Source organism: Vibrio sp. G-C-1, assembly GCF_021728015.1.
GTDB classification, from domain to species: domain Bacteria; phylum Pseudomonadota; class Gammaproteobacteria; order Enterobacterales; family Vibrionaceae; genus Vibrio; species Vibrio splendidus.
The window spans coordinates 1-57,671 of sequence record NZ_JAKKCR010000002.1 but is presented as its reverse complement, the minus strand read 5'-3'; the positions used below and the strand labels follow the sequence as shown (position 1 = coordinate 57,671).

52 protein-coding genes (1 of these 52 running past the window's edge) are annotated in these 57,671 nt (G+C 44.3%); 31 read left to right on the top strand and 21 right to left on the bottom strand.

The window, feature by feature from the left end; all coding sequences use genetic code 11:
- The 3 genes in view from L3V36_RS03415 to L3V36_RS03405 are tightly spaced (at most 29 nt apart) and all read left to right on the top strand, a layout consistent with a single transcriptional unit that may run on beyond the window.
- A protein-coding gene (locus tag L3V36_RS03415; RefSeq protein WP_102447279.1) for a DMT family transporter crosses the window boundary here: on the top strand, positions 1–608 show its 3' portion. 388 nt of this gene lie to the left of the window's left edge; the window shows 608 of its 996 coding nt (coding positions 389–996); the start codon falls outside the window, past its left edge; its stop codon occupies positions 606–608.
- A gap of 3 nt (positions 609–611) precedes the next feature.
- Entirely contained in the window at positions 612–1,574 is a 963-nt protein-coding gene (locus L3V36_RS03410; RefSeq protein WP_102447278.1) for an EamA family transporter, read from the top strand.
- A 29-nt stretch (positions 1,575–1,603) separates the two neighbouring features.
- Positions 1,604–2,755, top strand: coding sequence for a M20 aminoacylase family protein (locus tag L3V36_RS03405; RefSeq protein WP_102447277.1), 1,152 nt, complete (start codon positions 1,604–1,606; stop codon positions 2,753–2,755).
- A 96-nt stretch (positions 2,756–2,851) separates the two neighbouring features.
- Here L3V36_RS03405 and L3V36_RS03400 read toward each other — a convergent pair whose 3' ends face one another.
- From L3V36_RS03400 to L3V36_RS03390, 3 genes are all read right to left on the bottom strand, one after another.
- Positions 2,852–3,481 carry a bifunctional 4-hydroxy-2-oxoglutarate aldolase/2-dehydro-3-deoxy-phosphogluconate aldolase gene (locus L3V36_RS03400; protein WP_208774548.1) on the bottom strand — a complete coding sequence of 210 codons (630 nt, stop codon included), beginning with the start codon at positions 3,479–3,481 and terminating at the stop codon, positions 2,852–2,854.
- Between the two features lie 15 nt (positions 3,482–3,496).
- The gene (locus tag L3V36_RS03395) at positions 3,497–4,453 is read right to left on the bottom strand and encodes a sugar kinase (protein WP_208774551.1); all 957 of its coding nucleotides are present in this window, start codon (positions 4,451–4,453) and stop codon (positions 3,497–3,499) included.
- Positions 4,454–4,559: 106 nt separating this feature from the next.
- Positions 4,560–5,993: a PTS transporter subunit EIIC gene (locus L3V36_RS03390; protein ID WP_208774553.1), complete on the bottom strand. Its 1,434-nt coding sequence runs from the start codon at positions 5,991–5,993 to the stop codon at positions 4,560–4,562.
- Positions 5,994–6,254: 261 nt separating this feature from the next.
- Here L3V36_RS03390 and L3V36_RS03385 point away from each other — a divergent pair, with 261 nt between their 5' ends.
- A complete protein-coding gene (locus tag L3V36_RS03385; RefSeq protein WP_208774556.1) occupies positions 6,255–7,454 on the top strand; it encodes an enolase C-terminal domain-like protein in 1,200 nt (399 codons plus the stop codon).
- Positions 7,455–7,482: 28 nt separating this feature from the next.
- Here L3V36_RS03385 and L3V36_RS03380 read toward each other — a convergent pair whose 3' ends face one another.
- Positions 7,483–8,196, bottom strand: coding sequence for a GntR family transcriptional regulator (locus tag L3V36_RS03380; RefSeq protein WP_208774559.1), 714 nt, complete (start codon positions 8,194–8,196; stop codon positions 7,483–7,485).
- Positions 8,197–8,478: 282 nt separating this feature from the next.
- Positions 8,479–9,723: a membrane dipeptidase gene (locus L3V36_RS03375; RefSeq protein ID WP_208774562.1), complete on the bottom strand. Its 1,245-nt coding sequence runs from the start codon at positions 9,721–9,723 to the stop codon at positions 8,479–8,481.
- A gap of 239 nt (positions 9,724–9,962) precedes the next feature.
- Here L3V36_RS03375 and L3V36_RS03370 point away from each other — a divergent pair, with 239 nt between their 5' ends.
- On the top strand, positions 9,963–10,919 hold the full coding sequence (locus tag L3V36_RS03370) for an AraC family transcriptional regulator (protein ID WP_237296598.1): 957 nt from the start codon (positions 9,963–9,965) through the stop codon (positions 10,917–10,919).
- A 37-nt stretch (positions 10,920–10,956) separates the two neighbouring features.
- Here L3V36_RS03370 and L3V36_RS03365 read toward each other — a convergent pair whose 3' ends face one another.
- Both L3V36_RS03365 and add read right to left on the bottom strand, forming a co-directional pair.
- Positions 10,957–11,541, bottom strand: a complete 585-nt coding sequence (locus tag L3V36_RS03365) for a sugar O-acetyltransferase (RefSeq protein WP_208774565.1) — start codon at positions 11,539–11,541, stop codon at positions 10,957–10,959.
- Positions 11,542–11,708: 167 nt separating this feature from the next.
- Positions 11,709–12,707: an adenosine deaminase gene (gene add / locus L3V36_RS03360; RefSeq protein ID WP_054545970.1), complete on the bottom strand. Its 999-nt coding sequence runs from the start codon at positions 12,705–12,707 to the stop codon at positions 11,709–11,711.
- 120 nt (positions 12,708–12,827) lie between these two features.
- Here add and L3V36_RS03355 point away from each other — a divergent pair, with 120 nt between their 5' ends.
- From L3V36_RS03355 to L3V36_RS03320, 8 genes are all read left to right on the top strand, one after another.
- Positions 12,828–13,763: a LysR substrate-binding domain-containing protein gene (locus tag L3V36_RS03355; protein ID WP_017075712.1), complete on the top strand. Its 936-nt coding sequence runs from the start codon at positions 12,828–12,830 to the stop codon at positions 13,761–13,763.
- 160 nt (positions 13,764–13,923) lie between these two features.
- On the top strand, positions 13,924–15,555 hold the full coding sequence (gene gshA, locus L3V36_RS03350; RefSeq protein ID WP_208774568.1) for a glutamate--cysteine ligase: 1,632 nt from the start codon (positions 13,924–13,926) through the stop codon (positions 15,553–15,555).
- Positions 15,556–15,561: 6 nt separating this feature from the next.
- Positions 15,562–17,382, top strand: a complete 1,821-nt coding sequence (locus tag L3V36_RS03345) for an ABC transporter transmembrane domain-containing protein (protein WP_208774570.1) — start codon at positions 15,562–15,564, stop codon at positions 17,380–17,382.
- Positions 17,375–19,231, top strand: a complete 1,857-nt coding sequence (locus tag L3V36_RS03340) for an ABC transporter ATP-binding protein (protein WP_237296596.1) — start codon at positions 17,375–17,377, stop codon at positions 19,229–19,231. The genes L3V36_RS03345 and L3V36_RS03340 overlap by 8 nt, the downstream gene beginning before the upstream one ends.
- Positions 19,232–19,292: 61 nt before the next feature.
- Entirely contained in the window at positions 19,293–20,771 is a 1,479-nt protein-coding gene (locus tag L3V36_RS03335; RefSeq protein WP_208774572.1) for a glutathione synthase, read from the top strand.
- 176 nt (positions 20,772–20,947) lie between these two features.
- Positions 20,948–21,466 (top strand): TetR/AcrR family transcriptional regulator, encoded by a 519-nt coding sequence (locus L3V36_RS03330; protein ID WP_208774573.1) that lies wholly within the window; start codon positions 20,948–20,950, stop codon positions 21,464–21,466.
- Positions 21,463–22,518 carry an alcohol dehydrogenase family protein gene (locus L3V36_RS03325; protein WP_208774576.1) on the top strand — a complete coding sequence of 352 codons (1,056 nt, stop codon included), beginning with the start codon at positions 21,463–21,465 and terminating at the stop codon, positions 22,516–22,518. Before L3V36_RS03330 ends, L3V36_RS03325 begins: the two co-directional genes overlap by 4 nt.
- Positions 22,519–22,754: 236 nt before the next feature.
- Entirely contained in the window at positions 22,755–23,849 is a 1,095-nt protein-coding gene (locus L3V36_RS03320) for an HDOD domain-containing protein (RefSeq protein WP_208774578.1), read from the top strand.
- 101 nt (positions 23,850–23,950) lie between these two features.
- Here the strand turns inward: L3V36_RS03320 and L3V36_RS03315 are convergent, their stop codons facing one another.
- From L3V36_RS03315 to L3V36_RS03295, 5 genes are all read right to left on the bottom strand, one after another.
- Positions 23,951–24,349 carry a DUF1090 domain-containing protein gene (locus L3V36_RS03315; protein ID WP_208774580.1) on the bottom strand — a complete coding sequence of 133 codons (399 nt, stop codon included), beginning with the start codon at positions 24,347–24,349 and terminating at the stop codon, positions 23,951–23,953.
- 153 nt (positions 24,350–24,502) lie between these two features.
- Entirely contained in the window at positions 24,503–26,011 is a 1,509-nt protein-coding gene (locus L3V36_RS03310) for an SgrR family transcriptional regulator (protein ID WP_208774582.1), read from the bottom strand.
- 10 nt (positions 26,012–26,021) lie between these two features.
- Positions 26,022–27,032, bottom strand: coding sequence for a Gfo/Idh/MocA family oxidoreductase (locus tag L3V36_RS03305; RefSeq protein WP_208774584.1), 1,011 nt, complete (start codon positions 27,030–27,032; stop codon positions 26,022–26,024).
- Positions 27,033–27,145: 113 nt separating this feature from the next.
- Positions 27,146–28,045 (bottom strand): homocysteine S-methyltransferase family protein, encoded by a 900-nt coding sequence (locus tag L3V36_RS03300; protein ID WP_208774586.1) that lies wholly within the window; start codon positions 28,043–28,045, stop codon positions 27,146–27,148.
- Between the two features lie 108 nt (positions 28,046–28,153).
- Positions 28,154–29,110, bottom strand: coding sequence for an integron integrase (locus L3V36_RS03295; RefSeq protein WP_182796110.1), 957 nt, complete (start codon positions 29,108–29,110; stop codon positions 28,154–28,156).
- Positions 29,111–29,828: 718 nt separating this feature from the next.
- On the opposite strand from L3V36_RS03295, the gene dfrA (L3V36_RS03290) reads away from it, so the two are divergent.
- From dfrA (L3V36_RS03290) to L3V36_RS03265, 6 genes are all read left to right on the top strand, one after another.
- Positions 29,829–30,302 carry a trimethoprim-resistant dihydrofolate reductase DfrA gene (dfrA, locus tag L3V36_RS03290; RefSeq protein WP_065608052.1) on the top strand — a complete coding sequence of 158 codons (474 nt, stop codon included), beginning with the start codon at positions 29,829–29,831 and terminating at the stop codon, positions 30,300–30,302.
- 155 nt (positions 30,303–30,457) lie between these two features.
- Entirely contained in the window at positions 30,458–30,970 is a 513-nt protein-coding gene (locus tag L3V36_RS03285) for a GrpB family protein (protein ID WP_208774588.1), read from the top strand.
- A 104-nt stretch (positions 30,971–31,074) separates the two neighbouring features.
- Positions 31,075–31,548 carry a trimethoprim-resistant dihydrofolate reductase DfrA gene (gene dfrA / locus L3V36_RS03280; protein ID WP_065608052.1) on the top strand — a complete coding sequence of 158 codons (474 nt, stop codon included), beginning with the start codon at positions 31,075–31,077 and terminating at the stop codon, positions 31,546–31,548.
- A 184-nt stretch (positions 31,549–31,732) separates the two neighbouring features.
- Positions 31,733–32,035, top strand: a complete 303-nt coding sequence (locus L3V36_RS03275; RefSeq protein ID WP_231904146.1) for a hypothetical protein — start codon at positions 31,733–31,735, stop codon at positions 32,033–32,035.
- Positions 32,036–32,178: 143 nt separating this feature from the next.
- Positions 32,179–32,562, top strand: coding sequence for a hypothetical protein (locus tag L3V36_RS03270; protein WP_145569729.1), 384 nt, complete (start codon positions 32,179–32,181; stop codon positions 32,560–32,562).
- 121 nt (positions 32,563–32,683) lie between these two features.
- Complete coding sequence (locus L3V36_RS03265; RefSeq protein ID WP_208774590.1) at positions 32,684–33,385, top strand: lipoate--protein ligase; 702 nt, start codon at positions 32,684–32,686, stop codon at positions 33,383–33,385.
- Positions 33,386–33,442: 57 nt separating this feature from the next.
- Here the strand turns inward: L3V36_RS03265 and tsaA are convergent, their stop codons facing one another.
- Together tsaA and L3V36_RS03255 are read right to left on the bottom strand one after the other, a co-directional pair.
- Positions 33,443–33,844 (bottom strand): tRNA (N6-threonylcarbamoyladenosine(37)-N6)-methyltransferase TrmO, encoded by a 402-nt coding sequence (gene tsaA / locus L3V36_RS03260; protein WP_102500902.1) that lies wholly within the window; start codon positions 33,842–33,844, stop codon positions 33,443–33,445.
- Positions 33,845–33,889: 45 nt separating this feature from the next.
- Entirely contained in the window at positions 33,890–34,780 is an 891-nt protein-coding gene (locus tag L3V36_RS03255) for a DMT family transporter (RefSeq protein ID WP_145569733.1), read from the bottom strand.
- Between the two features lie 119 nt (positions 34,781–34,899).
- Here L3V36_RS03255 and L3V36_RS03250 point away from each other — a divergent pair, with 119 nt between their 5' ends.
- Positions 34,900–35,484: a TetR/AcrR family transcriptional regulator gene (locus L3V36_RS03250; protein ID WP_059017722.1), complete on the top strand. Its 585-nt coding sequence runs from the start codon at positions 34,900–34,902 to the stop codon at positions 35,482–35,484.
- 131 nt (positions 35,485–35,615) lie between these two features.
- On the opposite strand, the gene L3V36_RS03245 is transcribed toward L3V36_RS03250, so the two are convergent.
- The 3 genes from L3V36_RS03245 to L3V36_RS03235 form a co-directional block, all read right to left on the bottom strand.
- Positions 35,616–36,491: a radical SAM protein gene (locus L3V36_RS03245; RefSeq protein WP_145569735.1), complete on the bottom strand. Its 876-nt coding sequence runs from the start codon at positions 36,489–36,491 to the stop codon at positions 35,616–35,618.
- A 218-nt stretch (positions 36,492–36,709) separates the two neighbouring features.
- Complete coding sequence (locus L3V36_RS03240) at positions 36,710–37,531, bottom strand: SDR family NAD(P)-dependent oxidoreductase (RefSeq protein ID WP_108093066.1); 822 nt, start codon at positions 37,529–37,531, stop codon at positions 36,710–36,712.
- A 210-nt stretch (positions 37,532–37,741) separates the two neighbouring features.
- Positions 37,742–38,587, bottom strand: a complete 846-nt coding sequence (locus tag L3V36_RS03235; RefSeq protein ID WP_102453907.1) for an enoyl-CoA hydratase/isomerase family protein — start codon at positions 38,585–38,587, stop codon at positions 37,742–37,744.
- Between the two features lie 327 nt (positions 38,588–38,914).
- Here L3V36_RS03235 and L3V36_RS03230 point away from each other — a divergent pair, with 327 nt between their 5' ends.
- Complete coding sequence (locus tag L3V36_RS03230; protein ID WP_102455576.1) at positions 38,915–40,288, top strand: MATE family efflux transporter; 1,374 nt, start codon at positions 38,915–38,917, stop codon at positions 40,286–40,288.
- 9 nt (positions 40,289–40,297) lie between these two features.
- Entirely contained in the window at positions 40,298–41,212 is a 915-nt protein-coding gene (locus L3V36_RS03225) for a LysR family transcriptional regulator (RefSeq protein ID WP_102455575.1), read from the top strand.
- A gap of 130 nt (positions 41,213–41,342) precedes the next feature.
- On the opposite strand, the gene L3V36_RS03220 is transcribed toward L3V36_RS03225, so the two are convergent.
- Complete coding sequence (locus tag L3V36_RS03220; RefSeq protein ID WP_208774592.1) at positions 41,343–43,415, bottom strand: alkyl sulfatase dimerization domain-containing protein; 2,073 nt, start codon at positions 43,413–43,415, stop codon at positions 41,343–41,345.
- A 188-nt stretch (positions 43,416–43,603) separates the two neighbouring features.
- On the opposite strand from L3V36_RS03220, the gene L3V36_RS03215 reads away from it, so the two are divergent.
- Positions 43,604–44,506 carry a LysR family transcriptional regulator gene (locus L3V36_RS03215; RefSeq protein ID WP_017094847.1) on the top strand — a complete coding sequence of 301 codons (903 nt, stop codon included), beginning with the start codon at positions 43,604–43,606 and terminating at the stop codon, positions 44,504–44,506.
- 90 nt (positions 44,507–44,596) lie between these two features.
- On the opposite strand, the gene L3V36_RS03210 is transcribed toward L3V36_RS03215, so the two are convergent.
- Complete coding sequence (locus L3V36_RS03210; RefSeq protein WP_208774594.1) at positions 44,597–45,496, bottom strand: DMT family transporter; 900 nt, start codon at positions 45,494–45,496, stop codon at positions 44,597–44,599.
- 198 nt (positions 45,497–45,694) lie between these two features.
- Here L3V36_RS03210 and L3V36_RS03205 point away from each other — a divergent pair, with 198 nt between their 5' ends.
- Together L3V36_RS03205 and L3V36_RS03200 are read left to right on the top strand one after the other, a co-directional pair.
- Positions 45,695–46,084 (top strand): VOC family protein, encoded by a 390-nt coding sequence (locus tag L3V36_RS03205; protein ID WP_017078507.1) that lies wholly within the window; start codon positions 45,695–45,697, stop codon positions 46,082–46,084.
- Positions 46,085–46,135: 51 nt separating this feature from the next.
- Complete coding sequence (locus L3V36_RS03200; protein ID WP_102488407.1) at positions 46,136–46,660, top strand: hypothetical protein; 525 nt, start codon at positions 46,136–46,138, stop codon at positions 46,658–46,660.
- Positions 46,661–46,788: 128 nt separating this feature from the next.
- Here the strand turns inward: L3V36_RS03200 and L3V36_RS03195 are convergent, their stop codons facing one another.
- Positions 46,789–47,040 (bottom strand): hypothetical protein, encoded by a 252-nt coding sequence (locus tag L3V36_RS03195; RefSeq protein ID WP_029405941.1) that lies wholly within the window; start codon positions 47,038–47,040, stop codon positions 46,789–46,791.
- An 885-nt stretch (positions 47,041–47,925) separates the two neighbouring features.
- On the opposite strand from L3V36_RS03195, the gene L3V36_RS03190 reads away from it, so the two are divergent.
- The 6 genes from L3V36_RS03190 to L3V36_RS03165 all read left to right on the top strand — a co-directional run bounded on the left by L3V36_RS03190 (position 47,926) and on the right by L3V36_RS03165 (position 57,465).
- Positions 47,926–49,053: a hypothetical protein gene (locus tag L3V36_RS03190; protein ID WP_102456835.1), complete on the top strand. Its 1,128-nt coding sequence runs from the start codon at positions 47,926–47,928 to the stop codon at positions 49,051–49,053.
- Positions 49,054–49,116: 63 nt separating this feature from the next.
- The gene (locus tag L3V36_RS03185; RefSeq protein WP_208774596.1) at positions 49,117–52,809 is read left to right on the top strand and encodes an RHS repeat protein; all 3,693 of its coding nucleotides are present in this window, start codon (positions 49,117–49,119) and stop codon (positions 52,807–52,809) included.
- Positions 52,799–53,929, top strand: coding sequence for an RHS repeat-associated core domain-containing protein (locus L3V36_RS03180; RefSeq protein WP_208774597.1), 1,131 nt, complete (start codon positions 52,799–52,801; stop codon positions 53,927–53,929). Before L3V36_RS03185 ends, L3V36_RS03180 begins: the two co-directional genes overlap by 11 nt.
- A 273-nt stretch (positions 53,930–54,202) precedes the next feature.
- A complete protein-coding gene (locus tag L3V36_RS03175) occupies positions 54,203–55,642 on the top strand; it encodes a 6-phospho-beta-glucosidase (protein ID WP_017078512.1) in 1,440 nt (479 codons plus the stop codon).
- A 99-nt stretch (positions 55,643–55,741) separates the two neighbouring features.
- Positions 55,742–56,740, top strand: coding sequence for a LacI family DNA-binding transcriptional regulator (locus L3V36_RS03170; protein WP_102448097.1), 999 nt, complete (start codon positions 55,742–55,744; stop codon positions 56,738–56,740).
- A gap of 164 nt (positions 56,741–56,904) precedes the next feature.
- On the top strand, positions 56,905–57,465 hold the full coding sequence (locus L3V36_RS03165; protein WP_102249783.1) for a sugar O-acetyltransferase: 561 nt from the start codon (positions 56,905–56,907) through the stop codon (positions 57,463–57,465).
- Positions 57,466–57,517: 52 nt separating this feature from the next.
- Here the strand turns inward: L3V36_RS03165 and L3V36_RS03160 are convergent.
- Positions 57,518–57,671: transposase (locus tag L3V36_RS03160; RefSeq protein WP_237296607.1), on the bottom strand; the 154-nt coding region annotated here is incomplete at its 5' end.

Sequence of the window (57,671 nt, the reverse complement as noted above, 5' to 3'; positions counted from 1 at the left end):
TGAACTTCCGTATGAACAAGATTCAGTGGGGCGCTTTCATCGCATCTGCAGTTTGTATTTACGCAATGAGTGTCGGGCCAACAAACACCATTGAAGGCGGTACTCCGCTGCTGGGTTATGTTTACGTGACATGCTCGATGCTGGCTTTAGCGTGGACGGCACATTTACGTGCTAGCTTAGCGGACAAATACGGCTCAGTGGTTTCCATGCTGTACCAATACATTTCGGTTGCTGTGATGGGCATTATCGTTGTGTTGACCATGGGCTTGGACTTGTCTCAGATTTACATTATTTTCTCTAGCCCGCTGTTGATTGCACTGCTTATTTTCTTAGGTACAGGCATTTCTGGTGGTAGCTACTTGATTCAATTGTATTCTTTCAAGCGTATCGGTGTAGAAAAGGCAACGATGGCATTAAACCTCATGCCTTTGGTTGGCTACTTAGTGGCAGTTGTGACACTTGGTGAGCAGATGGCCATGGGGAAAACCATTGTCGTTTCATTGATTGTCGTAGCACTTTACGTGTTCACTAAGTTTGAAACGAAGCAAGAAGAACAGACAGCAGAAAACTTAGCTTGCGATAAGAAAGCAACGCCAGAAGCGAGCTAAGTGATGAAATCAGTGACTAAAGGTTGGATTGCAGCAATTAGCGTTGGTTTGCTATGGGGCTCTGAGGCTGCTTTAGCTACCTTGCCACTGCAAACCATTGATGCGCGATTGTTAGTGTGGCTGCGCTACATGATGGCATTCTCGGTTTTATCTTTAGTCCTGATTTTTGGTTCAATACGTCAAACCAATACTCAAACTAAACCGAAACTTTCGTTCAGTTGGGCTAATCGAAGCGATTTATTTAAGTTATTAGTGTGTGGTGTAGTAGGCCAAGGTTTATTTAGCTTCTTGTCATTTCTATCACTCGATTATATTTCGCTATCGGAAAACGGAGTCATTCAAGGTCTTGTACCGATTGCAATCTTGGCTATTGGGCAAGTTTTCTATGGTGCACGCTTTACGCGTATGCAAATTGCGTCAAGTGGGATTGCTTTGATTGGAGTGAGCATATTGGTTCTTGCTCCGCCGTTTACTTCGGAAGATAGCGGTGTGAACATTGGCCATCTGATTTGCTTATTGAGTGTGTTGAGCTTTGCATCTGTCACCCACTTACGGGCTCATTTGGCAGAGAAATACGGTGCAACTCGCACCATGCATTATCAGTTTGGTTTCGCAGCTGTTGGTTTTTTCATTTATTTATTGGTGTCAGGTATAGATGTACCCAGCCTGCTACTGGTGATGCGCCATTCTTGGTCACTTCTATGCATTATGGTGCTAGGAGGTTTGGTATCAGGTCTGGGCTATATCGCGTATATCTACGGCATAGAACGTGTGGGAGTTGAAGGCAGCAGCATGGCTTTAAACCTCATCCCTATGTCAGCATTTTTCATTGCTGTTTTGGTGTTCGGAGAGCCTATCACCCCCTTGAGGGCGATGGCGGTTGGCTTAATCATCGTAGCTATGATGCTATTTGCAACCTCCAACAAATCTCGCGAAATGACATCCAAAACAGTATCAACAAATTAATTTTAAGTATTTTATTTATTGGAGTTTCCATGACTAACACTGCCACTGTCACAGAATGGCGTCGCCATCTACATCAGTACCCTGAGTTTGGTACTGAAGAGTTCAAAACCTCTGAATTTGTTGCGAATAAACTCGAAGAGTTCGGCATTGAAGTTCACCGTGGTATTGGTGGAACCGGTGTTCTGGGAATTTTAAAAAATGGTACAAGCGATCGCTCGATTGGGTTACGTGCTGACATGGATGCCCTGCGTATTCATGAAGAGAATACGTTTTGTCATGTTTCTAAACATGATGGCGCGATGCATGCTTGTGGTCATGACGGGCATACAGCTATGTTGTTGGGTGCCGCGCAAGAGCTAGCAAACAGCAAGCAATTTGATGGCACCGTTTACTTCATTTTCCAACCCGATGAAGAGCGTGGTACAGGCGCCAAAGCGATGATCGAAGACGGCCTATTTACTCGTTGGAATATGGATGCGATTTACGCAATGCATAACCTACCGGGTATTCCTGAAGGTAAGTTTGTGACTCGCCCCAATTCATTAATGGCGAGTGAAAGTAGCTTTGAAATTGTTATCAAGGCTACGGGTGGTCATGCCGCTATGCCACACATGGGAACTGACCCGATTGTAGTTGGAGCTCAGGTTGTGACCGCCTTACAAACCATTGTTTCACGTAATTTGAGTGCAATTGATGAGACGGCGGTTATCTCAGTGACTAACTTTGTTACTAATGGCACAGTTAACGTGATTCCTTCGCAAGTGACCATTTCAGGTGATACTCGTAGCTTCACGGATCAAGCGTTACACAAGATTGAGAAAGCGATCGAGCGTGTCGTTGCGGGTCAGTGCATGTCAGCAGGCGTTGATTATCAATATCATTTTAACAATAGCTTTCTATCAACAATCAACACGCCGGAAGAGACTGCTTACGCAATCAAAGCAGCACAAGCGGTTGTTGGTGAAGAGAATGTGAATGGAGCTTGTGAACGCTTCACCATCAGTGAGGATTTCTCGTTCATGTTACGTGAAGTGAAAGGGTGCTATGTGCTAGTTGGGAATGGTGTTGGTGAATGTGGAGGCACTGCGCTTCATAACCCACACTACGATTTCAACGACAATATTCTGGAGCATGGTGTTGGGTTCTGGAAGACGCTTGTAGAGCAACAATTGTCACAATAGATAGATGAAAAAAGAGCGAGAGGCAAGCTTCTCGCTTTTTTTGTATGCGTTGTATTCTCAAATCCCGCTAATGCTTTGGGCTAGCGACTGATCTGCTTAACGATTTACTTGCTCAACAATCTCTCTTGTTAGGCGTGCAATCTCATCCCACTCTTTGTTTTCGACGAGCTTCTTATCCACCATCCAAGTGCCACCACATGCCAATACCTGAGGAACGGCTAGGTAGTTGCCAATGTTTGATGGCGTGATACCACCAGTAGGCATCAATCGAATATCGCAATAAGGTCCGACTAACGACTTAACCATATTGATACCGCCAGACGCCTCAGCAGGGAAGAACTTCAAGGTTGTTAAGCCCATCTCTAATGCCGCTTCAACGGTGCTTGGATTGTTCACTCCAGGAATGATATCGATGCCGATCTCTTGGCATGCTTTAACTGTGTTTGGATTGAATCCCGGTGATACCACAAAGGTTGCGCCTGCTTCTTTCGCGGACAGTGCTTGTTCACCATTCAAAATCGTGCCTGCGCCGATCAGCATGTCAGGCTGAGCTTGGCGAAGCAGTCGGATAGCTTCAACAGCGGCGTCTGAACGGAACGTAATTTCAGCGGCGGGAATGCCATTCTCAGCCAAGACTTTACCGAGTGGAATAATATCTTCTGCGTTATCAATTGCGATAACAGGGATGACTTTAAGTGCTTTTAGCTGTTCGTTAATTGTAGACATGTGTACTTCTTAATATCAGTTTGAAAGAGTGTCTGTGATGGATTTTGGGATGATTGCACCATGATGTTGAATCACCAATCTGGCTAATGCATTACCTTGGTGGCAAGCTTCTTCAATAGAACCTCCAGCGAGATAGCAAGATAAGAAACCACCGTTAAAAGAGTCGCCAGCAGAGGTGCTATCGACCACAGTCTCGACAGGTGTCGTTTTGATTTTTACTGGCTCATTTTCGGGGTTTTCGCTGATCAAGCAGCCTTCAGGACCAAGCTTCACAACAACGGTTTTGACGCCGAGTGCATGCAATCTTTTTATGGTGTCTTGTGGGTGTGCGTCTTGCCACAAAAGTTGCTCATCGTCGAAGGTAACCAAGGCGACATCTGTAGCTTTATAGCCCAATAGATAGCATTCTTTGGTTGCGTCTTCTGAGTCCCATAACTTTGGTCGATAGTTACTATCAAAGGCGATGGTAACGCCACGTTCATGTAGGCCTTGAATGATAGTGAGTAACTTTAACTGATCGCCATGTGGCAATATCGCGAGAGAAATACCGCTCAAAAATACCATATCAACATCGCAAAGTTGGGCGGTTATCTTGTCGAAATCTGGGTGCTGTACCATGTAGCGAGCCGCGGAGTCATTACGCCAATATAGAAATGTGCGTTCGCCAACATCGTCGAGTTGAATCAGATACAGGCCTGGCGAGCGCTGTTCGTCGATAAGCACTAAATCGGTTGATAACCTTTCATCTTGCCAACGCTTAAGCATCTCTTGGCTAATGGAATCTGCTCCAAGAGCCGTGACGTAACTGGTACGAATCCTAGGAGTATTTGTCGAACTGGAATGGCTGGTGGCACTTCGGTTCAAATACACAGCGGCATTGAGCGTATCTCCACCATAGGTTTGTTGCATGGTTCCGAATGGAGCGCCGTTCAGCTCAATCATACACTCGCCGATAATCGCAATATGGCTCATAAGTGGCCCTTACAGAAGAATGGGTATTGCTAGCTATAAATGATGGAACGTGGCTACAAGGAAGGTAGCCACGTTGATTCTGTTCCCAATAGGTTGGGAGGAAGTGTTACTTGTTGTCTAGCTTTACGAACAACAGTGTTAGTACGTAAGACAGTACAAACACACCAACCACACCCATAATCGCTTGGATAAAGTTCTGCGTACCGCCAGCAAGGTAAGCTGGCAAGCTGAAGACAGAAGAAAGAATGTAGCTCGTTAAGTGAGTATCGATCGTTACCGAGATAGCGCCGAAAACACCTGCCGCCAAACTCGCGGTCATCATCGCTTTGGTGTATTTCGTTAGTACACCAAATAGAGCCGGCTCCGTGATGCCTAAGATAGCGGTAACACTTGAGCCCATCGTGATTGAAGATTGCTCTTTAGAAACTGTTTTACGTTGCTTGTGCCAGATAGCCATTGTCGCGCCAGCAATTGCCATGTTACCTAAACACATGATCGGCATTAGTAAATCCTTACCATACAGAGCAAAGTTGTTCAGGCTAATCGGCGTCATGCTGTGGTGAATACCAAACACAATCGTAATCGGGCGAGTTAGACCAAACACAAAGCCCGTTAACGTAGGAGATATCTCCAGTAGCGAGCTCATTACCCAACCCGCGCCGTTACTTAGCCAGATACCAGCAGGGCCAACAAATGATAGCGTGATGGTCGAAGTTACCGTAAAGGCAAGCAGTGGTGTAAATACAGGCTTCGCAGAAGAAGGAACTAGACGGTCAACTAACGGAGTCACTTTAGACAATAACCAGATTGCTAGAATCGCAGGAACAATTGCGCCGCCGTAGTTAAGCAGTTCAATCGGTATAACGCCTAACACCGTCAATTCTGGTACCGCGCCAGCATCTTTGAGGAGTACTGCTTTATCGACTAGTTTGGGTGCCAACATCGCTGAAGAGACAGCCAGCGCAATATATTCGTTTACTTTAAATACTTTGGCTGCAGAGAAAGAAACCAGCATAGGTAAGAAGAAGAACACAGCAACAGAGATTGAGCGGAAGAAATAAACTGTGTCTGAGGTTTCAGAGATAACATTGGTCGCAATAAGACCAGACAACAGGCCCATCAACATACCAGCGCCAGCAATTGCAGGAACGACAGGGCCAAAGATGCCTGCGACAATACGCATCACGCCCTGGAACAGCTTGCCTTTCTCTAGCTCATCAGCCGGATTAGCGTCAGCTTGTTGAGTGTTTGATAGCGCGTTGAACCACTTCTCGACCTCAACACCGATGATGACTTGGGTTTGGCCTTGTTGAAGTACCACACCTTTCACATCAGCGATCTGCTTGATAGCCTCTTCGTCTACCAGAGACTCGTCTGCCAATTTGAATCTTAGTCTTGTCATACAGTGCGTGAGACTCACGATATTATCTTCACCACCAAGTGCAGTGACTAATAACTGTATATTTTCTCTGAAATTTTTCTTTTTAGACGATGACTTAGAGTTATTCATAACAGCATCATTATTTTCAAAAATTTGCATACTACACCTGTTACTGGGATATATTTAACTCCAGTAATCATATCGATAACTTATTTAAATCCAATGGGATAAAAAGAGACTTCAATCACACTTAAAATTCGAATAAATTATTTTCGACCGTTTTGGGCCAATTGGTATGTTTTGTTTATCAAAAAAAAACACTAAACGTACCAATTATTTTTGCATGAAATTTAACGCTTGAAATGTGCTTTTTAACACGGTTAGATAATAAGAGTTGAAGTTAGTTTAGGTTATTTAATTGTGAAAGAAACTATTATATCCGATATCCATTGTATTATTACCAAGCCAGATAGGCATAACCTCATCACGGTTGTTGTTGAAACCAATGAAGGTGTGACAGGCTTTGGTTGCGCGACCTTCCAACAACGACCGCTTGCTGTAAAAATAATGGTCGATGAGTATCTAAAACCTCTTCTAGTTGGTAAAAATGCCAATAATATTGAAGACTTATGGCAAATGATGATGGTCAACGCTTATTGGCGAAATGGCCCTGTTATCAATAATGCAATTTCCGGTGTTGATATGGCACTGTGGGATATTAAAGCCAAATTAGCGGGTATGCCGTTACATCAATTATTTGGTGGTAAGTCTCGTGATGCTATTCCTGTATACACACACGCGACTAGCGACACAATGGAAGGTATTTATGAGTTGGTGGAATCTTTCCTAGACAAAGGTTACAAGCATATTCGCTGTCAGCTTGGTTTCTATGGTGGTGTTCCAACCGATTTACATACCACTCAAAATCCGACTGAAGGCTCGTACTACGACCAAGATCAGTACATGGACAATACACTGACAATGTTTAAGTCGCTTAGAGAGAAATATGGTAATAAATTCCATATTCTTCATGATGTTCATGAGCGCCTTTTCCCAAATCAAGCAATACAATTTGCCAAAGAAGTTGAGCAATATAAGCCTTACTTCATTGAAGATATTCTTCCGCCAAACCAAACGGAATGGTTGGATAACATTCGTAGCCAAAGCTCGGTTTCATTGGGTTTAGGGGAGTTGTTTAACAACCCTGAAGAGTGGAAGTCTTTGATTGCTAACCGCCGCATTGATTTCATTCGTTGTCATGTTTCACAAATAGGTGGCATTACACCTGCGCTTAAACTCGGACATTTATGTCAGAACTTTGGTGTTCGTATTGCATGGCACTGTCCGCCAGACATGACGCCAATTGGCGCTGCGGTAAACACGCATTTGAATGTGCATTTACACAATGCCGCTATTCAAGAACATGTCGAGTACAACGAGAATACGCACAAAGTATTCCCGAATGCCGCAGAGCCTATCAACGGTTATTTGTATGCATCGGAAGTCGCCGGGATCGGCGTAGAGATGGATCGAGAGGTTGCAGCCGAGTTTCCTGTGATGTACCGCCCTCATGAGTGGACTCAAAGTCGACTACCAGATGGCTCAATTCATACGCCATAGTCTGTTGTTTCAATCAAATTTAGCCGCACTAGCGGCTATTTTTATCTCTGAAATTCATGCTCTCGTTGTTAAAAGGCGTGTGATAAGTGCATTGATAGTTGATGTCGATAATGTCACTGACGATGAACAATTCGCCAGAGGTAAGGAAGCCACGGTTGGTGATGTTCATTGCCGCGACATTCTTCTTACAGCCCAGTAAATCGGCATCATCTTTGGATACGTTGATGGCTTGATAAGTCGTTAAGTAACTGTCGATCTCTAAGCCTTGAGCGAGTGCGTGTTTTTGAAGCGAACTTTCGATGATGTCTGTGTTCATTTCATGAAAGATACTGACAGGTATTTTTGTTTCTTCAATTTGAACGACTTTATTATTAATTAACCTAAGACGTTTGATCTTCCAAATATATTCATCGTCACGTAGAGAAAATATTTGTTGTTCGTGGTTGTTTGGTAACGCCTTATTTAATTGAATCTTTTTATAAGATATTTCTTCAAAGCTGTTTTCAGTAATCGAGTTATAAACTAGAGGGGTTCCAATCAAAGATGTATTAACAAAGTACCCTGAGCCCACCTTAGATGTCACCATGCCAATCGCTTCTAGCTTGGCTAGCGCTTTTCGAATAGTAAATCGAGATAAGCCATATATTTCAGAGAGTTCCCTTTCTGCAGGAAGCTTATGATTGATACTGTTTTGACAGATCTTGCTAACAATATCTTGGACAACTAATTCATATTTTTTCATTCTAAAAACTTAAAAAAGCACTCATGGTGATTAAATTATAGTTAACTAAATCAGATACTCAGCGCATTCCGAACTAGCCGTAATTCTAACATAGAAGGCCGATTAGATGATGGGATATAGGGTGTTTTGGAGGGCGAATTCGAGGGTTACTTCTGGGTGTGTGACTTCATTCTCTTTCTTCGATATATAGCGGCTGAATGAGGATGTTGTCTACAAGATGTTAAATAAAAAAGCACGCCCAATAGGACGTGCTTCGAATGCTTGAGCTTTGTTAGTTACGAGCTACATCGCTAAGTTTTCATTTCTTAACTTGGTTAGTTCTTTTAGGCGTTTTGCATACTCTTTTTGGAACTTGTCGGGGTCTGCGCCTTCAGAAACTTGAGCGTAAACTCTCATCTTGTTACCGCCGTAGATCTTCGCAAGATCATCATTGCTGTAGCCTCGTTTCCACAGTTCATCGGTGATGGCTGCAAGGATCTTCGCCAATTCACCATTGCCCGTCGCGCCTTTGTTGAACGCCTCGATCATGTAACCACCATCGTCGTACATTTTCGCGTTCTTGGTTGCGAAATCAACCACCATGTCAGTTGAGAACATGTCATCGGTGGCGATACCTACGTGGTCAACGCCGACCAATTTTACGTAGTAGTCGATCATATCGGCAGCTTGAACTGGAGAGATATCTTCAGGCCAAACGCCGTCCATCATCCATTCCGTGAAGGTTGGAGCAACGTAGCCTCCTGATTTAGCTGCGCGTATTGCTTCATCATCAGGAATGGCACGGTAACAGCCTTTTGGTGTCGCATTCGCTTCGTTTTTGTATAAACCGGCAGGCACAGAGTGGGTGTATACAAATGGCACATCAGGGTAGTTTTCTTCCATATAACTCATGGCATCGTTAGCCGTTTTTGAGCCTGTATGGCTGAGATCTAGAATCACCTGATACTTGACCATCGAATCGATAACAGACTCTCCCCAAGATGTTAAGCCGATGTCTCTGCCATTATATGCAGCCAGTTGTCCCGAACCTGTTCTGAAAATGTCGTTATAAGACAAGATCATGCTTTTGAGACCCATGTCTTTAAGAATCGCCATCTTGGTGACATCTTCTTCCAAAATTGTCGCAGTTTGGCTATTCCATAGAACGGCAGTCTTTCTTTCTGTATGGGCTTTTTCAATATCGTGATTAGAGTGGGCAACGATGAACTTATCAGGTTGTTTTGCCATCACAGAACGATGCTTGTGATGGTGGAACAAGAAGTCATCAAAGTTGTGGTCGGCAGCAGTAATGGTGTATTCATGCCCTGTAATACCCGCGTCACGTGCACCTTGGAAGTAATCCAATAATTGTTGGTCGTCACTCCAGCCCGCTCCATATGGGCTCGCGAGCATACCAATGACGATCGTGTCTTGAACGAATGTTTTGGCTTTGTCTGATGCTGGCCAAGTTTTGCTTTCAACACTGGCGTTAGCAACACCAAAACTCATTGCTATACTCGCTGCTACTAACGTGATCTTTTTAAACATGAAAACCTCTCAATTATTGGTTTAAGTCCATTTATTCAATATCTATATTTAATAGTAGACCCTGACGGTATCTCGGGATTATTTAAAATTGATAACCCTGTCATACTTTGCAATCAAAGCTGCTCTTGTTGGCTATGTGGTTCACTTTATTAGTGAAAACTGTAAGTGAACCTTGTTAACTTGAGATAATTGTAGCTAAGCTCTGAAATGAAAATGTGCATTTTGCGTCACTAGTTAATATGGAAAAGGATAGAGTGATGGGGCTTGATATTCCTCTGATTGATAAGCGTGTGGTGAACCACTTTCAACAGTGTTTGCAAGAAGATAACTCGCTTGCTCTCGGCCGCTCATTGGTTGCAGATCTGGCGTTAGAAGTGAAACTTCCATTCAGTATGGATACGTCATCGGCTAGCTATGTTCCGTATAACGTTTTTTCCCTCTTCTTACACCATATCAGGGTTAACCTAGGCCCGAATGACTTCATTGTTGTGCTGTTAGAGAGTGCAACCCGAGCAGCTAAAGAACTTCGATTCCCTGCTCTTTCGATGCAAGATTTCCTTGATTCTTTCCCCATTGAAAAGCTATCTGTGGAACAAAGTGGGGCAAAGTTTTCTGTCTCGTTTAAGACGTCAATGCAGTCAGTTAGTCACGTTGAATCTGAGTTGTTTCTTATCGCTTATACTCACGCTTATTTGAAGGCGCAATATGCTGAGCTCGGTAACCCAATTCGATATGATTTAGTGACAACGAAGTCGCAGGCATTAAGCGAGTTAAAAATCCAAACTGAGACACCTCAATACCTTGGGCAAGAGAATATGCGTATTCAATACGATCGGTTAGAAGTGGAACATTTGCTGGAAACCAAAGTGAAGCCCATGGCCGATGCTCGCAAAGTCACTGAGGCTTTGTCGCCATATATTGGTCGAGTCGATATCGACTTAGATACATTTTGCGATTTGATCGGGATTGGAAAGCGTACTATTCAAAGAGCGTTGAATAAAGAAAATACAACCTTCAAAGCGATAAAAGAGACGCTCGCGTTTGATTTCGCTAAGCGGGTTATTTCACAGCAAACCTATACTATTTCTGATGTCGCACTTCACTTAGGTTATGCCGATTCATCGCAGTTTATAAGAGCATTTAAGCGAGTAAATGGGATTACACCTTATCAATGGAAGAAAGGCCATGTTGAGTGATAAACATGGCCTTTCTTAGATTTAGATTGTTGCTGAATTAGTCGCTCTGTTGCTCAGTATTCAAGTGTCGAATCAACTTGGCTGGCGTACCGCCGTATAAGCAGTCTGGTGGTACATCGCTGTTGACCACAGAGTTAGCTGCGATGACTGAACGAGCCCCAATCGTCACGCCTTGGTTGATCACTGAGTTACCGCCAACCCACACATCATCTTCGATTGTTATTGGTAAACAGAAGGTTTCCCATTTACGGCGGCTACGATAATCAAGGGAGTGTGATGGCGTATAGAATTGGGCACTTGGTCCAATTAAAACATTGTTACCGATCTTGATATTCGCACCATCCAACATCACCACGTTCATGTTGATGAAGGTGTCGTCACCAATCTCAATGGTTTTACCAAACTCACAATGAAAAGGGGGCTGGATTAAGCTGCTACTACCAACCTTACCGAATAGCTGCTTTTGCAATGTGTGTTGTTGATCTGGGGTTTGGTGGTTGTTGAAAGCCATTAGCGCCTTTTTTGCATTGGAACGCATGGTATCAATTTCTTGGTCTGCACCATCATACACTTGCCCAGATAGCATCTTTTCCAGTTCAGTTTTATCGCTTGTATTACTCATGCTTGCCCACTTTCCGAGAGTCTCGGTCTAAATGACGAATACTGCAAGATTAGCGATTTTTGGACATAAAAAAAGAGAAAAGCCTCAGCCTTTCTCTTCCTATTTTGTGCTTTAAGCACTAATGCTAAGTGAGCCCAGCTATTCAGCAAAAGGCGCGCTTTGCCAAATTAGATTTGCTCAACGAAACCCATTAGGTGTTGTTTCACTTCGTCTGAAGCAAAAGCGCTGTCGACTGAGTACTTGTAGATTTCTGCGTAGTCTTCTTTTGTTAGGCCGAATGTTTCACACACACGCTTCACTTCGTTGGTCATGGTTGTGTTCGACACAGTACGGTTGTCTGTGTTAATCGTAACAACGATGCCGTCTTTCTTGAATTCAGCAATTGGGTGGTCGCTGAATTTGTGAATACATTTAGTTTGAACGTTACTTGTTGGGCAAGTTTCAAGCGCAACTTGCTTCTCTTTAACGATGTTGTATGCGTCCTCGTTGCCTTGGATGTGAACACCGTGGCCGATACGCTCAGCGTCTAGCAAAGTAACTGCATCGTAAACGTTTTGACCATGCCATTGCTCACCAGCGTGCACGGTAATGCGGTAGCCTTTTTCAAGAGCGTATTGTGTGTACTCAGGGAATTCAGCGCAGAAGCCTGGCTTTTCACCGCCAGCGATATCAAATGCTACAACACCTTTACCTAGGTAAGGTTGACCTGCATCGATCACGTCTTTGATAGAGTCTTTAGGGAACATACGAAGCACAGACATGATGTAGTTGCCTTTGATGTCGTATTTCTCTTCAGCACGCTTCATGCCTTTAACTGCACTAGCGATTATTGCATCAAGAGACAGACCTTTGTTTACGTGCAGGATTGGTGCAAAGCGAACTTCTAGGTACTTAACGTTTTCTAGTGCAGCGTCTTCGTAAAGCTCGAAAGAGATACGTTCAATCGCTTCTTCAGTCTGCATTACTTGTAATGGCAGGCTGAAACAAGCCAGGTACTCATCTAAGTTTTTACAATCTTCTGGCACCGTTAGAGATTGAACAACCGCATCGCGATCTTCAGGTAGTTCGATATTGTATTGTTTTGCTAGGTCAATAATCGTATCTGGACGAACACTTCCGTCTAGGTGGCAGTGTAAATCAATCTTTGGTAGTGCTAGAAAATCCATGAGTATTCCTTAATTCTATTATTATTTGAGCGTGTTAACTCACATGCGCTAAATTTACCAAGACAATGATATGATTTAAAGTGACAATTAATCATCATTAACCTGAATTTAGGGAATATCATGGTAGATGTGAAAAGCTTACTTAAATGCGATATGAATTTGCTGCTTTGCTTACACGTTCTTATTGAAGAACGAAGTGTGAGCAAAACGGCAGATCGACTCTTTTTGAGCCAGTCAGCGGTAAGTAAACAGCTCACTAAACTCAGAGCTTTGTTTGATGATCCGCTGTTTGAGCGAGAATCAAAGGGGTTGTTCCCAACGCCCAAAGCACTCGCTTTGGCACCTAAGGTCCACCAAATCCTACTGCAAATTGAAAAGCTGACCGTTCCCGAAGTTTTTGATCCTAAAGCCAGTGAGCGTACCTTCACTATAGACCTTGTCGAAACCGCCTACACCGCGATTTATCCGCACTTTATGCCGACTGCTCTTGCGGAGGCGCCTCACATTACCATCAACAGCTCAACGTGGAGCAGCGACAGCTTCAAGCGTTTGCTAAAACGTGAAGTGGATTTTGGCATCGGTATTTTTGAGCTGGATGAGCGAGCATCTACCCATGTGCAGTGTATTCCCGATGATCTGGATTACGTAGAACTGTGCTTGGACTATTCTGTGTGTTTGATGCGAAATGACCATCCGGCGTTAAAGGAAGAGTGGAACCTCGACACCTTCTTGAAGTATCGACACATACAGTTGGTGACGGGCGGAGCGGGGGATTGGCTATTGATGGAAGTGCTGAACTCTAAGCAGTTGGAAATCAATAAAGCCGCTAACGTGTCAGACATCACCAGCGCCATTAAATTGTGTAAGCAGAGTGATTTACTGATGTGTTATCCATACAACTCGGTACGTGATTACATTGATAGCGGTGAACTGGTGATGAAGCCTGTTCCAGTCGATTTGGTGCCGGGAGGTCTATTCTTGCTATGGCACAAATACTTCGATTCAGAGCCGAGCCATAAGTGGCTTCGCGATTTGATCATCGAACAGATTCAATAATAAACGATAATATAATTAAGAGTTAGTATTAGTTACTTATTGAAAATTAAAAGAAAAATATCGAATTAGAAACTAGTTGGATATTTTTTTGTTTTTATTTCGTCTTTTTATCATGAGCCTCGTCTTAATTACGTTGCTATAGCTTTTTTAAGACGAAACAATGAAAAATAATCAAGTATTAAAAATTGAAGCCAATCTCGCTTCCTTCCTACAAAATGAACAAGTTCATGCTTCTTTGGCGGGTATCCGTCGCGGTATTGAACGTGAGCTAATTCGCACACAAGCGACCGGTGGTATCTCAGATAAAACTCATCCAGTCGAACTTGGTTCTGCGCTCACACATCCTTATATCACCACTGATTTTTCCGAGGCTCAGTTAGAGTTAGTGACTCCAGCGATGGATGACCGAACCGCGACATTCGATTCGCTCGCTTCACTGCATCATTTTGTTGCGACTCGCCTACCTGAGGGTGAAACCTTATGGGGTGCGAGCATGCCACCACAATTGCCGAATGATGAAGCAGAAAGTGAGGGCGCGATTAGAATCGCTAGCTATGGCACTTCGAATGCTGGCCTACTGAAAAAACGTTATCGAGAAGGGTTAGCCAATCGTTATGGCAAACGCATGCAGCTTATCTCTGGAATTCATTACAACTTTTCTCTGCCGGAAGCATTTTGGATTGCGCTGTACGATCACCAGAAGAGCATCGATAGCAGTGTCGCTCAAATGCCTCTGGAAGCATTCGTTTCTGAACGCTACTTTCATATGATTCGTAACGTGCTGCGTCATGGTTGGTTAGTACCTTATTTATTTGGTGCTTCCCCTGCGGTAGATAACAGTTATTTGCAAGGTAAAGCACATGCGCTTGAAGTGTTTGATGACGAGACTTGTTACTTACCGTGGGCGACATCATTGCGTCTGAGTAATCTCGGTTACAGCAGTGATGAGCAGTCATCGTACCCAATAAGTTTTAATAACTGGCAGCAGTATTTATCTGATTTGCATAACGCTTTGACTCGTCCAAGTGAGCGCTACTTGCATCTAGACATCGATCAGCAAATGAATGGTTCTGTGTTACAGCTGGAAAACGAATTGTATGGCTCGGTGCGGCCAAAAATCGTTAACGATACATTGCGTCCGTTGTATGCGATGTGTCATTACGGTGTGCAGTATGTTGAGCTGCGCAGCATGGATAACAATCCATATTTACCACTTGGTATTGCGCAAGAGCAAAGCCACTTTTTGGATCTTTTTCTGGTTTACAGTGCATTAGCGCCAAGCCCCGAGTTGACCGAAGAGGAACGCGCCATTGTCGTTCAACGTCAAGAACTCGTGGCAACACAAGGCCGAAAACCGGACTTAATACTTCCTACATTAGAAGGCGAAGTGTCATTAGAAACTTTGGGGCTTGATCTGTTGGACGCTATCCAACAAATAGCAGCGCTGTTTGATGATGCTTTTTCTACGGATTCATACCAAACCAGTATCTTCAGTGAACGTATGAAACTGCAAAACAGTGACTTAACCCCTTCGGCAAAACTGTTGGCACAAATGAAAGACCAAGGATTGAGTCATCAAGGCTTAATGCAACGTCTTTCTGATGAGCACTTGTTAGTGCATTTGCAACACCAAGTTGAGACGGAAAAAATGGACAACTTAACAGCGTTGGTTGATGAATCGCTTTCCAAGCAGCAACAAATGGAAAGGCAGCCAGACATCAGCTTTGATGATTTTTTGAAAAAGCAAAATCAACTACAGAGCGACTGCAAACAACAAGAAATGATGGTTTAACCAGTTATGGATATTCTTTGGAAATTACGTGGCTATATTAAAATGTTCAGCCGCCAATATTTGATCGCCTTTGTTGTTTTACAAGTGGTCGCATTGTTCAACCTAGTACCCTCATGGCTGATTGGTCGCATCGTTGATAGCATCAGTGATGGTGAACTGACTCTATCATTGCTCATGCTTTATGTGGGTGGTATAGCGGGTTCGGCATTTGCCATGTACGGGTTGCGTTATGTATGGCAGAGCAAACTCTATGGCGCGGCGATTGGCATTACACGAGTCATGCGTAGCGAGCTTTTCCATAAGTTCTCACGCTTATCGCCATCATTTTATTCTCGTCGCAGTACGGGAGATTTGATGGCGCATGCGACTAATGATCTTAATGCAGTGGAAGAGGCGACAGGCATGGGCATCATGACGCTGGTTGACTCTCTTATCGCTGGTTTTACCGTGATCTTCGGGATGATTTTTGTCGTCAGTGGTCACTTAACCGCTGTGGCGTTATTACCATTCCCGTTGTTGGTTTACTTTACTCGTCGTTATGGTGCTCGTTTACATACCGCCTTTGGACATGCGCAAGCGAGCTTCTCTGAACTAAGCGAAGAGACTCGTGAAACCGTTGCTGGTATTCGCGCCGTCCGTTCACATGGTATTGGTCAACGACAAGAGCAACGTTTTGGTAAGACGTTAGATGAGACGTTGGAAGCGAACCTTAAAGTGGCAAAGGTGGATTCGGCATTTGCTCCAACGATCCAATTGGTTTATGGCTTGTCGTTTGTGATTTCATTGGGTTATGGCGCTTGGTTAATTGAGCAAGGCAGCATTACGGTGGGCTTGTTCACAACGTTCACTTTGTATCTTGGTCAGTTGCTAGGGCCATTCTTACAGTTTGGTTGGCAGTTCAATGTATTCCAACGTGGTAGTAAATCATGGGAACGCCTCGACAGCCTATTGTCAGAGCCTGAAGACGTAACTGAAGGGACGAAAACCCTATCAGACGACGTGAGATCAAGCCTTGACGTCAACATTCATTCATTTACTCACCAAGGTGCAAATAGACGAACGTTAGAAGCGATCAAATTCAGCGTGAGTGAAGGCGGTTTAGTCGGCATTACGGGCCCGACTGGTGGTGGGAAGAGTACGCTATTGCAATTGTTGATGAGGCAGTTTCCGTTGGACGGGAATTCGAAGATGGCATTGGACGGTAATTCGATCGATGACCTGACGTTTGATTCGTTGCGAAGCAAAGTGACGTGGGTTCCTCAAAAACCATTTTTATTCTCAGGGACGATTGCTGAAAACATTGCGTTAGCAAAGCCGGACGCTACCGATGAAGAGATTAAGCATGTGGCGAAAATGGCTGGTATTCAAGCTGAGATTGAAGCTATGGCTGATGGGTTTGATACTGAACTACGCGAAGGTGGTAATAATTTGTCTGGAGGTCAAAAGCAAAGATTAACCCTTGCGAGAGCATTGCTTTCAGGTGCCGATATTTTATTGCTTGATGACCCGTTCAGTGCGTTGGACATGAAAACAGAAGTGGTGGTTCGCCGAAACTTAAAGGCGCATTACGGCCACAAAACGATGTTGTTGGTCACTCAACGCTTAACCAACTTGATAGAGGCTGACCATATTCTGGTATTGAACCAAGGTCAAATTGAAGAGCAAGGTTCTCACCACGAACTTGTTGCTAAGCAAGGTTGGTACTCAATGGTTTATCAACGTCAAAGCCAGCTCGGTAAAGACGATATTCAGACAACTATCGATGTTACAGAAACGGCTCACACGTTTAATTCTAAGGCTGTTGAAAGGGGAGCAAGTTATGTTTAAGCCAACACAAAAAACTCAACGGTCTCAAAGCCAAACAGATATGAAGGCCAATTCAATGTACCGTCGGTTGTTGGCTTATTCATTGCCACATAGAGCGCGTTTTATCTTGGCCTTTGCGATGTTGACCGTTGCCGTGAGTGCGGAGATGGCGATCCCATGGCTCGCTAAAATTATCTTAGACGATGTGATTGTCCCTCAGACATTTGAGTTGCAACACCTTGCTATATTAACTGGGGGAGTGATGATGTTTTACATCATTGCCGCCGTGTTTACTTACCTGCAGGCTGTCACATTCCGCCATAGTGCACTGCTGGTGGTTAATGATATTCGCCGAGAATTGTTTAGCCATGTGCTCAATTTTCCAATCAATACTTTTGATAAGTTAGCGGCGGGTAAACTGGTGTCGTACATCACCAATGATACCGAAGCGATGCGCAACATGTTTGTTTCTACGTTTCCGACTATTATCCAAGGTGCATTACGTATTACGGTGATCTTCATTGCTATTGCACTACTTGATTGGCGTTTGATGCTATTGAGTTTAGTGCTGATCCCAATTCTGCTGATGACCATGCATTTGTATCGAAAAATTTCGATGCCAGTATTTGATGGCATTCGCATTCAAGTGAGTAACATCAACGGTCGATTGAATGAATCTTTGCAGGGAATGGCGCTCATTCAAGCTTTCCGCCAGCAAAAGTCGTTTAAAGAAAAGTTTGAAAAAGAAAATCAAAGCTGGTTTGAATTTAGAGCCAAATCGATCGCAATAGACAGCTTCATGCTGATCCCGCTCACTCGTTTAGTCTCTACATTAACGGCTGCGGGCATTGTGGCTTGGTTTGCTGGTGCTTCGTTTAGCACGGTCGTTGAAGTCGGTACTTTGTATGCTTTTCTTAACTATATAGAACGATTTTTCGACCCATTCCGCCAGTTATCCATGGAACTAAGAAAGCTACAGGTGGCGACGGTTTCTTCTAAGCGTGTATTCGAGCTGCTGGATGATGAATCGGAACATCATCGATATTCTCACCGGTTGGTCGAGGTTTCAGAGCCGTATGACATTGAGTTTAAAGATGTTCAATTAAGCTATGAAGAAGGTTCGCTAGTACTCAACGACGTCAGTTTTACGGCTAAAGGTGGCCAATTCACAGCGATTGTTGGTCATAGCGGAAGTGGTAAAAGTTCGGTGATAAACCTGCTGATGCGTTTCTACGATCATCAAAAGGGTGCAATTTTGGTGGGTGGACAACCTTTATCGGCATTCCCAGAGGAGCAGCTGCGCCAACTGTTTGGTTTAGTGTCTCAAGACCCGACCATATTCAGTGGTTCAGTGCTTGAGAACATAGACCTGGCTGGAAGCTACCTAGCTGAACGTGAGCGAGCAGCAAGAACCAAGGTTATCGATGCTGCGAAACAAGTCAAAGCGCACTCATTTATTGAACGTTTAACCAATGGTTATGACCATCAACCTAGTCACGGTGGAGCTTCGTTTTCCGTTGGTGAGAAACAGCTGTTGGCGTTAGCAAGAGCGCTCTCGCATGATCCTAAAATCTTCCTGTTAGATGAGGCCACCGCTAACATTGATAGTGATACGGAAGAGGCAGTGAAGATAGCATTAGAGAAAATCCAAGAAGGCAGAACGGTTATAACGGTGGCGCACCGACTTTCAACGATCAAACACGCTGACCAAATTTTGGTGATGAACAAAGGGCGAATTGTTCAAAGCGGCACGCATCACGAATTGGTTGCTCAAGATGGCGACTACCGTGATTTATATCTAGCCCAAAAGGCGCAAGAAGAACAAGAACATCTAAGCAGCAAGCTAGGATTGTCGGCTGCCACAGCATAGTTGATGGGCGTGTTATTAGAAGAATGACACGGCTAATCATTAATACTTGAGAGTAAAAATAATGAATATCGAAAAAGCATCATTGATTTCACAACAAACGATTGAAGACGCTTGCGAATGGGCAATTATGCATGGTGTCGCTTTCCGTCAGGCCGATAATACGGCGAGGCATTGTCCTTTCAGTATCGCACCAATGACAATGGAACGTAAGGTATATGAGCACTTACGTAAGGTTACGCCTCTGATGACTAAGTTGGTGAGTAACGTCTCTGAGGATCATGACTTTTTACAGTCATCATTGAGCGACATGGCTAAAGCCGATCCGTTTTTTGGTCGCTTAATGGAATTGCATCAACAAGCCCATAGCAGTGCTGATGAACGCTTGAATCCTGCTCGTCAGCCACTGTTGTTAATGCGTACTGATTTCATGGATGACCGTCAACACGGCGCAAAAGTGATTGAGTTTAATGGTATTGCGGCAGGCATGGCTCCGTTTGGCCAAAAAGCGACAGAGTTTCATGCCTATATGCAAAATCAATGGCCTGAAACTTACCAAAAATGGTTGGAAGATAAATCGGCAACGCCGGCAAGAAACCAAGGTCTTGAGCAACTGGCTTTCGGTATTGCGACTTCTGCGAGAAAGGTGAGAGCGGACTTCAATTGTTCGGACAAGAATGCTCCTGAAAAACCAACATTCTTGATGGTGGTGCAGAAGAATGAAGACAATGTGTATGACCAACACTTACTCGAAGTGGAACTGCAAAAGCAGGGTATTCGCACGGTTCGACGTACCTTTGAGCAGCTCAGCTCTCAGCTTTCTTCAGGCGATAACAAGCGTTTATTGCTCGAAGGCATTGGCGCTATTGATGTGGTGTATCTGCGCGCCGGCTATCAGTATTCTGACTATTGGGCTCCAGAGCTAAACGAATCTATTTGTTGTCATACGCTTAGCCAAACTCGCTTGTTCATCGAGCAGCACCATGTGGCAATGAATGCGACGATAAGCCAACAACTCGCCACCAGTAAAACCATGCAAATGTTGCTGACCATGATGTCTGCGTCAGAATACGGACGTTGGGGTTTAACACTAGAAGAGGCTGAATTGGTGAAGAGTGTATTGGCGGAAATGAAACCAATCACCAGTGAATCGATTGAATGGTTTAACACGCAAGCCGACAAGCAAGAGTGGGTGCTGAAAAACCAAGGCGAGGGCGGTGGCCATTGTGTCTTTGGTGACGATATCAGTGAAAAACTGAGCCAACTTAAACCAGAAGAATACGATGCATGGGCATTGATGCAGCGCTTGTACCCACATGAGCGAGAGGTACCTACCATTGCAGTGCGTGATACTCAACAAACGCTCGTCACAGACTTAGTCAGCGAAGTCGGTTTGTTTACCGCTTACTACAAAGGTGAGCCAGTAACAGAGTTAGGCGGCTACGCAGGCTATTTGATTCGCAGCAAACCAGCCAGTGAAAACGAAGGCGGGATCCACAGTGGAAAAGGGATTTTGGACTCTTTAACACTGATTGAATCCTAATTTCACTAAGCATTAATCTAATGGTTTTGATAATTGAAATCCCGCATCTACTAATTGGATCCGGGATTTTTCGTTTTATAGGACGACAAAAAGATCTCATTGACATGGGTAGAATGATCGCTCTACTATATGTGTAGAACAATCATTCTACCTTTGGTTAGGTATAAGAGGTCAGCTTGTTAAGAGAACAGATTGCAGCAAGTCTTGAAGTGGCGTTTAGCCAACAAGGGTTTGCTGAGCCGAGTGTGGCTCAACTGAAGACGGCGTGTAACGTGAGCCTACGTACGCTCTATAAACATTTTCCATCGAAAGAAGCGATGATAGTGGGCGCCTTAGAGCACCGTCATCACCGTTACCTAAATTTCCTATTAGAAAATGTACCTGCTGGTGGCCTTGAGTCAATGCTTGATATCTTCAACAAGTTACAACAGTGGATGGAAGAGTATGCGCCGCACGGTTGTATGTCGATGAACGCAATGGCTGCTTTTCCTGACAACGTGATAATTAATCAGGCTGTTACTGAACATAAACGAGAAGTAAAAGCACTTCTGGGTAAGCAGAGTCAACGAGATGATCTGGCTTCAGAGCTTTTTCTACTTCATGAAGGCGTATCAAGTGCGTGGCCAGTATTGGGCGAAGAAGCTGTGGCATCGGCACAGAATATGGTGACAAAATTACTCAAGGAAACAGTATGAATTTTGAAGTGCCAAAAACAATGAAAGGCGCAGAGATGTTAGGGCACGGCGGTGCAGAAATGCTGGGTTACCGTGAAGATATCGCTGTTCCTCGAATTGAACCTAATGAAGTGTTAATCAAGGTGATGGCCGCAGGCGTGAACAACACCGACATCAACACGCGAATCGGTTGGTATGCAAAAAGTGATGACTCAGACGATGCTAGTTGGTCTGGCGAAGCGTTGAAATTCCCTCGCATCCAAGGTGCTGATGTGTGCGGCTTCATCGTGGCAGTCGGCAATGAAGTCTCTGCTGACCGTATTGGTGAGCGTGTTCTTATCGAACCTTGTTTAACAGAAGTGTACGGACGAGATCTGCCACAGCCATGGTATTTCGGATCTGAGTGCGATGGTGGCTTTGCTGAATACACCAAAGTGGCAGCTAAGCACGCTTACGCGGTGAACAGCACCATGTCGGATGTTGAGCTAGCGTCTTTCCCATGCTCTTACTCGACCGCAGAAAACATGCTGACGCGTGCCAATGTAGCTGAAGCTGATCGCGTGCTTATCTCTGGCGCATCGGGTGGTGTGGGCTCTGCGGCTATTCAACTAGCAAAAGCTCGCGGCGCGTATGTTATTGCCATTACTAGCCCAAGCAAGAACCAACAGTTACTTGAACTTGGCGCTGATGAAGTGATTGCTCGTGATGCTGATTTGGTTAAAGCGCTAGGCGAAAGTAGCGTCAATGTGGTTATCGATTTGGTGGCAGGTGACAAGTGGCCTGAGTTCCTTGAAGTGCTGAAACCACATGGCCGTTATGCCGTATCTGGCGCAATTGGTGGCGCTATGGTTGATCTTGATGTCCGAACTCTGTATCTCAAGGATCTTAGCTTTTTTGGTTGCACGGTTTTAGAGCAACAGGTATTCCAGAATCTAGTCGACCGTATTGAGAAGCAGCAGATTGGCGCCATCGTCGCAGAGTCTTATCCGCTAGCCGATATCCATAAAGCGCAAGATGAGTTCTTAAAGAAAAAGCATGTTGGTAAGATCGTGTTGGAAGTGGCAGAACGCTAGTTTTAGTCAGCTTCACGGTTTAGATTTATGGAAGAGCGAGCAAGTGTTATGTGCTCGCTCTTTTTGTTTCTAGCAAATACTGGCGGGCTTAGTCTCGCAACCTGTTGAGTAACAGATCCTATACAGCTGAAAAGTTAATGATTCATTTATCACTGTGTGGTTTATTAATTAACTGTGCGATAATCACCGCCGTTATATATCCCTATCTATGTTGTATTCATCTAGGAGCCGTATTGATGTTTAAAAGGGTATTGCAGGCACTATTCTCGCCTTTTGTTGATTCAAAAAACAAACCCTCTGCAGAGCCTGTCCAAAAAGAGCAACAACAAACCGTTGCTACTGATTCTGTTCAGTCTTCAATCTTTGTTCCGCCTTCGTCCGCTCAACCATCATCATTAATCGTCGATAAGACACTTAGCCTTCACGACGGTGAATTTCTTGATTATCTGTTTGGCGAGTCCCGTCTGAGAACAGAGTCAGACCCGTTTAGCGATTTTGTCGCCTGCCAAATCGAGCGCTTGATTCGCTCTCCAAAAGCCTTGCTTAATGAACTGCCAGTGATGCCAGCCTCTGTAACCACGTTAATGGCAGAATTACAGAGTGATGAATTTGATGTCGATGCATTGTTAAGAGTGATTGAGCGCGAGCCGAGTATGGCAGCCGATATGATTAAACTGGCTAACAGTGCTTTCTATAAGCGTGGTGAAAAACAGGTTACTGACCTAAAAACAGCATTCCTAAATATGGGTTCTCAAGGGCTTGTTGAAGGGGTGGTGAATAGTTACATGAAGAACTTCACGCCGGGGAACAATATTTACTGGCGTCACTTCGGTGAGAAAATTTGGAATCACAGTGTTCAGACTGCGTCTTTTTCTAAGGAGTTGATGAAAGACTCTTCATCTCAAGAAGATCAAGCGGCGGCGTACTTTGTTGGGTTGATTCGCAACTTAGGCAAGATGATCATTTTCCAGATGATGGTAGAAGCTTTCAAGCATATTGATCCTTCTGTTCCGCCTAACTCGTTAGCATTGAAGCGCCTGATGAACAGCTATTCTATTCGCCTGACTTACACCATTGCTAAGTTCTGGGAACTGCCAGAATCAGTGTTGACCGCAATTGGCTACCAAGAGTCGAGCCGATACGAATGCACACCACTTGGTCAAGCTGTGTTTGAAGCTAACTACTTGAGTGAGTTGTACTATTTATTGGAAGAACAAACGATTGAAGTCGAGCAGTTTAAGCGCAGATGCAAAGAGACACTGATGTCTCCGGCGGCATACAAAGTGGCTAACCGGATTTATAAAGAGTCTGAATTGGCGCTAGTAGGATAATAACGGCTAGCGTTGGCTAGGTTGATTCTGAAGTCGTCATAAAGCTGTATTTTCTAAATGGTCTTACTAAGCAGTAAGACCATTTTTGTTTCAATTATCGATTAAGGGATCTCAGCCAGTTCTTGTTTCAATTTATCGATTTTACGCAGTTCTTTTTCGATCTTACCCTCATACTTTCGAATTTTATCCGCTCTATCGTCTCTTTTTGCTTCTTCTAAGTCGGCTTGGTATTCAGCCAAATCTTGTTCATTGGATTCAATCTTCTCGCGGAGATCATCCTTCAAACCCTCATTGGTGCAGTTTTCTTTCGCCGCTTTCAAGGTCGTGGTTAATCGCTCTACTTTGTACTGATTGTCGTACTGCTCCGCTTTCTTTATTTGATATTCGATCTCACAGAATTTCTTTTCACAACCAGTTAGTGCGTCGCATTGGGTGCTCGCCATGCTGTTAAAAGAGAATGCGCAAAGAAACAGTAATGAGCCTTTTAGGTGTCGAGTCATGGTTTACCTTCTTATTGGGTCTAATTAGTTTGTGCTTATATTTGTTGAGTCTCACTTCGAGAGTACATTAGCACCCCATTTCTTTGCTATTGGCAGGGGAGTGTTAAAGATAAGTCGCTGTGCCTAATGACTTATCTTTGAACATGGCTAGATTTACAAATGGTTAATCCACAACTGATCGAGTTCGCACCAACCGAAACCATTCACTTGCGCGCCGTGTATCTTTTCAGAAACCTCTAAGTTGAACGCCTCTTGCTTGAGCTCAACCACAACCCCAGAGTCATTCAACCAATGCTTGAGTTCCAACAGTGTATTCATCGCTGACTTAAAGTTTGGCTGGTTTCTTATTGAGGCTAAGCCTTGTTCGATTTTCTCTAGCATCTCAGCAGGCAGCGCTAAGTCCTCAAATGGGAAGCGAGTGAAAAAGCTTAACCACGAAGTGAAGGTGTCGCTCTCATCAATAATGCTACACAACACGACGTCTTTGGTAGTTAGGTAGTGGCCATATTCCACGTTGGTTTTGCTGTCGCCGGATACTGATAATTGATCGAAAAGGGTTTGGCATTCAGAGGTGTCTTCAACGGTGAATTCACGCTCTGTTTTCGACAATACTGGGTTTTGAATCTTAAAGAAGGTTGAGCCGAATTCCGGTTTGGAAGCATGGTCGTCGCCACGCACGGTGGTCGTCTTTTCGGGCAGTTTCACGCACACCTGATTTTGAGCGCAAGCTTTACTCTGTGCCCATTCCGGGTAGACCCACAACTCGACTCGATTAAGAATCGGCGTGCTGTGTGAATACGCGCTATTGCGGCTCAATCTCAACATATTGCTTGAGAAGATGTCTAACGAGAACGCGCCAGAACCAATCAGCCTATCAGTCGGTGATGAGTGATCAAAAATGGAGGCTTCAGCTTTGGCAAGTAGGCGTGGTAAGTGCCAATCAGGTTGATTCAGTTTCACGACAACCACATTGCCTGCCGAGACAGAGACCTCATCAATATGCTGATAACAGCGACGCCATATTTTGCTTTGGCAGAGCGAGTTAAGGTTGCGTGCTATGTCTTGAGGTTCGAGTGTTCGGCCGTTATGAAAGTGAACACCATTGCTAATTTGAAAGCGCCACTGTGTAGCATCTAGATTAGCCTGCCAATGATAAGCCAGATCGCCGCTGAGTTTGCCGTGCTTAACTGAGGTTAGGCGTTGGCAAACTTGCATCACTAAGAAACGTTCGGTGCGCCTAAGCACGCGTTGAGGGTGAAGAGCCTCGAGTTCTCGGTGAAAGGGGATATACGCGATATTCTGCGCCGATGGATTGGTATTGCTTAGAAAGGCTTGTAATTCAGCGCCAGCATTGCGGCCGTTGAAGCTTAAGGTGCTAAACACCTGTTCTATGTTGCCTGCGTCAGCTTGGGTTTGTGCGTATTGGTAACACGCCTCAATGGGCTCAACCAGACACGTCAGCTGCGCTTTCTTACTTCGGCCTGAACTGGCTTGCCACTCAATCCAGCCTTGCGCTGTCATCGCTTTGAGTAAGGTCTGGACATGACGTTCACTCACGTGCAGCAGTGTGGCCAGTTGGTTAACCTGACAATGTGATACTCCAGGCCCAAAAGCCTGAAATATCTTTTCATACAGTTCAAGCTTGCGCTTAAGGTTGCCCAATTTGCTTTTCCTAACGACGAGGTTGAGTTAAGTGTGGATAGCCAGAGTCAATGAGTGCTTTTTCCATCGTGTCGAGAACACGAGAGGTTATCTCTGAGTTTAGGATATTCGAATCAGTTTTGCCTTGAAGCACCAAATATGAAAAATGGTCGATTTCAAATTCGAACCCATTGCCCGTCACTCGTTTGTTGATGGTCGACTTTTTGCCTTGATGTTCAATCTCAATAAAGGCCGGATTCCACCATTTTTCATGAATGGTGATCTTAGTATCAGGCCCACTCAAGTGCGCTGATCGGGGAAGGTTTTGCACTGTTGATGCCGATATCTTACCGTGCATATCATCAGAGAAGGTAAAGCACGCATCGGTATCAACATTTGCCCCCTCGTAAAGACACGACATCTTTACCTGAGGTTTTGAAGGGTTCACACCCAGTGTTCGGCATAGATCGTAAAAGAACCAAAGCCCATAGACCCCAACATCAAGCGTTGCTCCGCCTGACAAATCCGGATTGAAGATAAACAAATCCGGCTCATAGTCGTGATGGTTACCAAAGCTGGCTTCGATTGAATCTATTTGAATGTGGTTATCGACCAAGAATGATTGGAGCTCACGATACGCGGGAAACACCACGGTTTTCATCGCTTCTAACAGCATCACGCCATTTTGTTTCGCAAGGGCTTTCATCTCAAGCCAGTCACCAAGGTTGGTAAAAGCCGGCTTCTCGACCAATACGTGCTTATTGTTCTTTAGAAACAGTTCTGCGAGTGGCTGGTGGTATGGGTGAACCGTAGCGATGTAAACCGCTTCTACACTTGGGTCATTCGCCATCTCTTCATAAGAGCCATAAGCCTTGTCGCAACCAAACTTGTTGGCGAACGTGGCTGCGCGTGAGTGATCTCTTGCGGCAACGGCATACAGTTCACCATGCAGACAGTGCTCTGTGACTGCAGTCGCGAATCGATTAGCGATATTGCCTAGCCCTGCGATACCCCATTTAATTTTGCGTTGCGTGTCGCTCATCAGTTGCTCCAAATCGTTGTTTTGTCTCAGTGTACTCAGAGACGCCACATACAAATAGAGAACAGATTTCTCAACCTGTTCTCTATTTATTTTATTCTAGTTGAAGCTCAGGATTAGCTCTGTAGGGAGCGTTTCCAATCGGCTAGGGCTTGAATGTGTTTTGGTCCAATACCGCAGCAACCACCGATAATATTCGCTCCCAGTGCGTGCCAGCGTTTTGCGTAAACTAAATAACCTTGGCCATCCAGTTCACGTATCTCTTGAAGCATATCATTAGCTTCATGTTCGCTGCTGATAGGTGCAAAGTTATTAGCGTAGACACCAATTTCTAAATCGCTACCTAGCTCACCAATCACTTTCTTAGCATCGAAAATGGCTTGATCCATCACTTCAGGCACTGAGCAGTTAAACATTATGCCTGTCGCGTTCGATTGACAGGCAAGTTTGATGGCGTCTGTTACGCTTTCGCCAGAACGAATATTGGCACAATCGCCCTTGGTATCCTCTAAACTGAATGCGTAGTAACACGGCTTATCTGACTGCTTAAGTACCGCATGAATGGAATCGAATTCTTGCAGGCTACAGATGGTTTCTGCTATCCAAAGATCGATGTTCGGGTCTTGGGCATCGTAAAGCGTTTGAATGATTGGTGCGGCTTCTTCGACCTTAAATAAGTCTGGTCGGTAGCTGCCAAATGGCGGTGGAATCGCGCCCGCCACTTTCACTGTGTGGGTAGCATTGTCTGCAACTGCTTTAGCCAGCTCACCAGACAGTGCGGCTAGTTCAAAACCGCGTTGCTCGAATAGCTCTTTACCCAAATGAAAAGGCACACAGGCGTAGCTATTGGTGATCAAGATTTCAGCACCTGCATCGACAAAGTTTTGATGCGCTTGGCTAACAAATTCGGGTGCTTCAATCAGCGCTTGAGCACTCCAAAGCGGTTGAGAAAATGGCGCGCCAATTTCTTTGAGTTCTCGGCCCATGCCGCCATCAAGTATGGTTAGTGTTTTCATATTTAATACTATCTAAACAATTGCTGAAGTTCTGCCGTCACCATATCAGACAACCTTGTTAGACAGAAGCCATCAAGCCAAGGTTCAACTATCGATGATGGAGTTTCGTTATACGCCGTCTAGCGGGCTAGTCGTGCCACTAAAGTGTTGCCCAATAACGTGAGTGTATATCTGAGTTGTCTTAACATCACTGTGCCCCAGTAACTCTTGAACCGTTCTGATATCGGAGCCTGACTTTAGAAGTTGCGTAGCAAAACTGTGCCTGAAAGTATGACAACTAATTCGCTTGTGGCGCAATTTGTTAGAGTTAGTCGCCTTCTTCAGCGTTTTTCGGAGTGCCGAATCATGTAGGTGGTGTCGGCATACTATCCCCGACTCTGGGTGTTGAGTGACGGATTTTGATGGGAATAGGTACATCCAAGCAAGTTGTCGATAGGCACTCGGGTATTTTTTGCCTAATCGGTGAGGCAAAGATGGCCCAAACCCATTCAAGTTATCTTTAGCAAGCAGAACTGCAACTTGTGCAATTTTGTCTTGTATAGCTTCAGTGAGTGAAAAACTTAAAATTGTCACTCGGTCTTTATTTCCTTTCCCATCGTGAACAGTGAGAGACCCTTGTTTTAGGTCTATATCTTGTACTCGAAGCCTCAGGCATTCCGATACTCTCAAACCTGAACCATACAACAAGCGAAAAAACAGTTGATATTTAGGATCTATTTCATTGATCACCGAGATAGCTTCCGAATGATTGAGTACGCTAGGAATTTTTCGAGACCGAGTCGCATAGCTAAACCCTAAGTCTCCTAGAGGTTGCTTAATAAATTGATTGTATAAATAGGCTAGAGCATTGAGCGCTACCTTTTGAGTATTGATGGCGACTTTTTGTTGATTAGCTAAATGAGAAAGAAAGGAGACAACTTCAGGTGCATGCATCTGTTCAGGGTGTTTCATTTTATGAAAATGAATGTAGTACTTAATCCAATAACAGTAGGCTTTGATTGTCCTGCGACTATAGCCCCGCATCGTCATATGTTCGCAAATTGCCTGCATGAATTGACTCGCCATATATCCCCCTCACAAAATCTGTACATACAGACAGTTTATTGCTTGTTGAATAATTAATGACTTAAAAAAGAGTGGTTTTTAACTCTGATTGAGCACGAATTTAACGAGAGATTGATTTTAAGTTATTGATTAATATATAGATTGGTGAGTGGTTAAGAATGAAAGCGAGCGTTATATAGGCGGCAATGTGTACTTGCACGTTTTCACACTTAATGTTTAAACCCACTTTTATATTAAATGCATAGCATTCAGTTGGTTATGAGTGACCTTTTTGATATGTTAAGCGGATGGATTCGTGCTTGCACAATATTAAAATGTTATTTGGCTTCGCTAATTCAAGTTAAATTATTAATTGTAAAAGCAGTGTTTTCTAAATAGGTTTGGCTAGTTACGCCTCAATTTTCGCCTTAACATTTTGGTGTTCACCGCTAATAGGCTTTACGCTATTTAAGACACTTTTAGGTAAAGCCATTAACTCGGTTTTACCTTTTGTGTTTAGGCTCAAAGTTCACGTTTGGCGGGTAGCTACGCTGGGCACTTTTTAGTTCTACGGCCGGGCTGCCAAATTAGTTAAAGTTCTTGTTTTCGTTGGTAGTTTTCCGCTACCATCAAATAACAAGATAATTCAAACGGACAAGTACAGTTTGCTCGCGCTTCGCGCATTTTAGCAAAATGTACTTAGCCGCTTAATATAAGCGTTAGCCCTATGGAGATAAATTTGAAATTATCATTGATGGCAGCGGTAGCTGAAAATGGAGTAATTGGCTCTGGCCTGGATATACCTTGGATTGTTAAGGGTGAGCAGCTGTTGTTTAAGGCAATGACTTTTAATCAATGGTTGCTACTTGGCCGTAAAACTTTTGAATCAATGGGAAAACTGCCAAACCGTAAATATGCGGTTATTTCTCGTTCTCCATCTACATCGAACGATCCTGATGTTTTATATTTCAAAAGTGTTGAAGACGCCTTGGGTTATTTAGAAACAGTAACCGAGCATGCGTTTGTGTCTGGTGGTGGTCAAATATATAAGTCACTCATTACGCAAGTGGACACAATTCATATTTCAAAAATTCATAAACATATCTCTGGTGATATTTTCTTCCCTGAACTACCAAGAGATTTGACTCTAGTTTTTGAACAGCGATTTAGTTCAAATATTGATTATACGTACCAAATTTGGCAAAAGGGCTAACAAGGCGCTAAAGACTGATTCGCGAACGCGTGCCGAACTCGCTAACGCTCAAACATGGCACACGTTCACTCACAGCTTAGCTTGGCGTTATGTGCTTGCGACCCCTTGTATGTGACAAACTTTATAATTGGCTGATATTTAATGGAATTATCTATATGAAAGTCGAAGTCATTGACTATAATCCGGACTGGTCGAATCAATTTGAGAACGAGAAGCAGGCTTTGGTTAATGCGCTGGGTAGCGCTATCGAGGGTATCCATCACATAGGCAGTACTTCGGTTAATGGCTTGGCAGCAAAGCCAATAATTGACATCATTATAGAGTGCAGCTCACTGTCTGAGCTTGATGCTCACACGTCGAGGTTTGAATCTCTCGGATATGAAGTTATGGGAGAATTTGGGATCTCGGGTAGAAGGTACTATCGAAAGGGCGGCGACGATAGAACTCATCAGATTCATGCCTTTGTCAGGGGTGACAATCATGTTTACCGCCATTTAGTGTTTCGTGATTACCTTGCCGCTCATCCCGAAGTTCTCGAGTCTTATGCGCAACTAAAGATAAAGGTAGCAGCTCAATGTAATCACGATATTGAGATATATTGTCACGGCAAGGATAGTTTTATCAAAGAGCACGAGGCTAAAGCACTAGAATGGAAACTACGCACATAACAAAGCGTTTAAGAGTGATTCCAAACGCTTGCCGGTTTCGCTTCGCTCAAGTGTGGCAAACGCTTGTCACACCTTAACGCAGCGTTAGCCCTATGGAGATAAATTTGAAATTATCATTGATGGCAGCGGTAGCTGAAAATGGAGTAATTGGCTCTGGCCTGGATATACCTTGGATTGTTAAGGGTGAGCAGCTGTTGTTTAAGGCAATGACTTTTAATCAATGGTTGCTACTTGGCCGTAAAACTTTTGAATCAATGGGAAAACTGCCAAACCGTAAATATGCGGTTATTTCTCGTTCTCCATCTACATCGAACGATCCTGATGTTTTATATTTCAAAAGTGTTGAAGACGCCTTGGGTTATTTAGAAACAGTAACCGAGCATGCGTTTGTGTCTGGTGGTGGTCAAATATATAAGTCACTCATTACGCAAGTGGACACAATTCATATTTCAAAAATTCATAAACATATCTCTGGTGATATTTTCTTCCCTGAACTACCAAGAGATTTGACTCTAGTTTTTGAACAGCGATTTAGTTCAAATATTGATTATACGTACCAAATTTGGCAAAAGGGCTAACAAGGCGCTAAAGACTGATTCGCGAACGCGTGCCGAACTCGCTAACGCTCAAACATGGCACACGTTCACTCACAGCTTAGCTTGGCGTTATGTTTGAGGTATAAAAATGTACGTACGATTTGTCGTTGATCAGTTCGATGAGGATTCAAATCAGAGAACAGGCATATTTCAGGCAATCAGTTGTATGAAGAAACAAGAAGTATTCTACGACTATGAACTTGAACACATCGCCGAGGTGATGGGGTGGTTCGATGAAAACCTTGAATCTCCTCTAGACTACTTAAACAAACAGAAGTCTAAGAAATCTGATGTGTATATCAGTTGGTTTCTTGAGTCTTCCTCTGAACACATATCTAAAGTACGTGAGTTTGTTTTCTTAGTTGAAAGTAAGGGGGTCGTAGTTGATCAACTAAGAACAGAAACCCCTGGTAAAATAGTTTACGCCGATAAATATCAGGTGTTTGCTAAGCCATTCAGGCGCTTCTAAGCAAACATAACAATAAATTTAGAGTGATTCACAACGCTTGGCGCTCTCACTTCAAGTAAGTTTAGTGTTTATGACACAATGTTTTAGGTAAGGTAGTAGCGTTGTTCACACCTTAACTTGGCGTCATATGTACGGAGTGTTTTATGAATATATGGATATTTAGCTCGGGGTTATTAGCCCTGTTTACTACGTTAGTGCATGTATTTGCCGGTCAAATAGACCCGGTTAGACCTTTTCTTAAATCGAAGCTCGAAGATATACCGAAAGCGACACTTCTAGCTTGTTGGCATCTTGTCTCGGTCACTTTGTTTGTTAGCTCATTAATGCTTTTATACGTCGGTTGGTATGGTATTGATTCACTCTATTTCCTAATCCAGTTGCTAGGTTTTTTGTATATTCTGTATGCATCGGTGTTTGTGGCTGTTGGGCTGTATTTTTTTGGAGCGAAGGTTTTTGTAAAGCTTCCTCAATGGATATTGCTCCTTCCAATCGGCTTTCTAGCAAACTATGGCGCAATGTATGTATAACAAATACTATGGCGCCAATAACTAACTTTTGGCGCTGTTTCCATCCCATATAGTCTTATCTATCATCAACCATTTCAGAACGTTAAATGGTAGGTCACCACAACCTGTAGAGGAAAGTGCATTGAAGTTAACGAATAAACTCGTACGTTACCCGCACATTGATGTTGATCGTGCGTTTGAAAAAGAAGCTGAATTATTGCAGCAGATACAGGCGGGTGAGATTGGGCAAGCCTTAATGCTTTGGCAAGCAAAAACGCCGACACTCGTTTTGCCCGCAGGTAAAAAGTGGCCAGTGACCGTAGAGTCTAGAAAGCAACTCGCGGCACAAGGCTGGCAGCTCACCTCGCGTAAAACAGGTGGCGCTCCCGTTCCTCAACTGCCGGGGATCATTAACCTGTCGCACATCTACCATTGGCCTCGTGATGAAGCTTACAACATCCAAAAAGCGTATCGACATCTGTGCAATGTATTAACCCTGTTTTTCAAAGAATTGGGCATCGATGTGGATGTACACGCCACCCCCGGCTCTTATTGTGATGGTGACTACAACCTCAATATCAATAAACAAAAAATAGTGGGTACTGCGCAACGTGTATTGCTTAGACAAGGGGGCGGCCAAATTGTACTTTCGCAAGCTTGTATCTTGTTAGATGCCGACCTAGAGAACATCGTTGCGGCCGTGAATTTTTATAATCAAATTTGCGATAACCCGACCGTGGTGGATGCGCAGGTTCATACGCTGTTGTCCGCGCATTTGACGAGCCTTCCCAACGTAGATTCACTCTTTCAGCAGTTAAGCCAAGCTTTCATCAAGCATGCGTAATACCAACCTTTCGCTAACGCACAGTTCGCTTTTGGTTTAGGAAGACCAACTTCTCGCTTATCCCTTCTCTTTATAGATCGCCGGCTTGATATCCAACAGTGGTGTGTTGTTCAAGCAGTCCAAGCCTCTTACTGTCACTGTGCCATTTTCTATTTGTTCAATCGGTAGCACGGCGGCACCTATAGGGTTTGGTCTGTGCGGTGAACGCAGTGCAAAGGTGCCTTTAGTCGGCGTCTCTTCATTCCAGCTTTGTATCAGTTCGTCTCGTTTTGCGTCTTCTAACCAATACAAGATCAGGATGTGGTCTCCTGTCTTTAAACCAAGCAAACCTTGTTGGTAAACGTCATCTAAGATAATTTCACAGATCGGGCCGTTGTCCGGTTGGATGTTATTCGGACACTCCGAAACCGAGTGATAAGGCGTAGCAATTCGACCAATAAATTTCAGTTCAGCAGACATATTCAGCTCCTATTTAGTTCTTTATTTAGTTCTTTATTAATCGATTTATTTGTCATCGTTTTTCATGGTCACTAAGGTGTAGATGAAGATCGTAATCAAGATCACCACACCACCGATAATACTGGTTGTTGGCGGGATCTCGGTGAAGAAGATAAACGCCCAAACTGGTGCTAACACAGTTTCCAACATCAGAGTCATTGATACCTCTGGCGCGGTAATGTGGCGTGTTGCGACCATAGATAACACTCGGCCAACAGGTGCCGTAAACAAGCCCATCATGCCCATGATTAACCACGTTTCAACGCTGTAGCTTGATGGCGTTGCAAAGAAAAACATCACAACCGCTAGCAATAAGCCACCTAGGCCAACGCTCGCCAATCGGCTGACGTCTTGATATTTACGCAGCAAGGTAAACATCATAGATAAACAGATCACCGCGAACACAGCTAACGCATCGCCCATCCAATTGCCTGAAGAAAACGAACCTGAAACGACAATCGTAATACCAATCATCACCGCAACAATGGCAACCAAAGTCGATCGACTAGTGGCTTCTTTCAAGATCAACCAGCTGAAAATAGCGGCCACAGCAGGGGCTGCACTGAGGATCACAAAGGTATTGGCAATCGAGGTCATCTTGATGCTGAACACCAAGCCAGAGGCGCTGCCGAGCATAAGAATGCCCGCTGCTAACAATGGCCAACCGCTCTGCACTACTGCTTTTCGGATACCACGTTTGTCGTTGAACTTAAGCAAAATCGGCATCGAGATTGCGCTGAATAAGCCGAACAAAAAGGCAGTATCGAATCCACTGACACCGGCATAACGAATGAAGATTGGATCAATACTCATTAACACGGCACCTGCGATCGCGAGGGTAAAGCCGAGGGTTCGTGTGCTTCTTGCTTCAGTTTTAGGGAGGTTCATTGTCGTCATTTCTCTATCCAATTATCTGTTATCAATAAATCATACTGGTGAGTGTGATTTTAAGAATTGGTTGAGTCAACACAAATCATACTTTAAAGTATGATCTCTGTTTTGGGGTGGATGAAGTAATGAGCAAGATTGAGCAGAACAAAGAGAAGAAACGACTCGCGATTTTAAAAGCGGCGAAGGAGATATTCCTCGCGGAAGGCTATGTGCAAACCAGCATGGACCGAGTCGCTAGCGAAGCGAAAATGACGAAGCAAACGCTATATCGTTACTTCTCTTCTAAAGATGTGTTGTTTGAAGCGACGTTAAGACAAATGGGTAGCCAGACAGACGATAAGTTGGTGGTGCATTTGCAGCACACCGATACTCGACAAGCGCTATTGGGCTTCGCAAAAGACTTCGTTTTGTTTCACCTTTCGAGCGAGCATATTGCGACCTTTAAGCTGTTGATAGCAGAAGGCAGCAAGTCTCCAGAATTGGTCAGTCGCTTTATGGACGTTGGCCCAGATGATACCGATCGAGTGCTTGCTCAGTTTTTCAACGAGCGATTCGATATTGAAGAACCACAAACCAAAATTAAGCTGTGGCTTGGTATGGTGATGAGTGTCAGAGAGGGTGTGTTGATGGGAATGCCTGCACCCACAGAACAAGAGATTGCAGCTCACGTGGAAGCGAGTACTGACTTGTTGTTAGCGGCTTTGGCTTAGGTAGGGCTGTGAATCTGAAAAAGTAAGATATACGTTAGGCGCTGCTGGACTTTGATTATTCCATAATAGGGAGCTGCAACGCCTGTCGTTTAGTTTGTTTACGTTTATTCGTTAAGAGTTAAATCGAGCGACTACCAAGCAAAGGTTTTAATGACGTTTTGCTTAGTGATTGGGTTGTGAGCGATGTCTTGATTGATCTTATCAAGAAACGGCTTACGAGCCTGAGGCAACATGCCACGCATTGGTGAGATGTTATTGCCGTGGTCGCCCCAGTAGTAGCAATCGAAATCTTCTAGGTTTTCGAGTAAGTATTTTTCTTCTTCCAGGATCTGCGATGGTGTTGGTAAAACAAACTCGCCACGATTTACTTCTTTTTCCAACACCGACCCCGGTTGAACCGCTAAAGCCATCGGTGCAATTGCATCTGGCTGCATGATGTTCAGCAAGCTGGTGGTATTAATCGCATGCTCGACAGAACGTTCTTTGCCGCCAAGGCCAAAGATGAAAGAAGCCAGTACCTTGATGTCTGCTTCACGGGCTAGGTTCATACCTTCAATTGCATGCTCACGCGTCATGCGCTTTTGAATGCGTTCAAGCACAATTGGGTCACCGGACTCCAAGCCTGAATAAGCCATGCTTAAACCTGCCGACTTAATCTCTTTTAATTCAGACAAGCTCTTACGACGGAAGTCATTGAAGCCTGAATACAAAGAGATATTCTTGATCTCAGGGAAGGTGATCTTGATGTAATCCAGAATCGAAATCAGCATCTCGGTTCTAATCTCCATCACGTTACCATCGACTAAAAAGATAGACTCTACATGCGGGTAGATCTTTCTCGCTGCATCAATATCTTCAAAGATGTCTTTGATGTCTCTTAATTTGAAACGCTTATCATCAAACATCGTGCAGAAGGTACATTGGTTATTACTGCACCCCAATGTTGTCTGGATGAGTACGCTCTCTGCTTCCATCCAAGGACGATAAACTTTACCTTCAAAACGCATAAATGCTCCTCGGCCGTAGCCTGTGTTGTTTCGACGAGGGCAAGTTTAGCAATCTGCATCTTGGGTGATAATTGGGCAAAGCGGGGAATCAGTATTAAAGAAATTTTAATAATCGAAAGAGCGCGCAGTTCTTTGTCTGTATGGATAGAACTGCGGCTTGGATTGTGTGTGTGGTGGTGGGGGGGAAGTGTTAGTGGTCGTTTTTTACTAATTAATGATCAGTGCGCAACGCACAGCTTTTCTTCGAGTAATTGATCAAGCACTGTCACCAGCTTGTGGTTCTTGGTGTTGTCTAATGCGTCGGCGTGCGGGTCTTTAAATAACCCAGAATCATTATCAAAATATCGACCGGAAGCGTTGGCAAACTCATCACTGAGCGCAGCACGACAAAGAATATCGGCCCCGATAGCAAGGTCGTTACCATCAACACCATAAGCATCTTTCACCAATTTACTGCCAAGGAAAGAGGCTGGGTTTACAGGGATAATTGCGGTGCCTTTGTCTAAAAGAGTATTGGCTAATTCGATGGACCACATCGTTAGTGCGAGCTTACTTTGCGCGTAAACCGGACCATCAAGTTCACCCGCATTCGGGCTAATCAATGCATCTAAATCTACGGGTGCTTGGGCTGCTGAAGATAGGTTGACGATACGACCTGTCGCATCAAAAAGAGGAAGCAGCTTTTGTGTCAGTAGATACGGCGCAATGGTGTTTACAACAAAACGCACATCAAGATTGTCTGGAGTGGTGATGTCCGAAACTTTATACACACCTGCGTTGTTAATGAGTATATCGAGTCGTTTGTGATCGCTTTTGATTTGGGTTGTGAGCGCCTCAACTTCGGAGAGCGTCGATAGGTCTGCGATGTAGCTTTCGATGATTGCATTCTTAGACAGGCGAGACAGAGCAGTCACGACTTTATTGACCTTAGCTGGGTTGCGGCCATGAATCAGAACATGGTGCCCTTGCTGCGTCAGTGCTTTTGCGGTCTCTAAACCAATGCCATCCGTGGCCCCTGTGATCAGAATTATTTTTTGCATGTTCCGTCCTTCAAAAAATAGTTTGAACAACTTTATAACAAAGATTAATGACACATAGTTGCATTTGGCTCACAAGCTGAAGACTCAAATGTGAGTCTATGGGGCAAATAATGACCATTTTAACACTTGGTGGGTAACCGTTGGCGTTTAACCATTAAGTAAGACTATGGGTCAGTTTGTGGCTGACCCAAATTAAGAGCAGTGAACGAGTTATTTGATGTCTTGAACGTTCATAACCAGAGTTTCCCAGTTACGTTGGTTTTCCATATCGTGCTCTAGGCCTTGCTCATCGGCAATTTGGAAGCGCTTAACCGCAGGTGTTTTGCTGGTGGCTTGATACAACCAGTAGGCCTCTGCTTTGAGTGCTTCGTCGATCGGTTTATCGATAGACTCGTACACCGCTTGCTTACATGCATTGATCGATTCGGCAGGGAATTGAGCGATTCGTTTGGCAAGAGTATCAACATATTCGCCAATTTCATCCGGCTCTAGTGCCTTGTTGATGGTGCCGTATGCTTCGGCTTCGTCAGCATCAAAGTCTCGTGCACTTAAGACGATTTCGAGTGCGCGACCTAAGCCGACTTGGCGTGCCATACGTGATGCGCCGCCACCACAAGGAAGGATGCCCATACCCACTTCCATTTGCATGAATTTGTATTTACCACGAGCCGCGAATCGCATGTCACACGCCAGTGCAAATTCGTGGCCTCCACCTCGAGCGAACCCTTCAAGCTTGGCAATGGTGGCTTGTGGCAGTTTGCTGATTCTTTCTAGCACCACTTGTAGGTCGAGCAACTTCGCTTCTTCACGAGAAACGGCTTCTGTCGACATGTCTTTCAATAAATTGGTGTCGTAGTGACAGACCCAAATTTCAGGGTTTGCTGACTGAAATACCACGACCTTGATGTCACGATCGCGCTCTAGTCTCATTGCTAAACCATTGAGGTCGGCAAGCATCTCTTGCCCTTGAACATTCACAGTACCGAAGTCAAAAGTGACGGTAAGAATCCCATTCTCGGCTTGAGCTTTAAACGTTGTATAACCTTGATATGCCATTTCCATATTCCTTCTGAGAGATTTCATTTCAGCCTATTCAGTGTGAATGCGACCTAAATTCAGGCTAACGAGGAATGTTCGAACCAACAATTAACCATTAAACGAAACACTATTAACGAATTATTAAGAGTGTTGATGAGTTTAGTAATTTCATTTTATTCAATATCTTAGCTTCTTGTTCTAGCATTGAAGGTACCTTGCTAATTCGATTGTCAACGAAATCTAAAAACTCATTCCTTGTTTGGCGCTCTTATCCTTTTCATTTAGCTTCGTATACTGCTCAACTAGGTAATTCGCCCCAAAGTACAGACAAGAGTAAACCGACCTATGCAGATGAGATCCGCGACTTTGAAAACCATTATTGAGAAAACACTGCCACTGACGCTGGGTGTGTTTGCGATCATGATGGTGCAATTGGTCGATTCGATCTTTATCGGTCAGCTAGGGGTGAATGAGTTGGCGGTTCACGGTATCACCTTGCCATTCCAAGCGGCGTTTACCGGTGTTCAAGTGGGCATCGGTGTCGCGGCAACGTCCATTATTTCTCAAGCGGTAGGGGCAAAAGAACAACGAAAATCCACCTCAATTGCCTCACTATCTGTCGGGTTTGGTGTCTTGGTGATTGCTTTGATCTGCATAGGGCTGATTGTTTTTAGCGATTCTGTTTTTGCGTCGTTTGTGAATGATGTCTCTGACGCTCAATACCAATCCATGCTGTCGATTTTTAATGTGTACTGGCCGTTGTGGCTGTTCAGTGCATTGATGGTGGCGGTGCTTTATCTGGCCACCTGCGTTTATCGTGCCAATGGCGATACTAAAACAACCGGCAGCATGTTCTTGGCTGCCAGTGTGATTAACCTAATTCTCGACCCTATTCTGATCTTTGGATTGGATATGGGCATTGCAGGGGCGGCGATCGCATCGAGCATTGGCTACGCGTTCGGCGCAATCTACATGCTAATCAAGTCTCGCGGTAAAGGTTGGTTTGGCTTCAATGGCGCGTGCAGCAACCAAATCAAAGGCTACAGTTTTGAGTTATTCAAGACGGTAATGCCAACCACTGCGAATCAGATATTACCGGCGGTCAGCGCGTTCTTCTCAATGCTTTTGATTGCGAGAATTGGAACCGATGAGATGGCTTTTTGGAGCTTACTCGCCCGTGTTGAAAGTTTTATGTTGGTATTGTCTCTTGCTCTAACCATGTCCATACCACCTATGATTGGTCGTTATCTAGGGGCGCAGCAGCGATGCAAAATCTCTGAGCTATTGAATACAACAGCGAAGTTCTTATTGGTTTTCCACACTGCGTTGGCAGCATTGCTGGTACTGTTTAGTGGCTGGATTATTCCTGTTATCTCGGAAGAACAAAGCATACGCAGCTGGTTTGAAGTGACCTTGTTATTTATACCGTTCAGCTATGGGCCGCTTGGGCTTTGCATGTTGGTTGCTTCGGTCTTTAATGCCTTGGGTGTGCCTCGCAAAGCTTTGAATGTCTCTTTCTTACGCTTGTTTGTTTTCTACATTCCCGCTTTATGGCTTGGCTCGATAACCGGAGACATGATCAACGCGGTTATTGCGGTGACAGTCGCCAATGTTTTAGCGGGCGCTTTTGCATGGTTTAAGCTTAATGCCTATATTAAAACTCACATTATTCCCCGTGCCGCTGCGGCCAATAAGCAGCGTGTACTCAGCGCAGGCTAGCCATTATTGATGAACATTGAACATCTAAAATTGTTTGTGCGACTCGCGTCTACGCACAATATAAGTCAAGCAGGACAAGAGCTTGGGTTGTCACCTCCGGTAGCCAGTATTCATATCGGAAAGCTCGAAGAGAGCCTAGGTGCCCGTCTTGTGCATCGCACCACGAGAAAGGTTTCCCTGACCGAAGAAGGCATGGCATTTCTTCCTCACGCCAAGCAAATCCTTTTGAGTGTCGAAGCGGGTGTAGCCTCTGTCGGAACCGGTAATGAATTACCAAAAGGGGTGTTGCGAATATCTGCGCCTTCTTCGTTTGGTCGGATGCATGTTATGCCTGCTTTGAAAGGGTTTTTGGCTAAGTATCCAGATCTGTCGGTGGACATTTCACTCAGTGACTCAATCGTTGATCTGGTCGATGGTGGCTTTGATGTGGCGATTCGTAATGCGGAGCTACAGAACTCAAGCCTGATCGCTCGTAAGCTCTCTACTGATAAACGTATTTTGTGTGCATCGCCAGAATATTTGGCAGCTCATGGCTATCCGAAAACACCAGAAGACCTCAAGCAACATCAGTGCATCAATCAAACTGGCTTGGAGGGATGGACGTTTGATACACCAGAAGGCGATGTCACCATCAAGAAAAAAGGTGCGATCCGCGTCGATCACGGTGAAGCGGTAAGGGATGTATGTGTCGATGGCTTGGGCATTGCCATGTGTGCGAGTTGGATTGCTTATAAGCAGCTCGCGGAAGGTTCGCTGGTCGAGGTGTTGCCGGATTACCCTTTAAAAGATGAGGCTGCGATTTGGGCGGTATACCCAAGTGCTCAGTTACTTGCGCCTAAGGTACGCGTATTTATCGATTATTTTGTTCAATATTATGGTTCACCTTCTTATTGGGATTGCGAAGTAAACGGTCAAGCTCAGTAGCGATTCAGAAGCACTTATTGAGAACAAATAAGAAAGCCCCGACCATAAGGTTGGGGCTTGTTTTATGTTCTTTATAGAACGTTTCTTCTAGCTAACTGCTGTTGTTTTATCTATTTAGCGCATCGGGCGTTTAATGAGCGTGTACCGCTGAGTCTTGGTATAGCTCGGCATCAACTTCTTCGCCTTTGTTTGGACGAGGAACAATCTCAAAAGAGGTGTCAGCTTCTGTCAGTGAAGACAGCAGTTTGTTAAGCGATGTTTTGTCACCTTTCACTCCTGCTTGTCTGTCTTCTAATAGTTTTCCTAGGCTTGTTTTCTTAAGTACGATATCAGACACGTCAGACTTATTGATGATCAGTGTTGTATCCGCATCTTGCAGCTCTGATACTTGGATGTTGTTCAGGTTGCCGTTAGACATTTCAACGTAGTAGAACTCTTTTACATCAGGCAACTGAATATTCAACGTAAATGGTGTTTCTTGCGCCTTTAGCGAATCCACTTTAACTGCTAAGTAATCTAACAAGTTCTCAATAGTCATGTTAGCCAATACATCCGGAGATGCAGTTTTTGGTGCACCCGGTTGTGTGCCAATACGAAGCTCTTGAGCGCCTGTTAGATAGATGTTTCTCCAACCTGCACCTTCTGATTGATAACCCAATTGCTCATATGTATCTGCCAATAAGCCACGTGCAACTTTGTTCTCTGGCTCAGCTTGAATCACCTTATTCAGTGCTGTTGCAACGAAGCGGTATTCACCTCCTTGGAAGTCTTGTTGTGCTTTCTCAATCACAGCATCGCTGCCGCCCATGTACTCAACAAACTTCACCGATTCTGGCTCGATTGGTAATGGATTAAGGTTAGCTGGGTTCATGTCGAAGTAACCAAGATACATGTTGTACACAGCACGAGCGTTGTGAGAGTAAGTACCGTGGTAACCATTGGTGTGCCAAGACTGTTGAATGCTGTCTGGCATTACCTTGTAAATCTCGTCACCGATGTCTTGTAGAACCACACCGTTATTGGCTAAACGAAGCGTTTGGTTATGAGTAAAACCGTAAGCATCACGCTGCATTTTTAGGTAATCAGAAATCTCTTGTTCACCCCAGATTGGGGCTGAGTGAGACGCAAACAACACCTCTGTTTCTTCGCCCCAAGTGACTAACATTTCGTTGATCTTCTTAGACCATTTCAAGCCGTCACGTACTTTAGCGCCACGCAGCGTGTACAGGTTGTGCATGCCTTGGTAGGTCAGTTCGCCAGTCCAAAGTGCTTTCATGCTGGGAATATACGTCACCATTTCTGATGCCGCTTCGGTACCTGAAGCATCCATGAATTGCATTTCTAGGCCGTCGATAACCAGAGTTTCAATCTCTTCGTTATGGTTCAGCTCGTAGTCCGGCAGGACGTAAGTAATGCTACCGGTTGATAGACCTTTCGACAGTGCCGCATCCACAATACCGTGTTCGTGTCGGTTCAGGGTTGCGCCATATTGATAGGCGGTACGACGAGACATTGCGTTACCCGCCAGTACGTTTTCGTCGACGATTTCTTTGGTGATGTTTTTCGAACCGTACACTTTTACATCTGGATACGCGTCTTTGATTGCTCTTGCGCCACCAAAGTGATCAGCGTGCGAGTGAGAGTAAATCATGGCAACGACTGGCAGTTCACCGCCATCAGGCACATTGTTCTTGAAGAATTCGAGTGATTTGGCGGCTGATTCTTTGGTCAGAAGAACGTCGTAGGCGATCCAACCGTTGTCACTACGAATGAAAGAGATAGACGCTAAATCCGCGCCTCGAACTTGGTAAACTTTACCCGGAACAACTTCATATAAACCTTCCGCCGCTTGGTTCAATACCGCTTGGCGCCACAGTGAAGGGTTTACTGAATCTGGTGCTTGGTCTGCATTCGTCACACTTGGATCGATGAAGTTAAAGCTATTACGAATGATGTCGCCTGTCTCTTGATCAAAGCTAGCAATCAGACCTTTGTTGTTATTGTCGAAAGCGCGAGTGTCGGCAAAGTTCAGTGTTTTTGCGAACTCTTGGTTTGCTTTGGTCGTCATCTCGGTTGCGCTTTTGCCACCTTGATCGCCAATTTCGCTGAAGTGTGCGTGGTCATGGTTAGCTGCAATCGCCGGGAATGCCAGCGAGATAGCTAGGAACAGTGATGCATTTTTGAACGTGCGAGAAGTTTTCATAAGAGCCTCTTCATTTCAGAATTTTGTTTCGTTGAGGCGATTATAGGAATAAGACATATAGCAAAAAATAAAGTAAGCTTTATTTAATACATCACGATTGGCTATGTATTGAGTCATGCAATGGTTGAGGAGCGAAGACGAATCCTGACCTATGATTGATTAAGACCACATTGACAGGGAGAGTAACGGTGAGCGACGTGGAAAAGTTGGATTTAAATCTATTGAGCGTGTTCTTAGAAGTGTATCGATTAAAGTCGATCACGCTTGCATCAGAATCGCTTGGTATGACTCAGCCCGGGGTGAGTGGAGCCTTGAAGCGACTCCAATCTCAGCTTGATACTGACCTGTTTATTCGTGAAGGGCGAGGGATCATTCCAACCAATGCTGCGGTGCAACTAGCAAGCCGAGTGGAACCTGCACTCGAGGGAATCACCAGCGCTGTTAGTACCTTGAAGCAATTCGATAATCAGCAGCATCATGTATTCCGACTTCTGGTTAATGAGATAGGTTTAACCAAGCTTCAGCCGCTTGTCGAGCAAGATGAAACGCTGGGAAATATCTCAATCGAATTCAATATGGTGCCGAATAACGAAGAAGAACTCCTGCAGAGTTTGAGCATGCAGCAAGCGGATCTCGCCATAGATATTCACTACCCGCAGGTCAATGGTTATATGAACCAGCAAGTGCTTGAGGATAAGTTGGTATTGATTGCTCGTAAAGGGCACCCAAGAATTGATGGCTTCGTGACCGAAGAGCAGTATTACGATGAAAAGCACATCACTTTTAGAATGCGTCGTTCTCGCCTTTATACGGCTGATTATTTCGCTAAGAAGGCCATCAAACAAAGAAAAGTGAGCTCAGAATGTGACTCATTGATGATGATGTGTGTGTTGGTTTCTGGCTCTGATTGTGTCGGCAGTACTTCTCGTAGTTTTGCTAATCAATTTGCCGAGCGATTCCAGCTTCAAGTTCTTGATCAGCCGTTTGAGGTGTTGCCTGTGCAGCAATACATGATTTGGCATAAGAGAACGGAACCGAACCCTGCTCATCAGTGGTTGAGAAACAAGATTCAGCAATACATGGCCGATTAATGGCTTCTATTAGTTAACCGTCAGCGGCCTAGCTCTCCAGCGTTATTCCAACATGCATTGCTGATATTCTAAGTGCTCATTGGCATTTGATTAGCGAGCTACTCTTGCCGCTCGTTTCTGTTTAGCGCTCTCTATCATCCTAGAAGGCGTCATACCGGTTACTAACATGGTACCGGTAATAACAAGAACCGAGCCGAAAATGGTGTTAAGGCCAATCGCTTCGTCTAAGAACAGGTTGCCCCACAAGATGCCAAAAACAGGAATCAAGAAGGTGACAGACAGAGCCGAAGGCGCACCCAATTCTGAAACGAGATTGAAGTAAAGCAGGTAAGCAAGGCCAGTACAAACGGCGCCCAGTAAGAGAACTGATGTGGTGATGGTGAGATCAGGAGCCTCTCTCATCGGCATAAAGAAGACAAACGGCAACACGATTAATACCGCAGCCCACATGCTGCCATGAGCGTTATTGAATGCCTCAACTTTAGGTGCTTGTTTGGTATAGTTTGACGCTATTCCGTAGCTAAAGGCCGCCATCACCGCCGCAAATATAGGAAACACAGCCTCACGGCCAATGTTCATCGCATCCCAACCGACCAATACGCCAACTCCCGTTACCCCAATTCCAAGCCCTAATAGAACTCTTGCATCGAGTGTTGTTTTTGTCCATATCGCACCAATGATCGCCGCCCATATTGGCGCGGTAGAGTTCAAGATAGCGAGTGTCGAGGCGTTCAGTGTCTGCGCGGCATAAGCGAAAAACAAAAAGGGAAGTGCGGTATTAAACAAGCCAAGAATGAAAAAGTGTTTCGCATGGGCATTAAAAGAAAGCTTCCTTTTCAGATATAAAGAAACCAAGAGTAGAGTGACTGCAGCGCACAGAACTCGCGCTTCAATCAGCACCGCAGGGCCCAGCGGATTAGCGGCAATTCTCATGAACAGAAACGAACCGCCCCATATCGCAGCGAGAGTTATTAGTTTTATAAAGTTCACGGCTTATATCTCAGAATGTGTAAAACACCGACTATGTAGGCAAGATAACTATTACACAAACATAGATACCAATACTGTGCAGTTATGGACATAAGATCGCGTCCATTAAATAGGAACAGTTTCGATGAATTTCGTTCTGTTTATTGTTCCTTATTTGATGAGTAATCTAGCGCTAGATATCAAACTTAGGTGAACAAAATGAAGATTGAACACATCGCTATTTGGACGAAACAACTCGACGTGTTGAAGCAGTTTTATGAAAACTATTTCGGCGCAACATCCAACGTAAAATATCACAACCCAACCAAAGGGTTTTCTTCATACTTCCTCTCTTTCGAAACAGGGAGCCGTTTAGAGATCATGGAAATGGATTCGGTGCCTGAATCGAAAGATGACATCTATGATCAATTTACAGGCTTCATTCATATGGCGATTTCATTAGGCTCGGAACAAGCGGTTGATGAACTTACAAGTCGCTTGGTCGAAGACGGCTATGAGCGCTTAGATGGCCCAAGAAGAACAGGCGATGGCTATTATGAGAGCTGTGTACTCGATCCGGATGGTAATCGCTTAGAACTTACCGTTTAATGGAGGGAGCTTGAATAGCTTTTAACTCACTAACGGAACTGAGGTATTACAATGATGAAGCGTGCTTTGACTTTCCTTTTTAGTCTTGGGCTGATGGGATGTGCTACCTCAGAACCGGTATATGAACCAGAGGCTGACTCGAAGCCTGAACCATCCCAACCCATAGGTTACCTTGGCTTCAAAGCCCATCAAGAGTGGGCCATTCAATTTAACGATTGCACGGTCTACGATTTAATCGGTGCACAGCCCTACCAATGGTTTGATCGCATTTCAGCCGCTGTCAGCTGTTACACGTTTAAGCCAAACGATGCTATCGAACCTTTATCAGTCTATACCGACGCAGATTTTGCCAGCAATAAGCTAACGCCGATTAACCGCTTTCAAGAGCTGCAGGTATCAGAGTCAGGCTGGGGCAATTTTCCTGCCGTCTATAAGACCAACGGCACCAATTGGCTGAAAGTCAAAGAGGGTTGGATTCACCTCACATTAGCCGACCAGACACTCGTTCAGTTCTACCCTGGAACTCAAGACCAATCTGGCAAATCACAACACGACCAATATTTTGAGCAGCATTGATGTTGGGGTGCCATTCGTTCCTATCGAATTGGTCGGGGCAAATGGAACCGTGAATTATTGACCTTTATTTAGCTTGATTACAAAAGGCATAATGACACTGAAAACAATCACCGCGGCGCCAATCAGCGCTATGGTGTTTGGCAACTCGGCATACAACAGTAACCAAGAATCATTGAGTAGATCATCTGTGAGTACCCAATATTTGAAACTATGCTCGCTTCTCCCCATTTGTAAGCGGTGACACCAAACCATTGGCCGATAGAAGAAATAACACCGACCAACACTAACAGCACTATCTTATACCACGTCGGCCATTGCCACTCGATAAGCGACGGAATCAGCGCAACACCCCCCACGAATATGGCTTGATAAGCTAGCACTACGACCTTCTATTCTACATTCGCCATTTTCCTTACGCAGATAGCGGCAATTGTTGCGCCTAACATGGCCACTAAGCCGAGTTCCAACGTAGAACAGAGATTCGCTTTGTAGAGTGTTAAGTCTAAAGTCTACCCTGGTAGAGGGGCAAACAGGTTTTTCAAAATATTGAAAGAGATCATTAATAAGAACTCATTAACTCTTCATTAATTATATTAATAGAAATTAGATAAAAGCATATAAATTACCATCTTGTCGGTTAATAATTGAACATAGTGGTAATTTTATGGTGGTTTTTATATTTTGACGTAATTAACGAACGCGGTAGATATCTGAGGATATCAGCTTAATAATGAATATTACCATTTTATTGGTAAGGGCAATTATCTCGAATAGTTCTTCTTAATATAAAAATAATGTAAAAGCGCTGATATTATTAACAGTAAGGTGGTGTAACGATGCGAGTCACAACAAATAAATAGGCTGATTTTTATAAAAAGTAATTCCCTCTCGATCCTGAGTGTGGCTATTGCATGAATGAATTTGAAATAATGTTACACATGTAATCTTAAGTTGTTGTTTTTTATTGGTATAGTTTTTCATTGGGTTTTATGAATTGGCTAGGGCTAAGAAGACTTTGAAATTTTACATTGATGAATTGATTAATTAAATTAGCGCTGTCTGTTTAATCAATTAAATGGCGTGTAAGCAATGGCTATCAGAATGGATAATGGCACTTGTAATCGTTGATAGTGTGAATTTTAAAATAGGGCGAAGACCCTAGGGGGAATTTAACTATCAACAAAGTTGTTATATCCATAGATATCATTGTCTTTTCTTTAATTTCTTACCTAATAATATGTAGAGTTAATACTATGAAGTTGTCGATGAATAAATCATTGTTACTAGCAATGTCAGCGTGTTTTTTTTCTAGTGCAAGTTTTGCAGGAATTAATAGTGACTATCATGTGGTGGCCGATGACTTAACGGCTGATCATAATGAAAGCAACGGCGTACCCATGCCTTTTTATGGCAATGGAAGAATGCAGTCCAAACTTAGTGTGTCAGTTTCCTTCGCTGATAGTTACGGCAGACCAGTGACAGTACCTAAGAGTGACTTAGAAGGTGCGATATCTTTTTACCTTAAGAATAGTGAACAAGAGTTAGGCAAAAATAAAGACTGTACCTACGGAAGAGATTGCTGGGGGTATACATTGAACCCAAATGACTATTCTCACCAAATGGGGAACAGTTATGGATACTCTAAGGGTCTACCAACCTCTCGGGTTGCAGCATCTGATACCAAATTAACCGCTTGGGTTTATAGCAACGAGGTAGCTCAGCATCGTGAAGTTTGTATGAAAGTTAAATTCAATACTGGTAGCCAATATGACAATAACTACTACGACAGCTGCGCTTATCCAAATGAATCAAGTGCCTTCTATCAAAGCGTACAGCCTAAGTCCTATAGTGCCGCCGACTTTTCAGAGATTGGAGAAGGTGACAAGGTATGGGAAGAGAGTAACGCTGATGGGTTCTATTTCGAAAAAGCTGAGATGTATAACTTCTATGTGACGCCCAAAGATACTTCAGTGAAACTGGTCGAGGTTGCTATGGATAACTTCGACGAGTCGGACAGCGATAAGGTGTTCCTAAACGATGAGTGGTTGGGCTGCTATTCTGATTGTACTAATGGCTTTCGTTCAGTGAAAGGTTATGTGTTCGCTCCAAGTTCAGAGCGTAATGTATCTGATGAATATGTTTGGAATAGCGCCGCTGGCGAAGGTCGCAAGGCGGTATGGCGAGTTAACCAACAACTAAGATCAGTGACTCTGAGCCAATTGCTTTATTCAAATAGCGGTACATCGAACAATGATTCTCAAAAAGAGTACCGATTTACTGTATTTGACCAATACGGAAATAAGGGACCACTAAAGCTTATTTATCCTCAAAGTGAATTTACCGGTGGCGGCCAGAAATGGGATTACACCCATTGGAATCTGGTTAGCCAGTAACATTCGGATAAAACAGAGTTAGCTCAGCCATTTGGGCTAACTCATTCACTTTAGGGGAAATTTATGTCTAATTGGACTTCAAACGCTTTTAACTTTGATAGCTTTTGTTCGGGCGGCGTAGACCAAAGAACCAGAAGCTATTCATATCAAATCTTACTTGGCTCTCTTATTGGTAACTGGCTTAAGGGACCAAACCTCGATATATCCATTCAATTCTCACCTTACTCGACGGACAACCTTGGTTTCGGTAAAGGCTGGAAATTGAATCTCCCAAGATACGACATCGAGAACCAACAGCTCTATCTTGCAAATGGGCAATCCTACCGTGCTGAATTAAACGCCAATATAGAGATGAGTATTCGTTACAAGAAACTGCTCGACTTTTCGGTATCGTCTAGCGCGAATGGTTATGAAATCACGTATAAAAATGGCCGTACTGATCTTTTAGATAAAGATGGCGATATCATTAAGATCACCCAAAGCAATGGTCATGCTCTCTACTTTTCTTGGCTCAACGTGGGACAAAATAAGCGCTTAGATAGAGTTTGGGATGACAGAACAACCAAACAGACCGCACTTTTATGGGTTGAGTATATCTCGGTAGGGCGCGTTAATATTTTTACTAATATTGGCAGTACCCATGAAGCTTACTTCAGTCTTACTCTTAGCAATAACAAGCTCGTCAAATGCAATTTACCAGAACAAGCAGGTAGCTATAGTTTCGGTTATGAAAGCATTGGTTCATATACGTTAATCAATGAGGTAAACCATCCTTGTGGCTTGACCGAGCGTTTGAGATATAAGGCTGATGGTATTCGAGTCAACTCAATGACTTACTTACCAGCCGTTACTGCACACGATGTTCTTACCCTTAATTCGCCAGTTATTACCACAACCTACGACAGTGTTGGTACAGATAGCCGCAATTTCATGGGTTACGGTGTACGTGGCGGTGAATTAAGTGAAGGGCTTGATAACTTACTTGAGCGTGGTTACGAATATACTTATCGCGTACAAAAAATCGAAAATGGCTCTATTGTCACCGCTCAAACATACAATCAATTTCACTTACTCGTTGAAGAAGCCCGGCAGGTAAGCGGAGACCTTGTTCATTTGAAAAGGCTGGAATACCCAGCGATTGATAACCAGCAGTTTTCGGATCAACCTGCTCAGTATTCTTTGATCAGTAAAGAGGAACAAATCTGGTTTTCTGGATCGGATAGCCAAGCTCAAAGTCGATTATGGGATTACGACGAATATGGCAACATGCTTAAGTTCGTTGATGAGAATGACATCGCAGAACGTTACGAATACTACGCTAAAAATGGTGAGGCAGGTTGTCCCGCATCGCCAACGGGTATGGTGAATTTCGTCAAATCTCGTACGCTCAACAATGGATCAGAACAGAGAGTGATCTCTTATCAATATGCTTCTCTTGAGGGGCTGAATGGCCATCGTGATGTGGTTCTGAGTTTGGAAGAAGACGTCCAACGCTATAGAAGTCATTACGCTTATCAAACTGATACTGGTGAGACCTACTCTTTCGGCCGATTGGCTTCAGTCCAAAATGACATTCTTCATCCTAACGGCACGTATTCTGCTATTTCTCACTATCGCTATGAGTTGGATAGCGATGTCCTTGAAGAACACGAAGAGCTGACCTGTCACGACAATACGAAAACCAATCTTGCGGTTGGGCACTACCTTGATATTGGAGAACTCGCGCGTCATGTCGATTCAGACGGAGTTAGCTGTGCATTTACTTATGATTCGCTTCGTAGAACTACTGAAGAACGGATTGAAGGAAGTGCAGCCCGTTCGTATCAATACATTGTTGATACTGGTATGAGTCGACAAACCTTGTTGCTAACGGATTGCAAAGGCAACTTGTGCGAACAAAGCTGGGACGGTCAAGGACGTGAATTAGAGGCTAAAGTTGGTAGCTCGGTCGTATGGACAAAAATGTACGATGCGTTGGGCAGACTCCAAAGCAAGAGTACCTACGATGTGCTGCCTGATCGCCATTCTAGATCGGCGCCTGTGGTGTTAACAGAAAGCTATGAATACGATGAGTGGGATCAGGTTAAAGCGACTCTGTTAGCGAATGGAAAACGTCGTGTCGAGTTCAATAATCTCGCCTCACGTAAGAAAACCCAAGGTATTGAAGGTTTGACCATGACGGTCAGTTCTCTGAATAGCTGGGGGCTAGAAGAGAAAAAAGAGCAAGGCATCAACAGTTGGAATTATGAGTACGACTCATGGGGAAGATTGATTAAAGAAACGAATCCTCTCGCTCGATCCAAGCATTACCATTACGACCGTTTTGATCGTGTGATTCGCATGACTCAAGCGAACGGTGTCGATCAAGATATCACTTACGCTGAACATACCGATCAGTCACAAGTTGTAGACCTGAAAATTGGTGGGGTGACTTTAGGGCAACGCGATATTGATGGATTGGGACGACCGCGATCCCTGCGCAGAGGAGCGAGTCCCCAAGTTTCATTGGCGTGGACTTACGCGGATAGCAGCAATATCCCAGAAACTGAAACCAGCATGGCAGCCCCAACAAGGCGATTTACTCGCGATAGCCAATTGGGAGTGCTAAGTGCTAAGTCGTCTGATGGGCAGGCTTCTAGTTACAGTCATGATCCAATATCCGGCTTACCGACAGGGAGTCAGGACAGTGAAGGTAATCAAAGTACCATTACCTACTCGACTAAAGGCTTGCCTGAAGCCGAGGTGAATGATGGTCAGTCTCGTTATTACAGCTACTCCGATGGTGGGGTGATCGCTGCAATTGATAGTGACACGGACACTCGCCAGTATGGCTACGACGAACTCGGACGATTAGTGAAATTGAGTTCAAATTCAACAACGGTTTACTACGAATATGATGAGTTTGATCGAGTGATACTAGAAACATTGATATCGGGTAGTCAAACCCAAGTCACTGAACTCGAATGGGATGAATATAGTCGCGTAGTCAACCGAGCTATAGCCTTGAACGATAATTATATCTTTGAGCAATCACAAGAATATAACGCGTTAGGGCTGCTTAATTCTCGTAAAAATGAGTGTGCAACTTTAGGTAACCTGACGGAAATCTATACCTATGATGACCTTTCTCAGTTGACTAAAGTCGAGTTCTTCGGCGCGGGCCCACTGAGCGATTGGTCTCAGCCTATGACGTCTATTGATTGGAGCTATGATGAGCTAGGTAACATGCTGACGCAACGCACAGCTACTACTGAATCTGAGGATTTCGCTCGTTACTTTTATGAGTCGGATGACCCTTGCCAGTTGACTCGTATTACTCATTCCCATCCACAACTCGACGGTCAGGTAACAGTGAAATACGACTTGAATGGCAACATGATTCAAGATGCGGATGGTCGAATTCTTGAATATGACAATTTCGACCGATTACAGCGTGTGTTAGCTGATAATACCGAATGGCTCTATCAATATGACAGCAACGACCGACTGTCTACACAACAGTCCGTTTCTGAATCTCGTCACTTTAACTATCTATGGGGGGACCTCGCTTCGATCGAGGAAAATGGCAAACTCACTCAGTATATCTATCACGAAGGAGTGCCTAAATGGTCAGAGATGGACTCGGAAACCACGTTATTGGCAACGGATCAAAATGGTTCGGTAATCGCGTCAAATACTTCGGGTAAAACAGGGTCTATGTACCGTTACTCTCCATATGGGCAACGTGATCAAGCGGGGAATGCAAATGAACAATAAAGACTCGGTATTTATTACCCCACTTAATCGCCGTGAGGTCCTGATTAAAATTGGTCAAACTGCGGCGGTGGCTGGTGGTATCTCACTGCTTCCTACTTCGGTTCGTTTAGCGATGGCGCAGTCGATGAATATCTCTCATTCGGAAATTGGCTTTAATGGCGAGTGGTTGGATCCTGTCCTGCAAGGCTACCATTTAGGCCAAGGCTATCGCGTTTACCAGCCGAAGTTGATGCGCTTCAATGCACCGGACAGTTTGGCACCTTTCAATGAGGGGGTTCACAATGCTTATGTGTACTGCCATAACGATCCGATTAACTTCACAGACCCAAGCGGACATCTGAATATCAGTAAGATCTTGTTTGGTGCTTTTGGGGTTATCGCGGGTATTGTGGGTATTGCCTTAGCTGCACCAACGGGCGGATCTAGCTTGGTATTGGCGGCGGGTATTATCGGTGGTATTGCTGGGATGACCAGTGGTGCCTTACAAATTGCCTCGGGAGTTATCGATGATGGGGATATCTCTCATAAACTCGATATTGCGACCATTCCATTCGATATCATTGGTGTGGTGAGTGGCGGATATTCAGCCTACAAATCGGTTCAGAACTTACGTTGGGTAAGAGCGGGTGGGGCATTGGAAGATGTCACTCAGCCCGGTCTTGGTTCTCGTTTGATGAACAAGATTAGGCCTTCTGGTGAGTACAATCTTGCGTGGGCCTCTAAAACGAACCCAGCGATGCGAATCGGCAGCTCTAAGGGGCAGGTTATTGCAACTAGAATGACGCAGGGCGGTAAGACGATGACGTACACACCTCCTCCAATTCATGGTGGGTTTACCAAGATTCTTCTTGGACAAGTCAAAGTGGGCGCCCGAGGCTATACCATCTATCAAGGTATAATGACGGCGCGCTCGATTGGTGGTTTAGGTTGGTCATCGGTTAAAACAATACCTGGGCGATTAGATGAAGAAAAGTCTTCAGCGGATACCATGGTTACGGAAGGTCGAAGTGCCAACCCTGCAGCCAAGAAGACGCAAATGTACGCACTCGAAGAGACACGACAACGAATAAAATATGGCAATGAGGTTCAGCAGATGATCCGTCAGCTGCCATTGTCGTAGTCTGTTTTATTGGTTTACTTTAACTACTAATATAAAGCCAGTTCAACACTCGTTGAACTGGCTTTTTTGCATTCTGTGTAGGCGTTCTCGAACGTTACCCACCAACCATGAGTACTTTCCTTAGATCTCACTTCGTGATCAAAAAAAGATCAAAAAGGTATTGTTGAAACCGGTTTCAGTCTGTATCTTTACTTTTATTGAAATCGGTTTCAGAGTTGCGATTGCTTCTCTAATCCCGATCTTTTTCACGAATAACTTGTAGCGGGTAATGGTATGAACAACGAATTTCCGAACGATTTTTTATGGGGTGGTGCAGTAGCAGCGCATCAGCTAGAAGGCGGCTGGGATGCGAATGGTAAAGGTGTGAGTGTCGTTGACGTATTAACGGCAGGTGCTCATGGTGTACAACGTCGAATCACCGATGGTGTGATTGATGGTGAAAACTACCCAAACCAAGTGGCTGTTGATTTCTACCACCGCTACAAAGAAGACATTAAGTTATTTGCTGAGATGGGCTTTAAGTGTTTCCGTACCAGTATCGCTTGGACGCGTATTTTCCCAAATGGCGATGAAGCTGAGCCGTGTGAAGCGGGTTTAGCATTTTACGATGATCTGTTTGATGAGCTGCTGAAATACGACATTCAACCTGTGGTAACACTGAGCCACTTTGAAATGCCTTACCATCTAGCCAAAGAATACGGGGGCTGGATGAACCGTAAAGTGATCGATTTCTTTGTTAAGTATTCAACCACAGTGATGGAACGCTACCAGCACAAGGTTAAGTACTGGATGACGTTCAATGAGATAAATAACCAGATGAATACTTCAGCAGATATCTTTGGTTGGTTATGTTCTGGCGTGAAGTTTCCACAATGTGAAAAGCCGCAAGAAGCCATGTATCAAGCGGTTCACCATCAGTTTGTTGCCAGTGCTTTGGTGGTTAAGAAAGGTCACGAGATCAATCCAGATCTTCAAATCGGCGCAATGTGTGCGATGGTGCCTTTCTATCCTCATTCTTCAAAGCCAGAAGATATTATGGTGGCACAGCAAGCGATGCGTGATCGTTATTTCTTCTCGGACGTGATGGTGCGTGGCCATTACCCAAATTACGCTAAGCGTGACTGGGCAATCAAAGGCTTCAATATTGAGATGCAGCCCGAAGATGAGCAAATCTTGAAAGAAGGTAAAGCGGATTACCTTGGCTTTAGCTACTACATGTCTAATACCTTGGATTCTTCTTCTCATCAATCGACTGAAGAAGCGATGGACGGCGGTCATGAGAACTCGGTCGATAACCCGTTCATCCAGTCTAGCGATTGGGGCTGGCCAATTGATCCAACGGGTTTGCGTTTCTGTTTAGCATCTCTTTATGAGCGCTATGAAGTGCCATTGTTCATCGTCGAGAATGGCTTCGGTGCTGTCGACACCATAGAAGAAGATGGCAGCATTAATGACGACTACCGCATCGCTTACCTTGGCGACCACATCAAAGAGATGAAAAAATCCGTTGCGATTGATGGTGTTGACTTGATGGGTTATACCCCTTGGGGCTGTATCGACTTAGTGTCGTTCACCACCGGTGAGATGAAAAAACGCTACGGATTCATTTACGTAGATAAGCACAACGATCAATCTGGCTCACTAGAGCGCAAGCGCAAGAAGTCGTTCGAGTGGTATAAAGGCGTGATTGCATCTAACGGTGCCACTATTTAGAATGCATTTCCCAGCGCAGTTATGTGAACTGTGAACTGTCATTTTGCAATGAATTAGTCGGCCTATGTCGGCTAATTTTTTATAAAGGAAAAGAAGCGAATGGTAACCATGCTTGACGTCGCAAACCGCGCAGGTGTATCTAAATCGACTGTTTCTCGTGTCTTAAATGGCAAGAACATCGTGCGCCCAGATGTGGTGAAAAAGGTATTCGATGCGATTCAAGAAACAGGTTATCGACCGAACTTGTTGGCCCAGCAATTGGCGACCAAGAAGACCAATTTCATCGGCTTTGTAATCACTAATGAGTTGTTCAATGGCCCTTACTTTTCTTCCTTGATGTATCACGCGGCTTCTTATAGCGAAAAGTCGAATCACCAATTGGTGATCACCGATGGCAAACACAGTGCTGAAGACGAAGTAAAGGCGATCAACTTCCTGCTGGATATGAAGTGCGCGGGCATCATCATCTATCCGCAATGCTTAACCGAAAGCGAGATTGCAAAGGTCATCGAAAGCACTGACACACCGATTCTGGTACTCAACCGAGAAATGCCGTCGAAGCCTAATCATGCCATTACCACCGACCATTATCAGAGCGCTTGTTTGATGGTTGAACACATCATCGAGCAATGCCATACAGACATTGCAGTGATTCGTGGTAAAGCTGGCTCTTCGACCGATGAGCTGCGTTACCAAGCCTATCAAGATGTGCTAACTAAACAGGGTATTGCATTGGATGAGGCCAAAGTTGTTCAAGGTGATTGGACGATGGAGAGCGGTTATCACGCGGCTCAGGCTCTGGTAAAAAGCAAAGCAACATTCACCGCTATCTTGTCGGAAAATGATGACATGGCGATTGGTGCGATTAAGGCGTTAACTGAACTTGGGTACTCATTGCCTCAAGATGTTTCTATTGTCGGCTTTGATAACAGCAAAGTGGGCGCGTTTTTAACGCCAAGCTTAACGTCTGTGAGTGTGCCATTAGAGCAAATGACGCAAAAGGCGATCCTGCAAATTGTCGGTGAAACAGAGCAAGCGACCACCATCAATACCACTGGCAGTTTGGTGTTACGTGATTCGATAGCGAAGCTAAATTAGCACCGTTCGAATTTCATATTTCACCTACAAAAAGTGACGAGCTGCGCATCTCTTCAACCAAGCTCAAACACTCCTTATTCACTGTTATTTAGATGTGCGATATTGCGTTTTTGGTCGATGAATTGACCACCATTAGTTAAGTAATGCGAGAACAGGTAAGTAACGTGAAAACAGAAAAACAAAAAATGCTAGCAGGCGAACCTTATCAGGCTTGGGATAAAGAGCTTTATGCCGCTCGTATCGAATGTCGTAAGGTGCTTCAAAAACTTAATAACAGTATTCCTGACACACCCGAATGGGAAGCAGCAACGCAAGAGCTGATTCCGGGCTGTGAAAATGCGCATTTAGAACCTCCATTTCGTTGTGATTACGGCTCGAATATCAAGCTGGGCAAGAACTTCTACGCTAACTTTAACTGCGTGATTTTGGATGTGGCTGAAGTGACCATTGGTGACAATGTGCTGCTTGGCCCGAATGTTCAAATCCTTACCGCAGGTCATCCACTCGATGTGAAAGGCCGTGTAGAAGAAGGCGTTGAGTTTGGCACACCGATTAACGTCGGCGACAATGTTTGGCTTGGCGGTGGTGTAATCATTTGCCCCGGTGTCACTATTGGCGAAAACAGCGTGATTGGCGCAGGCAGTGTGGTGACCAAAGACATCCCAGCTAATGTGGTTGCTGTCGGTAATCCATGTAAAGTGCTGAAAGCGATCGATAACGAGTAATAATCAGATTGAATTGATAAAGCCCGAACCTAGGTTCGGGCTTTGTTTTGGTTCATCGCGGCTTTCCGGGGAAAGCCGCTTTTATCTTCAAGAAGAAGTAGTCTGTATCTCGATACCCATACCCCATTCGTTTGATTAGCTTTATCTTGTTGTTTATCCCTTCCAATGTGCAGGTGTTGAGCGGATAACTTGCCGATGCGAGAATG

What these genes read in the sequence shown, in the direction of transcription:
- L3V36_RS03355 (WP_017075712.1), top strand. Translation starts at nt 12,828, where the DNA reads ATGGTAGATGTGAAAAGCTTACTTAAATGCGATATGAATTTGCTGCTT.
- L3V36_RS03400 (WP_208774548.1), bottom strand. Translation starts at nt 3,481, where the DNA reads ATGTCTACAATTAACGAACAGCTAAAAGCACTTAAAGTCATCCCTGTT.
- add (WP_054545970.1), bottom strand. Translation starts at nt 12,707, where the DNA reads ATGGATTTTCTAGCACTACCAAAGATTGATTTACACTGCCACCTAGAC.
- L3V36_RS03270 (WP_145569729.1), top strand. Translation starts at nt 32,179, where the DNA reads ATGAATATATGGATATTTAGCTCGGGGTTATTAGCCCTGTTTACTACG.
- L3V36_RS03180 (WP_208774597.1), top strand. Translation starts at nt 52,799, where the DNA reads ATGAACAATAAAGACTCGGTATTTATTACCCCACTTAATCGCCGTGAG.
- L3V36_RS03380 (WP_208774559.1), bottom strand. Translation starts at nt 8,196, where the DNA reads ATGAAAAAATATGAATTAGTTGTCCAAGATATTGTTAGCAAGATCTGT.
- gshA (WP_208774568.1), top strand. Translation starts at nt 13,924, where the DNA reads ATGAAAAATAATCAAGTATTAAAAATTGAAGCCAATCTCGCTTCCTTC.
- L3V36_RS03205 (WP_017078507.1), top strand. Translation starts at nt 45,695, where the DNA reads ATGAAGATTGAACACATCGCTATTTGGACGAAACAACTCGACGTGTTG.
- L3V36_RS03365 (WP_208774565.1), bottom strand. Translation starts at nt 11,541, where the DNA reads ATGAGTAATACAAGCGATAAAACTGAACTGGAAAAGATGCTATCTGGG.
- L3V36_RS03410 (WP_102447278.1), top strand. Translation starts at nt 612, where the DNA reads ATGAAATCAGTGACTAAAGGTTGGATTGCAGCAATTAGCGTTGGTTTG.
- L3V36_RS03375 (WP_208774562.1), bottom strand. Translation starts at nt 9,723, where the DNA reads ATGTTTAAAAAGATCACGTTAGTAGCAGCGAGTATAGCAATGAGTTTT.
- L3V36_RS03395 (WP_208774551.1), bottom strand. Translation starts at nt 4,453, where the DNA reads ATGAGCCATATTGCGATTATCGGCGAGTGTATGATTGAGCTGAACGGC.
- L3V36_RS03405 (WP_102447277.1), top strand. Translation starts at nt 1,604, where the DNA reads ATGACTAACACTGCCACTGTCACAGAATGGCGTCGCCATCTACATCAG.
- L3V36_RS03225 (WP_102455575.1), top strand. Translation starts at nt 40,298, where the DNA reads ATGAACATTGAACATCTAAAATTGTTTGTGCGACTCGCGTCTACGCAC.
- L3V36_RS03340 (WP_237296596.1), top strand. Translation starts at nt 17,375, where the DNA reads ATGTTTAAGCCAACACAAAAAACTCAACGGTCTCAAAGCCAAACAGAT.
- L3V36_RS03245 (WP_145569735.1), bottom strand. Translation starts at nt 36,491, where the DNA reads ATGCGTTTTGAAGGTAAAGTTTATCGTCCTTGGATGGAAGCAGAGAGC.
- L3V36_RS03185 (WP_208774596.1), top strand. Translation starts at nt 49,117, where the DNA reads ATGTCTAATTGGACTTCAAACGCTTTTAACTTTGATAGCTTTTGTTCG.
- L3V36_RS03325 (WP_208774576.1), top strand. Translation starts at nt 21,463, where the DNA reads ATGAATTTTGAAGTGCCAAAAACAATGAAAGGCGCAGAGATGTTAGGG.
- L3V36_RS03200 (WP_102488407.1), top strand. Translation starts at nt 46,136, where the DNA reads ATGATGAAGCGTGCTTTGACTTTCCTTTTTAGTCTTGGGCTGATGGGA.
- L3V36_RS03170 (WP_102448097.1), top strand. Translation starts at nt 55,742, where the DNA reads ATGGTAACCATGCTTGACGTCGCAAACCGCGCAGGTGTATCTAAATCG.
- L3V36_RS03190 (WP_102456835.1), top strand. Translation starts at nt 47,926, where the DNA reads ATGAATAAATCATTGTTACTAGCAATGTCAGCGTGTTTTTTTTCTAGT.
- L3V36_RS03240 (WP_108093066.1), bottom strand. Translation starts at nt 37,531, where the DNA reads ATGCAAAAAATAATTCTGATCACAGGGGCCACGGATGGCATTGGTTTA.
- L3V36_RS03390 (WP_208774553.1), bottom strand. Translation starts at nt 5,993, where the DNA reads ATGCAAATTTTTGAAAATAATGATGCTGTTATGAATAACTCTAAGTCA.
- L3V36_RS03295 (WP_182796110.1), bottom strand. Translation starts at nt 29,110, where the DNA reads ATGGCGAGTCAATTCATGCAGGCAATTTGCGAACATATGACGATGCGG.
- L3V36_RS03335 (WP_208774572.1), top strand. Translation starts at nt 19,293, where the DNA reads ATGAATATCGAAAAAGCATCATTGATTTCACAACAAACGATTGAAGAC.
- L3V36_RS03305 (WP_208774584.1), bottom strand. Translation starts at nt 27,032, where the DNA reads ATGAGCGACACGCAACGCAAAATTAAATGGGGTATCGCAGGGCTAGGC.
- L3V36_RS03275 (WP_231904146.1), top strand. Translation starts at nt 31,733, where the DNA reads ATGAAGAAACAAGAAGTATTCTACGACTATGAACTTGAACACATCGCC.
- L3V36_RS03235 (WP_102453907.1), bottom strand. Translation starts at nt 38,587, where the DNA reads ATGGCATATCAAGGTTATACAACGTTTAAAGCTCAAGCCGAGAATGGG.
- L3V36_RS03315 (WP_208774580.1), bottom strand. Translation starts at nt 24,349, where the DNA reads ATGACTCGACACCTAAAAGGCTCATTACTGTTTCTTTGCGCATTCTCT.
- L3V36_RS03370 (WP_237296598.1), top strand. Translation starts at nt 9,963, where the DNA reads ATGGAAAAGGATAGAGTGATGGGGCTTGATATTCCTCTGATTGATAAG.
- L3V36_RS03175 (WP_017078512.1), top strand. Translation starts at nt 54,203, where the DNA reads ATGAACAACGAATTTCCGAACGATTTTTTATGGGGTGGTGCAGTAGCA.
- L3V36_RS03285 (WP_208774588.1), top strand. Translation starts at nt 30,458, where the DNA reads ATGAAAGTCGAAGTCATTGACTATAATCCGGACTGGTCGAATCAATTT.
- L3V36_RS03250 (WP_059017722.1), top strand. Translation starts at nt 34,900, where the DNA reads ATGAGCAAGATTGAGCAGAACAAAGAGAAGAAACGACTCGCGATTTTA.
- L3V36_RS03320 (WP_208774578.1), top strand. Translation starts at nt 22,755, where the DNA reads ATGTTTAAAAGGGTATTGCAGGCACTATTCTCGCCTTTTGTTGATTCA.
- L3V36_RS03300 (WP_208774586.1), bottom strand. Translation starts at nt 28,045, where the DNA reads ATGAAAACACTAACCATACTTGATGGCGGCATGGGCCGAGAACTCAAA.
- L3V36_RS03255 (WP_145569733.1), bottom strand. Translation starts at nt 34,780, where the DNA reads ATGACGACAATGAACCTCCCTAAAACTGAAGCAAGAAGCACACGAACC.
- L3V36_RS03230 (WP_102455576.1), top strand. Translation starts at nt 38,915, where the DNA reads ATGCAGATGAGATCCGCGACTTTGAAAACCATTATTGAGAAAACACTG.
- L3V36_RS03220 (WP_208774592.1), bottom strand. Translation starts at nt 43,415, where the DNA reads ATGAAAACTTCTCGCACGTTCAAAAATGCATCACTGTTCCTAGCTATC.
- L3V36_RS03345 (WP_208774570.1), top strand. Translation starts at nt 15,562, where the DNA reads ATGGATATTCTTTGGAAATTACGTGGCTATATTAAAATGTTCAGCCGC.
- tsaA (WP_102500902.1), bottom strand. Translation starts at nt 33,844, where the DNA reads ATGTCTGCTGAACTGAAATTTATTGGTCGAATTGCTACGCCTTATCAC.